The following is a 54,961-nucleotide window of genomic DNA, read 5'->3' as shown; positions in this document are numbered from 1 at the left end:
GACGCTTCCGGGGATTACAGCGTGTCGGACGAGTCGAGCTTTCGCCCGCCCCGCGGCCCACCGAGGCTCCGGCTGGACCGCCTGAACAGGGTGGTGTGGACTGCCTGCAGGATCGGTTGCGGCTTTCCCAGAAGATAGCCCTGGGCTTCCGTGCAACCGGCTCGATCGACCGCGTCGAGCTGGTCCTGTGTCTCGATCCCTTCCGCCGTGGTCGTCATGCCGAGCTCGGCCGCCAGTGCGGCAACGGCGGTGACGATGGCGGCGCTGTCGGAATGGGCCGTCATGTCGCGCACGAAGGAGCGATCGATCTTGACCTTGTCGAGCGGGAAGAGCCGCAGATGGCTCAGGCTCGAATAGCCCGTGCCGAAATCGTCGAGCACGATGCGGACACCCAGCTCCTTGAGGCTCCTGAGAGTCCCGAGATTGCGGTTGTCGTTGGCGAGCAGCGCGGTCTCGGTGATCTCCAGTTCGAGCCGCGCCGGATCGAGCCCGGTCTCGGCGAGGATATCGCGCACGGTCGCGACCGCGTCGCCGAAGATCAACTGCACCGGCGACAGATTGACGGCAATGCGAAGATCTCCCGGCAACCGGACCGCGTCCATGCAGGCCTGCCGAATGACCCATTCGCCGAGTTCGACGATCAGCCGCGTCTCCTCGGCCAGCGGCACGAACTCCGCCGGCCCGACCAGACCACGCTCCGGGTGATGCCAGCGCAGCAGCGCCTCGAAGCCGCAGAGCTTGCTGGATTTCAGGTCGAAGATCGGCTGGTAGGAGAGTTCGAACTGCTGCTCCTCGATCGCCTTGCGCAGGTCCATTTCCAGGGCGAGGCGGGCGCGCAGGTCCTCGTCCATCGCGGCCGTGAACACGCAGCAGACCCCGCGCCCCTGCCCCTTGGCCTGATAGAGCGCGAGGTCGGCCTGTTTCAGCAGGAGGTCCGCGTCGAAACCCGGTCCCTCGGCAACGGCAATGCCGATGCTCGCCGAGATCGAGATCGTCCGCTCCTGGATGAGATAGGGCTCGCTCAGGACTTCGATGATGCGGGCGGCAAGCGCCTGCGCCTGCTGCGGCTGTTCGTGGCCGAGACTGAGGACGGCGAACTCGTCCCCACCCAGCCGGGCGACGCATCCGGTATCACGCACACAGGTCGCCAGGCGTTCGGCGACCGAGAGAAGCAGCAAGTCGCCGACGGGGTGCCCGAGCGTGTCGTTGACGTCCTTGAAATGATCGAGATCGAGGAAAAGCAGCGCGACCGTCGCGGAATCGTTCCCTTGCCGCCGCAGTGACTTCGCGATCTGGCTACGGAAGGCGAAACGGTTCGGCAAACTCGTGAGGTCATCATGATGCGCCAGGAAGCGAATGCGGCTTTCCTGTTCGAGAAGGGCCGCATTCTGCTGCCGCGCCTCTTCGGCCGCTTCGTTCGCACGCGCGTTGGCGGCGGCAAGATCCGCGAACGCGCCTTTGAGCGCCGTGATGTCGGTCCGGATTCCGACCGCCCCGCCATCCCGCATCCTCCGTTCCGTGATGAGGAGCCAGCGGCCATCCGGCAGCAGGCGCTCGATCGAGCCGCGGCCCTGGCGGTGCCAGACGGTGACGCTCTTCACGAACTCCTCGATATCGCCGGTAGCCTGGGGATACTGGCCGAGTTCGGCGCCCTTGCGGATGATGTCCTCGAAAGGCGCGCCGGCGGTCATGAAGGGGGCGCTGAGGGCATAGAGCTCGCGGTAGCGCTGATTGCACGTCACCAGACAGTCGTTCTCGTCCCACATCACGAAGCCGTCGGACATGGCCTCGATCGCGTCGTCGAGGACGGCCGAGGCCCGCGCGCGCTCGGCATCGGCCCGTTCGCGTTGGTGGATGGCAAGCAGGATAGCCCCGGCAAAGGCCGTGAGCAGCATCACGGCGATGAAAGCCGCAGTCACCGTCCTGTCGCGGTCATGGCGCCAGTCCGCCAGGACCACCGTGCTCTTCGCGCTCAGGACGACCCGGATATCGCCATAGAGTGAGCTTCTGACGACGTTGAGCGTGCTGGTCGCGCTCTTCCTGTCTCCGATCATGAAGGCTTTGCCGTTCACCGCCTGCTCGGGCAGCGGCACGGCGCGGGGCTTCCCGATCAGCAGTTCATCATGTGGCAGCGTCGCCACGATCTGGCCATTGGCGCGTTCCAGCGAAATCTGCGTGCCGGCGCCGATGCCGGCTTCCCCCAGGAGCTTCATCAGCGTGTTGAGGGGGACTTCCGCAACGGGGATGATGCCGTGCCAGGCCGGAATCCGGCGCGCGACATAGAGCGCCCAGTCGCCGGTGACGGCATTGCGGAGCGGCCCGATCAGGTTCGTCGGCCTGCGCCCGACCATTGCGACATCCAGCGGCAGCGGATGTCGCGCGCCGCTCGGCTTGGCGGAGGCGACGATGCTGCCGTCCGGCCCGACGAGCAGCAGGTCGCGAAACGCCATCGTCTGGAAATTGAGACCGCGCAGCAGCCGGCTGGCGTCGTCTCTCTGGCCGGGGCCGATCTGCGCGACATCGAACAGGGTCGGAAAACTCGCCAACGCCCCGTCGACCTGCAGCAATTGCCGGTCGAATGCATTCTCGACGGCGACGGCCGCGCCTTCCAGGGATTGCTCGGCGGTGCGCCAGGCGGCCACCTCCCTCTGGCGAACCAGATTGGAGGCGCCGAAAGCCGCTATCGCCATGATGGCCGCCATCCCCGCGACCACCATGAGTTTAAGACGCTTGATCATTGATCCTCATCGAGGGGCGGCGAGTCACGGCGTCCGGGGCTCGATGGCATGGAGCGGCTTGAGATAGGTGTTCCAGGCCGAGACGCAGTCCTGGCCGCAGCGCTCGAACCAGCGCGGCAGGACGACTTCCGCCAGGAGACGTCGGCGCGTCGCGTCCGCCGGCAGGGCCGGCACCACGCTCATCGGCCGCTCGGGCTTGCCGGAGCAGGTTTCCGTTCCGGCATTGCAGGCGAGGCCGCGCTGCGTATCGGCTTCCGTCTGCGACCAGATCCGCTCCTCGAGCCGGCTCACGCCCTGCCGGATGATGTCGCGCACATCGGCCGGTAGCGCGTCCCAATACGCCCCATTGGCTCCGAAGATCGAGACACCCCAGTTCAGCGCGAAGGCGTGAACGGCGACGGCGACGCGCGGCAGACCGATCTCATAGCCGCTCAACGTGCCGGTGATCGCACAATCCGCCACCCCATCGCGCAAGGACGCCGCAATCTCGGCAAAGGGTAGGATGATCGGCACGGCGCCCATCGCTGCCATCAGCTCGGATTGCGCAACCGACGCGGTGCGTATCTTCCGGCCAGCGAGATCGTCGAGGCCCTTGAAAGGCTTGGTGCAGAACAGGACCTGGGCGGGCAAGGCATAGATCCCGAGAAGCTCGATATCGTAACGCTCGCGCACGACCTCATGCAGATGCGTCCGAAATGCTGAGACGGTACGGCGTAGCGTTGCGACATCGGGGTTCAACACGGGAAGATCGACAGCACTGAATTCCGGCTCCTCACCAGCGATGGCGCTGAGCTGGGCTGTACCGAACGACACGACGCCGAGGCGCATCAGCTGGAGCATCTCCTGATTGCGTAAGCCACCCGCATCGAGCGGCCGGATCGTTGCACTGATCCGCCCCTTCGACAGCGTGTTGATCTCCGATAGCCAGAAGGGCTGTTCGATCTTGGTGTACTGGGTGATGCCGGCGAGCCCGCCGATGATCTGCAGCTTGATCGGCTCTTCGGGGGGCGTCTTGGCCGAAGCATAGCAACCCGCGAAACCGAGCAGAGCCGCGACAGCCGCAATCACAGACTGCACGCTGCGGCGCGGGCGAGATGTGATGGCGTTGCCGCAGGTCTTGGCCATCTCCCCCCCGGTGGTAGCCCTGTCTGATCGGGGTGATATTCAGCCTCGGCAGTTAACCGCGGTTGAATCGGACGTCGGAGTTCGAGCGGAAGGCGAATCTTTTCACGGCATTCGGCACGCAGAGCGCATCCGGCTGGGTGCGGCCGGTCATGCGCGGCCCATATCGTTGAAGCGCCCCGCGCCTCCCACGTTTCGAAGACGTATCCGCGAGGCCGGCTTCATCGCCGTGGCGGCAAGCTTCTCAAGCATACGTCCAAAAATTGTTCCGGCCTCCGCCGCAGCTTTATTGCACAAGCGAGATATCATCGACGCCGCCTGCAACAACGCCCGACGAAGAATTCTGCTGTTGCCGTACAAGCCGAGCTTGTTATGCTCGGTGATCTCCCACCCCTGTCCTGGATACACGGCCGGACCTTGAGGCTCTTCCCGCCACGCGCCGGACGATGGCACGCAAGGCAAAGCGGGACAGGGCCGTCGAGCCAGGACTGGCGGACACGAAGATCGGGAGCGACCGAGGGACGGCGGCAACGGAACGGGGTGGGGAGATGATGCGTCTGGGGACTTGGGCCGCGCTTTGGATTCTGGCCTGTCCGGCAGCGGCGACGAGCGAAGTGCTGCGCCAGGGAGGATTCCTGCAGGATTACATCACCTGCGAAGCCTGGTCGAAGCGCGGGACCACGGATGCGGAGATGCATGGCCTGATCGGCCGCTGGGCGGTCGACGCGATGCGCCGGGGCTCTCCCTCACGGCTGTCGAAATATGGCGACGGCGAAGTCCTTGATGCCGTCGAGCGGCAGTGCCGGGCGCAGCCGGACAAGACGCTGACGGTCGCAACCTTCCTCGCCGGGCTTCGACTCCCGGAATAGCGCCGCTCGCGGCCCGAAGCTCTGCCTGCGGCGCGTTCAGGCGCCCCTAAACTCAGAACGAAGGCAGCACGCTGTTGCCGAAGCTGTCGGATCGCCCGGCGAAATCCGTCCGGCTGTCGCGTGCATAACCGGGTCCGCTCAGCCGAGCCGGGGCCGGGCCGGCATCGAGATAGCTGCGCTGCTGCGGCTGGAAGGTCATGCTCTGGACAACGGGAGGTTCCGAGTAGGCGGCGGGTCCGCTGGAAGCACAGCCGCCGAGCATCGCGAGAAGAAGAGCGGCCGGAGCGAGGGGAAGAAGACGCATCGTTTCCTCATCGAGACAGCGCGGCAGGAAAGCGCAGACCGGCGGCGCGAGTCGCGCCGCCGGAACCGCATTATCGGGACGGCGTCCGAAAATGTACATCGAAACCCCGTTCGGCAGGCCCGCGCCCCGGACCTGTCGCCCGGCCTGACCGGGCTCCGCCCCCAAACAGACGCGGCTCTCGTGTCAGGCGCGCCCGCGGCGGCCCGGTGGCGGCACGAATTCGAGCTGCTCCTCCGCGACCGTGCCGTCGGCCAGCATGATGGCCTGCCAGCAGCGATTACCGCACCGGACGGAAAGGCGCCAGCGGCCTTCATCCTCCGCCTCGCCACGCTCGACCCGGCTGGTCACCAGCCCGCGGCGCATCAGGTCGCGCAATTCTTCCGCCGACCAGCCGAAGCGCTTCGCCAGCCGCGCGGCATCGAGCACGAAGGAGCCGTCCTCATCCCGGACGAAGGGGAGTTCGGGCGCGGCTTCACCGGCGGTCATGGCGTTCGCTCCGGAGGTGTCGATCCATCCGGCTCCTTCTGCGCCGAAGAGCCGGCCGCTTCCAGCCCATCGCCCTCCTCGTCGAGCAGGATGCGCTCGGCCGCACCGTCGAGATCATCGTACTGGCCGCTGCGCAGCGACCACAGGAAGGCCGCAAGCGCCGCTCCGCCAAGTACCAACGCCAGCGGGACGAGGAAGACGAGGCTGCTCATTCGCCCGGCTCGTCGGCCACGACAAGCCGCCCCGTCGGCCTGGGGGCGACTTCGGCCGAAGCCACCGCCCGCCCCGCATCGAGCCGCAGGGCATTGGCGACGACGAGGATCGAGGACAGCGACATCGCGAGCGACGCGATCAGCGGCGTCACGAAACCGGCAATCGCGACCGGCAGGGCCAGCGCATTGTAGAGGATCGCGAGGGCGAAATTCTGCCGGACCAGCCGGCCCGCGGCCCGTGCCACCGCGACCGCATACGGAACCGCATCGAGCCCGTCATGCAGGAAGACGAAATCCGCGGCGTTGCGGCCGATATCGGCGGCCGAGGCCGGCGCCATCGAGGCATGCGCCGTGGCCAGCGCCGGAGCATCGTTGAGACCGTCGCCGACCATCAGCACCTTGCGCCCCCCAGTCGCCAGCGCGGCGAGGCGCTCGACCTTCCCGGCCGGCAGCAGCCCGGCCGAGACCTCGTCGATGCCGAGCCGGCCGGCGATCGGCTGCACCGCCTCCGACCGGTCGCCGGAGAGCAGGACGACCGAAAGGCCCTCCGCGCGCAGGGCATCGACGGCGGCGCGCGCCTGCGGGCGCAATGTCTCGGCGAAGGCGAAGCGGGCGACGAAGACGCCATCGCAGCTCAGGACCGTCCCGCTTTCCTGCGTCGCTCCCGCATCCGCAAGCGCCCATGCGGCCCGCCCGAGGCGGTAGCGGCGGCCTGCCAGCTCAGCCTCGACGCCAAGACCGGGATGCTCCCGGATGTCGGTCAGCGCCAGGGCCCCCTCCGGCGCCGCAGCAGCGATGGCGCGCGACAGCGGGTGCCCCGAACGCCGCGCGATCGCCGCCGCGATCGCCAGATCGCCGGCCGGGATCGCCGCGGCGTCGATGAGCTGCGGCCGGCCATAGGTCAGTGTGCCCGTCTTGTCGAAGGCGACCGTGTCGATCTCGGCGATCCGCTCGATGGCGGAGCCATCCTTCACCATGATACCGGCCTCGAACAGGCGCCGCGAGGCCACGACCTGGACGATCGGCACGGCCAGGCCCAGCGCGCAGGGACAGGTGATGATCAGCACCGCGATCGCGATGGTGATCGCCAGGTGCCAGTCTCCCGTCGCCGCCATCCAGCCGAGGAAGGCGATGAGTGCGGTCGCATGAACGACCGGCGAATAGAGTGCCGCTGCCCTGTCAGCGATGCGGCGATACCGGGCGCGGCCGCCCTCCGCCGCCTCCATCAATCGGACCATCTCGGCGAGGAAGGAGTTCTCGGCCTTCGCCGTCGCGACGATCGTCAGCGGTCCCGAGAGGTTGAGCGTCCCGGCCTGCACCGCCATGCCCGGCGACACCCCGCGCGGCGCGCTCTCGCCGGTCGCAATGGCGCAGTCGAGTTCGGACGCCCCCTCCTCCACGACCCCGTCGACAGGTACGCGCTCGCCGGCGGTGAGCGCGATCCGCATGCCCGGCACGACCTCAGCCAGCGGCAGATAGGCTCGCCCGCCTTCGGCATCGAGCACGGTGGCGCCCCGCGGCGCCAGCCGCATCAGGCCGCGCACGGCGGCCCGCGCCTTCTCATGCATCAAATGGTCGAGCGTCCGGCCGATCAGCAGGAAGAAGATCAGCGAGGTCGCCGCGTCGAAATAGGCATGCGGCCCGTCATGGATCGTATCGTAGAGGCTCAAGCCGAAGGCGAGGCAGATGCCGATCGAGATCGGCACGTCCATATTGGTGCGCCCGCGCCGCAGCACCGCCCAGGCCGAGTCGAAGAAGATGCGGCCCGAATAGATCAGGCAGGGCAAGGCCAGCGCGCCGGAAATCCAATGGAAGGCCCGGCGCGTCTCGGGCTCCGCGCCCGACCAGACCGAGACCGAGAGCAGCATGATGTTCATGGCGCAGAAGCCGGAAACCGCCAGCGCCCGCATCAGCCGGTCACGCTCGGGGTCCTTGCCATCCGCTTCGCTCTCGAAGAGGTGTCCGGGATAGCCGAGCCCGGCCAGCGCCGTCAGCAATTCCGGCGCCTCCTCGCCCCGCCATTGCACGGCGACGCGGCGAGTCGAGAGATTGACCCGGACCTGCGCGACGCCGGGAAGCCGGGCGAGCCCGGTCTCGACCGCCCGGATGCAGGCGGCGCAATGCAGGCCGGGCACCGAGAGATCGCTCTGCCGCAAGCCATTGCCGAGATCGCGGCTGGCGAGGCGGATTTCCTGCCGTGCGGCAGACGGATCGGGCGCGCCGTCCAAAGGCAATGGCGGCGCGCAGCAGCTCACCTGAGTGCCCGGTAGCTGTGCCAGGTGGCGTGGCCGAGCAGCGGGAAGACGACGATCAGGCCGAGAAGCCCGGTCGCGACCGCGACGAGGAACAGCACGAGCACGATCGCGCCCCAGGCGAGCATCACCGGCAGGTTGTTCCAGACCATCGAGATGCTCGTGCCCATCGCGGTGAAGGCATCGACGCGCTCGTCGAGCAGCATCGGGATCGCGAAGGCGCTGATGGCGAAGGAGAAGGCCGCGAACAGCCCGCCGACCACCGTGCCGACCAGCAGCATCGCCCAGCCGACCGGCGTCCCGAACAGCATTGCGGTGACCTCATGCAGGCCGGGAAACGGCCGCAGACCGAAGAACAGCGCATAGATGATCACGGCCGCCCGCATCCAGACCAGCATCAGCAGCGACAGGATCGCGCCGGTATACCAGACCTGACCGCCCGAGGCCGCCTCGACGAAGATCATCCGGGAGAGGCTGACCGATTCGCCGAGCTCGATCGCACGGCTTTTCTGATAGAGCCCGATCGCCAAAAGCGGCCCCATCACCATGAAGCCAGCCAGCGCCGGGAACAGGATGTAGTCCAGCCCGAGCCGGAACAGCCCCCAGACGATGGCGGCCGAGACCGCGAAGACCGCGAGCCCGTAGAGCAGGCTCGGCGCCGGCTGGCGCCAGAGGTCGCGCCAGCCCTCCCCGAGCCAGGACAAGGCCGCGCCCGCCGGCAGGTTGCGCCGCCGCTGGACGGAGAGAGGCAGCGGCATCTCCTGACCGTTCCCGATCGCACCCATGTGCTCCTCCTTCAGCAGGACGGGCGGGCGGCGCGGAACCCGCCCGCCTCGCCCGCCGATTTCGCATGCGGCACGCAGTCCGGCTGCGAGCCTATGGCGACATAGACCAGATGGGCGTTGGCGAGGATGAGCCCGCCCGCCAGCATGCCCGCAAGCGCCAGCCAGAAGGCTTTCCGCCCGCCGCGCCGCCGGGTTTCGCTCTCCGTCGGCGCGCTCATCGCTTCGCCTCACCGAGCGTGCCGACATAGAGCGCCAGCAGCTTGATATCGGTCGGCGAGAGCCGGCCCTCCCAGCTCGGCATGTGACCCTGCCGCCCGCCATGGATGCTGTTGACGACCGACTGCAGGTCCCCGCCATAGACCCAGTTGGCGTCAGTCAGGTCCGGCGCGCCGAGATCATGCTGGCCCTTGCCGTTTTCGCCATGGCAGGCGACGCAATTCGCCGCGAAAACCTCCTTGCCGGCCGGCACCCGCGCCTGTTCGGTCGCGTCGAGCTTCTGGCCCGACAGCGAGCGGACGTAAGAAGCGACCGCCAGAACCTGCTCGCGCTGGAGCATGCCGTCGCGGCCGAAAGCCATCATCTGCGCGGTGCGCGTATCCTTGGCCGTGCCGTTGATGCCGACGCGGATCGTCTCGGCGATCGCCTCCGGACTGCCGCCCCACAGCCAGGAGCCGGCGGCGAGATTGGGGAAGCCCGGGCCGCCCTTCCCCTGCACGCCGTGGCAGACCGCACAGTTGTCCTCGAAGAGCGTGCGGCCGGTGTCGCGGACATGACGCATCAAGGTGGGATCGGCGGCGATCTCGGCGAAGGAGGCCTTGTCGATTTTCGCCGTCCAGCTCGCCCGCTCGGCGGCGGCATCGCGCACCTGCTCGGCTACGACCTGACGCTGGTCGATCCCGAGCAGCCCCTTGGTATAGGTCACGCCCAGCGGCCAGGCCGGCATCAGCAGCCAGTAGCCGATCGCGAACAGGGTGGTGACGGCCAGGAAGAACAGCACGACGCGCGGGATCGGGGTATCCAGCTCCTCGATGCCGTTCCACTCGTGGCCGGTCGTCATTGTCCCCGTGACGGGATCGCGCGCCGTATCTGCCATCGCTCAGTCCCCCGGCCTGTCATCCTTGTCGAAAATGCTCATCTTGGCATGATCGAAGCGTTTTCGGTTCGATGGCCACAAGGCGTAGATCAGCACGCCGACCGCCATCGCGATGAGGTAGAACAGCCCCCAGCTCTTGGCGAAACCGACCAGCGTGTGATGATCGAGGTCCATCGCCTCACTTCTCCGCCGCCGCCTGCTTCTGTGCGGCATCGGTCAGGCGGCCCAGCACCTGGAGATAGGCGACCACGGCATCCATCTCGGTCAGCCGGTTCGGCTCGCCGTCGAAGGCGCGGACATTGGTGGCCTCGCCATAGCGCTCGCTGACGCCGCCGGCATAGGCGCTGTCGGGGCTCGCCTGGCCATAGGCATCGCTGCTGGCATTGGCGATCTGCGCGTCGGTATAGGGCACGCCCACCGCACGCTGCGCCTTGAGGTGCCGGCCGAGATCCTCGGTCTTCAATTCACTGCGCATCAGCCAGCCATATCGCGGCATCACCGATTGCGGCACGACATCGCGCGGGTTGATCAGATGCGCGACATGCCAGGCATCGGAATACTTGCCGCCGAGCCGGGCGATATCCGGCCCGGTGCGCTTCGAGCCCCACAGCATGGGGTGGTCGTATTTCGACTCGACCGCCAGGGAATAGGGTCCATAGCGTTCGACCTCGTCGCGCAGCGTCCGAATCATCTGGCTATGGCAGGCATAGCAGCCCTCGCGGATGTAGATGTTGCGTCCCGCCAGTTCGAGCGGCGTGTAGACGCGCATGTCCGGCGCCTTCTCGACCGTCTCGCCGATGGTGAAGAGCGGCGCGATCTCGACGAAGCCGCCGATGGCGGAGACGCCGATGATGGCCAGCACGAAGCCGATCGCGCTGCGTTCGAGCTTGCGATGAAAGAACTCGCGCATCGGCTTACTCCCCCGCCTGAAGGGCCGCGCCCTGCAACGCCGGCAAGTCGGCGTCGCCAGCTTCCGCCTCGGGCTGAGAACGGGACATCCGGATCGTCATCCAGACATTGTAGGAGGCGACGATCGCGCCGAGCAGGAACAGCAAACCGCCGACGGTACGCGCGATGTAATAGGGATGCATCGCCACGAGGCTGTCGATGAAGGAGTAGGCCAGCGTGCCGCTGTCATTGTAGGTGCGCCACATCAGGCCCTGGATGATGCCCGAGTTCCACATCGCGAAGACGTAGATGACGGTTCCGGCCAGCGCGAGCCAGAAATGGACCTCGATCAGCTTGGGCGAATACATCCGCTCGACCTTCCACATCCACGGCACCAGCGCGTAGAGCGAGCCGAAGGTGATCATCGCCACCCAGCCGAGCGCGCCGGCATGGACGTGACCGACAGTCCAGTCGGTGTAGTGCGAGAGCGAGTTCACGGCCCTGATCGCCATGAACGAGCCCTCGAAAGTCGAGAGGCCGTAGAATACGGCGGCGACCATCATGAAGCGCAAGGTCGCGTCGTCGCGCACCTTGCCCCAGGCGCCGTTCAGCGTCGCCAGTGCGTTGCCGGCCGAGGCCCAGGACGGCACCAGCAGCACCACCGAGAAGGTCATGCCCAGCGTCTGCACCCATTGCGGCAGCGCCGTGTAGTGCAGGTGGTGCGAGCCCGCCCACATATACATGAAGGTGATGCCCCAGAAGCTGATGATCGACAGCCTGTAGGAGAAGATCGGCCGCCCCGCCCGCTTCGGCAGGTAATAGTACATCATCCCGAGGAAGCCGGAGGTCAGGAAGAAGGCGACCGCGTTGTGGCCGTACCACCACTGCGTCATCGCGTCCTGAACGCCGGAGAACAGCGAATAGCTCTTCGCCTCGCCGAAAGAGATCGGCACCGCCAGGTTGTTGACGATATGCAGCACCGCCACGACCAGGATAAAGGCCATGTAGTACCAGTTCGCGACGTAGATATGCGGCTCCTTCCGCCGCTGGAGCGTGCGGATATAGATCAGGAAGTAGACCACCCAGACCACGACGAGCCAGATATCGGCATACCATTCCGGCTCGGCATATTCCTTCGACTGGGTGACGCCCATCAGGTAGCCGCTGGCCGCCAGCACGCAGAACAGGTTGTAGCCGATCAGCACGAACCACGGGCTGAACTGGTCCGGCAAACGCGCACGCGTCGTCCGCTGCAGGACGTGGAACGAGGTCGCGATCAGCGCATTGCCGCCGAAGCCGAAGATCACGCCTGAGGTATGCACCGGCCGCAGGCGGCCGAAGCTCGCCCATGCCGCGTCGAAGGTCAGATCCGGCCAGGCCAGGAGCGCGGCGACCCAGACGCCGAAGAACATGCCGACCACGGCCCAACCGAGCGAGAGCACGATGCCGACCCGGGTCGGATCGTCGTAGTAGCGTGTCAGGCGTTCGTCGGACGGCTCCGGCGCAAAATACTGCGACATGACCAGGCCGATACAGCCGAGGCTGAACAGCAGGACGATCGCGCCATGGACAGCGAACAGGGTGTCGCTGCCCGCGATCGTCATCGCGAAACCACACAGCGCCAGGACGGCCGAGATAGCAATGGCGCGCTGCCGCTCCGCGATCGTGAGTGCCGCAATCATCGCTCCCCCCTCTCCGTGGCTGGCGCGAGCCGACGCCTCATGCCTTCAGAAGTCGGTATCGCACAAAAGCATCATCTCAAATACCCAATTCTCCGATGAGCGGGTCGGACAAAACGCCGTAGACGCTGCCGAGGCCTGACCGCGGCGACGTCGAATCGCACGCCCGTCATTCCGGCGGGCGCCGCAGGCGCGAAGCCCTGGAATGACGAAGCAAGCTCCGCCCCAAAGCTCCTCAATGCTTCTCGATCTCCGCCAGATAGGTTCGCACCGCACGCTCCGGCCCATGCCAAGAGGCGCTGCCCTTGCCCTGCAGTTCCGGCGCATCCTTCCAGCCCGGCTCGATTCCCGTCATGTCCGGCAGCAGATGTGCGATGCCCTTATGGCAGTCGATGCAGGTCTTCTCGCCCGTGGTCAGGAAGCGGCTATGGATGTCGGCCGCGCGCCGCGTCTGCTTGGTGAAGTCCATCGCGACCGAGGAATGGCAGTTCCGGCATTCCAGCGAATCGTTCGCCTTCAGCCGCGACCATTCGTGCTTGGCGAGCTCGAGCCGCATGTTCAGGAATTTCTCGCGCGTCGAGATCGTGCCGAAGATCTTGCCCCAGACCTCCTTCGAGGCCTGCATCTTGCGCGCGATCTTGTCGGTCCAGTTATGCGGGACATGGCAGTCCGGACAGGTCGCGCGCACGCCCGAGCGGTTCGAGAAATGGATCGTCGACTGCAGCTCCTGATAGACGTTGTCGCGCATCTCGTGACAAGAGGTGCAGAATTTCTCGGTATTGGTGACTTCCAGCGCGGTGTTGAAGCCGCCCCAGAAGAGCACGCCGCCGACGAAACCGCCGAGCGTCAGGACGCCGAGCGGCAGATAGGCGCTCGGCCGGCTGATGATGCGCCAGAAGCGGACGACGACGCCCCAGCACCAGAGGATAAGGGATTTAAGCCTGGCCATGATGCATGCGCCTCAAGGCTTCCGGCCGATGTCTTTGGCGTCCTGGAACCGGTTCTGGACCAGGGGCGCGACATCGGTCTGCTGGACATGGCAGGCGGTGCAGAAATAGCGCCGCGGCGTCACGTCCGAGAGCACCTGCCCGTCGCGGTCCTGGAAATGGGTCACGCTGATCATCGGCGCACCCGAGCCTTCGGTGAACTCGCGCTTGTGGCAGTCCATGCAGCGATTAGTGTTGAGCGTGAGCTGGTAACCGTCGATCGCATGCGGGATCACCGGCGGCTGCTCCGGATAGTTCCGCATCCGCCTGACGTCGTCGACGACCGGCCGGCCGAGCGCCGGAACCCGTTCGAGCGCCATCGGGTTGGCCGTGCCCGTCAGGCGCGGCACGATCTTCACCGGTGCGCCCTCCTGCGAGACGGCGGCACCGAAGGCGAGGACGAGGCCGGCCGCCAGGGCGGCCCCGAGCAAGGTCCGCGAGCGCATCAGCCCGAGACCGGAACGATCTTGACCGCGCATTTCTTGAAATCCGTCTGCTTGGAGATGGGATCGGTGGCGTCGAGCGTCGTCTTGTTGATGAGCTGGCTCGCATCGAACCAGGGCACGAAGACCACGCCGGGCGGCATGCGGTTGCGCCCGCGCGTCTCGACCCGGGTGCGCATCTCGCCGCGGCGCGAGATCACCGTGATCTCGGCGCCCTGGTTGAGCCCGCGCTTGCGGGCATCCTCCGGATGCATGAAGCAGCGCGCACCGGGGAAGGCCTTGTAGAGCTCCGGCACGCGCATGGTCATCGAGCCGGAATGCCAGTGCTCCAGCACCCGGCCGGTGACGAGCCAGAGATCGTACTCGTTATCGGGTGATTCCGCCGGCGGCTCGTAGGGCACGGCGATGATGCGGGCCTTGCCGTCCTTGTTGCCGTAGAACTCGACGCCCTTGCCCGGCTTCACGTAGGGGTCGAGCCCCTCGCGATAGCGCCAGAGCGTCTCCTTGCCGTCGACCACCGGCCAGCGCAGGCCGCGGACCTGATGGTAGAGGTCGTAAGGCCCGAGATCATGGCCATGGCCGCGGCCGAAGGCGGCATATTCCTCGAACAGCCCCTTGTGGACGTAGAAGCCGAAATCCTTCGACTCCTGGTTCGCGTAGTCGGGCGCGGTTTCGGAGAGCGGGAACTTGTCGACCTGGCCGTTGCGGAACAGCACGTCGAAGAGCGTCTTGCCCTTGTAGTTCGGGTTGGCGGCGAGGATTTCCGCCGGCCAGACCTCGTCGGTGGTGAAGCGCTTCGAGAACTCCATCAGCTGCCAGAGGTCCGAGCGCGCCTCGCCGGGCGCATCGACGAGCTGGTGCCAGACATGGGTGCGCCGCTCGGCATTGCCGTAGGCGCCCTCCTTCTCGACCCACATTGCAGCCGGCAGGATCAGGTCGGCGGCCATCGCCGTCACCGTCGGATAGGCATCCGAGACGACAACGAAGTTCTCGGGATTGCGGTAGCCGGGATAGGTCTCGTTGCTGCTGTTGGGCGCCGCCTGCAGGTTGTTGTTGACCTGGATCCAGTAGAAATTGAGCTTGCCGTCCTTCAGCATCCGGTCCTGCTCGACGGCGTGGTAGCCCGGCTTCTCCGGGATGATCCCGTGCGGGACGCGCCAGATCTCCTCGGTGTGCTTGCGGTGCTCGGGATTCACCACCGTCATGTCGGCCGGCAGGCGATGGGCGAAGGTGCCGACCTCGCGCGCCGTGCCGCAGGCCGAGGGCTGGCCGGTGAGCGAGAACGGGCTGTTGCCCGGCTCGGAGATCTTACCCGTCAGCAGGTGCAGGTTGTAGACGAGCTGATTCGCCCAGACGCCGCGCACATGCTGGTTGAAGCCCATCGTCCAGAACGACGTGACCTTGCGCTTGGGGTCGGCATAGAGCTCGGCGAGCTGGAGCAGGAAGCCCGCCTCGACCCCGGTCAGCTCCGCGACCTTCTCCAGCGTGTAGTCCTTCACGAAGGCGGCGTAGGTCTCGAAATCGATTGGCGTCGTCGCAGCGGGATCGGCAGCCTTCTTCGCCTTGACCTCGCGCGGATCGTCCGGCCGCAGGCCGTAGCCGATCTCGGTCGCACCCTTCACGAAGGTCGTGTGCTTGCCGACGAAATCCTTGTTCACCCGCCCGGTCGTGATGATGTGGTTGGCGATGAAGTTGAGGATCGCGAGGTCCGTGCCCGGCTTGAACACGATCGGGATATCGGCCAGGTCCGAACTGCGATGGGTATAGGTCGAGAGCACCGCGACCTTGACATGCGGCTGGCCGAGCCGGCGGTCCGTCACCCGCGTCCACAGGATCGGGTGCATCTCCGCCATGTTCGAGCCCCAGAGCACGAAGGCGTCGGCATGCTCGAAATCGTCGTAGCAACCCATCGGCTCGTCCATGCCGAAGGTGCGCATGAAGGCGTAGGCAGCGGATGCCATGCAGTGGCGGGCATTGGGATCGAGATTGTTCGAGCGGAAGCCGGCCCGCATCAGCTTGGTCGCAGCATAGCCCTCGAAGATCGTCCACTGGCCGGAGCCGAACATGCCGAGCGCGGTCGGCCCCTTGGCCTTCAGCGTGGCCTTGGCCTTGGCGGCCATGGTGTCGAAGGCTTCCGCCCAGGAGACCGGCGTGAACTCACCGTCCTTGGCGTAGACGCCGTTCTTCTTGCGCAGCAGCGGCTGGGTCAGCCGGTCGTTGCCGTACATGATCTTGGAGAGGAAATAGCCCTTGATGCAGTTCAGGCCGCGATTGACGTCGGCCTTCATGTCGCCATGGGTGGCGATGACCTTGCCTTCCTTGACGCCGACCATGACGCCGCAGCCGGTGCCGCAGAAGCGGCACGGCGCCTTCGACCATTTGATCTGCAGGCTGTCGACGCCGCCGGTCACCGGCTGCGCCCCGGCCGGCACGCTCATATTGGCGGCGAGCGCGGCGACGCCGGCCGCCTGCGCCTTCAGCATCTCGCGACGGGACAGGGTCATGGGATCACTCCGGGGTCGTCGAGGGTTTCGAGGTCTTCGATCTGCTCGAACACCATGTTGGCCGAGAGCACGCCGTCGATCAGGTTGATGGCGGCAAGCCGGTCGCCGATCACGCCCGTGCTGGAGCCCTCAAGCACGATGACGATCTTGCCGTTCTCGACTCGGTGGATCTCGGTCTCGGGAAGCTCTGCGATACGCGCGAGCACGGCCTCGACCTTGGCCGGCAGGGCCGAGACGACGGCGCTCGAAATATGATGGAAGCGCGGGCGAGGATGCTCAGGCATGGGCGACCTCCAGCGAGCGCGTGCCGATCGCCTGCGCCGGGCAGGCGGCGATGCAGGCGCCGCAGCCGGTGCAGCGATCGGCTGCGATCTCAGGCAAGGCTGGGCCACCGAGCCGGGGCTTAAAGCGGATCGCGCTCTCCGGGCAGGCATCGCCGCAGCTCTGACAGACGATGCCGCGCTGCGCGAAGCAATCGGCTCCGACCGCCGCGACATGGTCGAAGGCCGGAATCAGGCGATCGAAGACGGGCTCGGCGCAGGCTTCGGCACAGGCGCCGCAGAAGCTGCATTCGCTCGCGACGAAGCTCAGGATCGGCCGACCGCCGGCGTCGAGCGCGATGATGTGCTGCGGGCAGGCCGGCACGCAGGCGCCGCAGCCGGTGCAGGCAGCCGCGATCGAAGCGGCGCGCGACCATGGCGGCCGCACGCCTTCCGGCGGCGACGGCGCAGGGCGGCCGGTCAGGAAACCGCGTCGTCCAAGGTCGATGGCTCGCTCGCCCATGCCCGCCTCCTCAGCGCGGAGGCCCGGGCGGGCCGAAGACGATCTGGGTCATCCAGACGAGGAAACCATAGCCGCCGACGACACCGACCGCCACGACCGGCCAGATCAGCACGGCCAGCGTCAGGAAAGCGAGAAGCTCGGCTCGCTTCGTCGGCTTTTCAGGCGCGGCATCTGGGCCGCCGGTCTTCGCGGTCTCGGTCGTCATCTCTGGTCCTTTCGGCCGGCCGCATATCGCACCGACTCGTGTTGAGAGATCGACTAAAGAGAATATGTATCCAAGCGCTCTGTCCATGCAAGAAGCGACGCCGGACCGGTCTTTCGCGGGCGTCTTTGACATAACGCAAACAGGAGCGGCCGAATGCGGCCTATAGTTTAGGGTTGACCTACTTGTTGCTCGCCCCCAACGCCCCGAACCATCCCCCGCAGGCGATCGTGCCGCACTTGAACCCGGGGGATGATTGCGGTCTTATCCGGCGCCGCGCACCGATGGTTCGGGATGTCGCAGGTGCCCCCGAATCCGTCCGAAGGAAAGGCTGTCACGTGGGAATGGACCGCAGCGTGCTGCGCAGCGTCCCGCTGTTCGCGGCGATGAGCGACGCCCAGCTCGACCGCATGACGGCGCAGGCCTCCGCACGGAGAATTCCGCAGAGCGAGGCCGTCTTCGAGCAGGGCGACCCGGCCAAGGCCTTCTATCTCCTGCTGCACGGCCGGCTGAAGGTGACGCAGGTCACGCGCGACGGCCAGCAGATCATCGTCCGCGTCGTCCATCCCGGCGACCTGTTCGGCTTCACGCGGGCGCTCGGCCGCAGCGACTATCCGGGCACCGCGACGGCCGCCGTCGACAGCCTCGTCGCGAGCTGGCCGACCGAATCCTGGGACAGTTTCGTCGCCGACAACCCGCATCTGGCGATGAACGCGATCCGCACCATCGGCCAGCGCCTGGACGAGGCCCATACCCGCATCCGCGAGATGTCGACCGAGGAGGTCGAGCGCCGCGTCGCCCATGCCGTGCTGCGACTGATCGAGCAGGCCGGCACACGCGTGGATGCCGGCATGCGCGTCGACTTCCCGATCTCGCGGCGCGACATCGCCGAGATGACCGGCACGACACTGCACACGGTCTCGCGCATCCTCAGCGCCTGGGAAACGCAGGGGCTGGTCGAGGGCGGGCGCCAGAAGCTCGTCGTCTGCGACGCGCCCGCCCTGAAGCGTCTGGCGGAGAATGCCGGCTGATCAGGCCCCGGCCGGCGACCAGTCGTAGAGATGGATCAGCTTCGGATCGTCGGCATGCTCGATGAGCATCCGGCGCACGCGGTCCTGCCAAAGCGCGGCGAAGCTCTCGAGCCCCGCTTCATCCGCCTCCCCCGCGACCGCCTGCGGCATCACGGCGCTCATCGCTGCCGCGTGCGGCACCGCACCCGTATCGATGTCGACCACAACCCCGGCCCCGGTATCGCGACGGCGCAAGGCCACCGTCCCCTCGATATCGGCGCCGAAATGCAGGAGGTTGCGCCGGGAGAAGCGCTGCGCCGGCCCGATCCCGCCAAAGCCGGTCTCCGGTGCCGCGCCGGTCAGCAGCGTCGCGACCGAGGCGAGCACGCCGGTCGTGCCCTGGTCACGCTCGCCGCGCATGAAGACCTCGATGCCACCGCGCTCCGGCATCTCGTCGTCGTGGAGATAGGCGAGTCCGTTGATCACCATGAGATAGGCGCCAGCGACCGCCGGGCAGGAATGACCGGCCAGTCGCACGGCGTCCTCATAGCCGTATTCGAGGATGCCGCCCTCGCTCGTCCCCAGGAAGGCGGAGAGCGGGTCGCGGAGCTTGAGGCGCGGCGCGTCGGTGAAGAAGGACGGGAAATTCATCACACTCTCTTCGGGCAGGAGCAGCCGCAGCGCGGCTTTGCCCCGGAAAGACGTCGTCTCCGGACTGGCGACGCCTCAGGCCGGTTGCCGGGCGAGGCCGAAGCGTTCCGGATCTGCGAGCAGGTCGGTTAGGGAATAACGGTCGAGTTCGCCGAGGAAGACCTCCATCGCGTCGCTGAGGATTCGCCGCCAGCGATCCCCGCGCAGCGCCGAACGCCCTTCCGCCTCGCCGAAGCACTCGACGGTCGCGAAGGCCGGCTCCGTCGCCCGGATCAGTCGGCCCAGCGAAATCTCGGCCGGCGCCCGCGCCAGCATCAGCCCGCCGGCGCGGCCGCGCACGCCTTTAAGGAAATCCTGACGGACCAGGAGATTGGCGACCTTCATCAGATGGGTCCGCGAAATATCATAGGCCGTCGCCGCTTCCTCGACCGTGACCAGCCGCTCCGGATGCGCTGCCACGAAGACGAGCAGCCTGAGCGCATACTCGCTGAACTGGGTCAGGCGCATGCACTGCACCCGCGGCGGCGGCCGGGCCTGTTCTCGCCAACATCTGGAAGGAGCACCATCCGACGGTCCTGTTCACCGCCCGGTGAGCCCCCTCGCCCGGCGGACTGGTCTTCTGGAGCGCAACACGGCGCATCCCCCGCGCCTCACTACGGCAATCCGGCTCGTTGCGCATCAACAGATCCTCCCGAAAAACGCCGATCCCAAGGCGAAGGACATCAGGCCGGCCCTGCTGCCGGTGCGGCCTTCGGGCCAAGCCGCGCGCCGGTCAGGACCCGCCAATAGCTCACTGCGAATCCGAGGAAGGCGAGCGACCAGCACAGCCCGGCGACATGGAGCAACGCGACCGGGCCATGGCCGAGCCCGGAACAGATCCGCGCCACGCTGCCGATCACGATCAGGACGTAGCAGGCCTGCGTTGCCGCAGTCGCGACCAGCGGGCGCCCGGTATGGCCGAGGCTGGCCCGCGACATCACCGCCAGCGTCACGGTGCCGAAGGCTCCGGCGGTCCAGGCATGCAGCCCGGCACCAGGGCCGACCAGCCCGAAACTCGCCGCCGCCGAGAGCGCGAAGCCCAGCGGCACAAAGGCATAGCCGACATGCAGGATGACGAGCAGCGGATTGCGCCAGGTACGATCACCCGCCCAGCGTGCCAGCCTGACGGCATGAAGCACGGCGCAGAGCGCCAGCGCCACCCCGCTCGCAACCGTATCCGGTTGGGCAACCCAGAGGCTAAGCGCGAGCGCGCTCGCCGCCAGCACCACCTTGTCATAGCCCCCGAAGGGAATCGGCAGACGCCCCGCCCCTCGCGGCGCCAGCCAGTTGCGCGTGAAGCTCGGCACGATCCGCCCGGCGATCAGCCCGACCAGCATGAGCACGACGGCGATGGCGAAGCGGCGCGCGTAATCGGCCCCGCCCGTCAGCGCCGCTTCGAGATGAAAGGCGAGGTTGGCGACGAGCAGCAGCCCGATCAGCACCACGACCTTGAGATTGCGCCAGTTCCGCCCGGCGACGATCTCGCGCGCGGCAGCCCCCGCCAGCAGGATTAGGAACAGAGCATCGATCGCCAGCGCAAGGCGCCACCCGATCAGGGCCGAGGCGGCGACCGCGATACGGCCCGCGATCCAGGCCAGAACCAGCACGAGCAGCGGCGTGCCCTGCACGGGCAATCGCCCGGTCCAGTTGGGAATGGCGGTCAGCAGGAAGCCGCCGATCGCCGCCGCCTGATAGCCGAAGAGCATTTCATGGATATGCCAGTCCACCGGCGCGAAAGCCGTGGGGATGGCGAGATGGCCGGTGACGAAGCCGAGCCAGACGATGATCGTCAGCCCGGCTTGCAGCGCCGCGAGGAGGAAGAGCGGCCGGAAGCCGTAGGACAGCAGCGCAGGCCCCTCATAGGCCTTCAGCCTCGGAATGGGCGCCATGCTCGCTTCTCCTGACGTGATCGGGCGCAGCCTGGCGCTGCGCCCCTTGCCCCTTCGACGGACCGCGCCGCGGCCCGCTCACTTCGCCTTGGCGACCAGATCGGCGAAGACCTGCTTGGCCTTGCCCGGATGCTTGGCGGCGGCGGCGGCTTCCAGATTGGTCGGCTCGCCGACCACGATCAGCGCCACCATGCCCATGCCGTAATGCGGCTTGCACTTGATGCCGTAGACGCCGTTCTGCTTGAACGTAACGTCGACCTGCTCGTTCAGCTTGCCGATGAAAGGCTCGGCCCCGGCCGGGAGCATCTCCGGAACGGTTTCCGCGTTGTGGCTCTTGTCGGTCGGCACGAATTTCACGGTATCGCCGGGAGCGATCTTCACCAGCGCCGGTTCGAATACCATGGCGCCGGCCGCCCCCTTGTTGAGCATCTTGACCTCGACCTCCGCCGCATTGGCGCCGGTGGCTGCCAGCGCCATCAGCGCGCCGGCCAGAAACATCCTGAACATCTGCCTTCTCCTTCAGCAGCGGGCACGTCCGTCCCTCGCTGCACCGCAACATTAGTCGGGAGGGCCGCGCGCCAACTTGCGAAAACGCAAACTCAAGATGGATTGCCGGAGAGGACGGGCCGCTCGGAGCGGTGAACGGATTTCTTCCGGAACGGGTCGTCGCGGTGGCGCTTCCGCCTCTTGCGGAGGTCATCTTTGAAAGGCTGTTTCATTGACCGCGAAGCATCCGGCAGAAACAATGAACAGTATCGAGCGGTGTTCGCATTGCTCCTTCGCGGGATTTGCTGGAGCAGCTTGCACCGCGTCAACAATGCTAAAAGCACCACGACGAAATCGTGGGCTCCGAGACACGGAGACGCGTCGGTGACGACATGCACGAATCCAGAAAACCTTGTTCAGGCGTCTGAACGGCGATGTTCCTGACAAGCTTCCGGGCGCCCTGAGCACCTGAAACCATACCATCGCGACGCTGCCACGACGCCGGTCCTTCCGGCGAAGGGAGACGCTTGTCCCGTCCTCCCGGCGGCAACCTGCGGAACCGCCGCCAATCGGCGCCCCGCCCTCTCACAAACCCAGACAGCTGCTCCAGAGGTTTCCATGGCGATCCTGTCCCTTGCCTCCTCGCTTCCGACCCGCGCCGCGACCGGCCAGGCCGCCCGTAGCCTTCCGGTCCCGACGGCTGCGAACCGCGATTTCCGCACGGCCCTGCGCCATCTCGCCGGCGGCGTCTCCATCATTACGGCGGGGCGCGGCGAGGATCGCACCGGCCTGACCGTGACGTCGCTCTCCTCGCTTTCGGCCGAGCCACCGACCGTGATGTTCGGCCTCAACCTCTCCTCCTCGACCTACCCCGTCCTTGCGCGCCATCGCAGCTTCGGCGTGAACTTCCTCAGCGCCTCGCAGAAGCAGGTCGCCGACCGCTTCGCCGGGCGCGGCGGCGAGAAGGGCCCGGCCCGCTATGCCGAAGCGGAGTGGAGCGAGGGCCGCACTGGCGCGCCGCTTCTCGAAGGCGCGCTGGCCGCGCTCGATTGCGAGCTGGAAGAGCTGATCGAGCGCCACTCCCACGCCATCGTCATCGGCCGGGTGCGCGAGGTCCGGCTCGGCTCGAACGACGCCGCCCTCCTCTACTGGCGCGGCGACTACGAGCGGCTCGGCTGGATGGCCGAGGAAGCGTCGACCGCGCTCGGCCTCCGCTCCGCCTGATCTCCCGAACGGTAGCGAAATCCATGACCTACGCACTCAGCATTCTCGACAAGAGCCCGCTCATCGAGGGCGAAACCGCCGGCGCAGCACTCCAGCGCACGGTGAGCCTCGCCCAGGCGGCGGAGCGCCTCGGCTACCACCGCTTCTGGCTGGCCGAGCATCATGACTTCCCCGGTCTCGCCAGCCCGGCGCCGGAGGTGTTCGCCGCCTATCTGCTGGCGCGCACGCAGCGCATCCGCATCGGCTCCGGCGGCGTGCTGCTGCCGCATTACAGCCCCTACAAGGTCGCCGAGGCCTTCAACCTGCTGGCATCGCTGGCGCCCGGCCGCGTCGATCTCGGCATCGGCAAGGCGCCGGGCGGCCTGCCGCTCTCGACCAAGGCGCTGCGCGCGCTGCATGATCCGGCACGCGCGCCATCCTTCGAAACCCTGCTGGACGAGCTCGACGGCTTCCTGGCTCCGCCCGCAGTGACGGATGGCCCGCGGGACAAGGCGCGTGCCCTGCCCGTCCCGCCCGTGACGCCGGAACGTTTCCTGCTCGGCGCGAGCCCGGACAGCGCCCGGCAGGCGGGCGAGCGCGGCTGGCACTTCGTCTTCGCCGGCCATCACAACGGCGATCCCAAGGCGATCGACGAGAGCCTGAACGCCTATGCCAAGGCCGGCGGCACGGCGCCCCTGCTGCTTGCGGTGGCCGCCTTCGCCGCCGAGACGGCCGAGGAGGCGCTAAGCCTCACGGAGAACCACCGCGTCGTCCGCCTCACGCTCGACAACGGCCAGAACCTCAATCTCGGCAGCGAGGAGCAGGCCGCCGAATATGCCCGCCAGGCGGGCGCCGCCTCCTACCGCACCGAGATCCGCAAGCCGCAGATCCTCGCCGGCACGCCCGAGCAGGTCCGGCGCGAGCTCGACGCCCTGCATGCCCGCTTCGGCATCGGCGAGTTCGTCATCGACACGCCGACGGCCCTGACCAGCCGGCGCCTCGCTTCCCTCACGCTGCTCGCCGGCGAACGCCCGGCACTCGCCGCCTGATCCCCGCTTTCGGAAGGACTGATCCCATGTCCCGCACCCGCCTCACCTTCGGCCTGATGCTCCAGGGCGCCGGCAGCCACATGAATTCCTGGCGCCACCCGAGCAACCCGGCCGATGCCAGCGTCAATCTCGACTTCTTCATCCGCAACGCCCGCAAGGCCGAGGAGAACGGCATCGCCTTCGCCTTCGTGGCGGACGGGCTCTACATCAACAAGAAGTCGATCCCGCATTTCCTCAACCGCTTCGAGCCGCTGACCATCCTCTCGGCACTGGCGACCGTGACGAAGAAGCTCGGCCTCGTCGGCACGGTCTCGACCTCCTATAGCGACCCCTACACGATCGCCCGGCAATTCGCCTCGCTCGACCTGATCTCAGGCGGCCGCGCTGGCTGGAACGCGGTGACCTCGCCGCTGGAAGGCTCCGGCCGCAACTACAGCCGGCCGCATCCCGAACATTCGCTGCGCTACGAGATTGCGCAGGAATATCTCGACGTCGCCAAGGGCCTCTGGGATTCCTGGGACGACGATGCCTTCATCCGCGACCGCGAGGCCAGCCGCTTCTTCGATCGCGACAAGCTGCACACGCTGAACCACAAGGGCCGCTTCTTCCAGGTCGAGGGTCCGCTCAACATCCAGCGCTCGCCGCAGGGCCAGCCGGTGCTGTTCCAGGCCGGCGCCTCGGAAGCCGGCATCGGCCTCGCCGGCCGCCATGCCGATGCGGTCTTCGCCAACCATGTCCCGCTGGAGGAGGCGCAGGTCCTCTATCGCGCGATCAAAACCAGCGCCGTCGCCCATGGCCGCAGCACCGACGACGTGAAGCTCTTCCCCGGCGCCGGGCCGATCGTCGGACGCACCGCGGCCGAGGCCGAGGAGAAGTACCAGGCCATCCGCAATCTCGTCTCGATCGAGTATGCGCTCGCCTATATCGGTCGCTTCTTCGACCACCACGATTTCAGCGCCTACCCGCTGGACGCAGCCTTCCCGGAACTCGGCGATATCGGCAAGAACAGCTTCCGTTCGACGACCGACCGCATCAAGCGCAACGCCGTGCTGAAGGGCCAGACGCTGCGCGAAGCGGCGCTGGAAGCCGCGACGCCCCGCACCGATCTGATCGGCTCGGCCGAGGAGGTCGCCGACAGGCTGATCGAGCGTGTCGAGGCGCAGGCCGCCGACGGCTTCGTGCTCGGCTTCCCGGTGATCGGCCAGGGGCTCGACGATTTCGTCGAGCTGGTGATCCCGGTGCTGGAAGAGCGCGGCGTCTACGACCGCAATCTGCCGGGCTCAACCCTGCGCGACCATCTCGGCCTCCCCCGCCGCGCAAGCCGTTACGCCACCCTGTCGGACGCAGAGCCCGCGCGCCGCGCGAGCTGAGCCACCCGCAACGCTATCCCGGAAAGGCTCGCGTCATGGCCGATGAATTCTTCTACACGACCCCGCTGCACCCTCTCGCCCAGCCATTGGTCGAGCAGCTCACCTGGGAATATACCACACGGTACGGCAGCCAATTCGGCGAGCCGCCCGGTGCCGAGATGAGCCGCTATCCGGCCGAGCTCTTCGCCCCGCCGGACGGCAATTTCGTCCTGCTGCTGCGCGATGGCCGCCCCATCGCCGGCGGCGCCTTCAAGCGCTATGACGAACGCACAGCCGAGATGAAGCGGATCTGGACCCATAGCGATTTCCGCCGTCAGGGCCTGGCCCGGCGCATCGTTGCCGAGGTCGAAGCGCAGGCCGTCCGACAAGGTTACGGCAAGATCTACCTGACCACCGGCTTCCGCCAACCCGAGGCCAAGGGGCTCTATCTGGAGACCGGCTACACCCCGCTCTTCGACGTCTCGGCCGATCCTGCGTTCTACCGGAAACTGCCCTTCGAGAAAGAGCTGGTCGCCATCCCGGCTTCGGCGACCCGGCCGCCCGACGCTCACGCCGCGCGCAGCGCCGCCTGACGAGCCGCTTTCCCCTTTTCCATAACAAGAAGAGCCAGCCATGACCCTCGCCAGCGATTTCGCGGGCTTGCCGACGCATGCCCAGAATCCAGCCCCGCATCGCGATTTCAGCCGTTATCGCATCGTCCCCGCCCGCTATCCCGGGCGGACCATCGGCACGGTCTTCGCCGCCATCGTGATCTTCGCGATCGTGAATTCGGTGCTCTCCAATCCGCGTTGGGGCTGGGATGTCTTCGCGGAGTGGTTCTTCGCCGAACCCGTACTGGTCGGGCTCGGCCGCACGCTGTTCCTGACGCTGCTCGGCACGGTCTTCGGCTTCCTGTTCGGCACCTTGCTGGCGCTGGCGCGGGTCTCCGGTTCGCCGCTGCTCGCCTCGCTCTCCTGGAGCTATGTCTGGCTCTTCCGCTCGATCCCGCTGATTGTGCTGCTGCTGATCCTGAACAATCTCGGCTATCTCTACAGCACGATCTGGCTGGGCATTCCCTTCACCGATATCGGCTTCGGCTCATGGTCGACCACGCAGCTGATCACGCCCTTCTTCGCGGCCGTGCTGGGTCTCACCCTCAACGCCGCCGCCTTCTCATCCGAGATCGTCCGCGGCGGCATCCTCGCCGTCGACCAGGGCCAACACGAGGCCGCGGCTGCGCTCGGCCTGCCGAAGCACCGCCAGGTCTCGCGGATCGTGCTGCCGCAGGCGATGCGCTCGATCCTGCCGACCGCCTTCAACGAGATCATCAGCCTCGCCAAGGGTACGAGCCAAGTCTACATCCTCGCCCTGCCGGAGCTGTTCTACACCATCCAGGTCATCTACCGGCGCAATCTCGAGGTGATCCCGCTGCTGATGGTAGCGACGGTCTGGTACCTCGTCATCCTCAGCGTCCTCTCCTTCTTCCAGCGCCATATCGAGCGGCACTATGCCCGTGGCGCCCTGCGCAACCCGCCTCCGTCGGCTATCGACACGGCCCTGCGCTGGCTCGGCCGGAACCGCGCCACCACGACGACCGCCAGCGCCGGCTTCACCGCCCCGACGCAGGCCTCTGCCGCTCCGCGCACGGCCTCGCTCGCAACGCTCTCCCCGCGCAGCGGCGGCGAGATCCGCATCAGCCATGTCTCGAAGAGCTTCGGCCCGCTCAAGGTGCTCGACGATGTCAGCCTGGCGCTGCGCCCCGGCAGCGTCACCGCGATCATCGGCCAGTCCGGCTCGGGCAAGTCGACCCTGCTGCGCTCGATCAACCATCTGGAGCGCGTCGACGAGGGCTTCATCGCCATCGACGGCGAGCTGATCGGCTACCGGCAGGACGGCGAAACGCTCTACGAACTGAAGGAGAAGGACATTCTGGCCCGGCGCGTCGATGTCGGCATGGTCTTCCAGAACTTCAATCTCTTCCCGCATCTCACCGCGATCGAGAACATCGCCGAGGCACCGGTGACCGTGCGCGGCCTCTCCCGCGAGCAGGCTTCTGCCGAGGCGCAGGAACTGCTCGCCCGCGTCGGCCTCGCCGAGAAGGCGAATGCCTATCCGCGCCAGCTCTCCGGCGGCCAGCAGCAGCGCGTCGCCATCGCCCGCGCCCTCGCCCTCAAGCCGAAGGTCCTGCTCTTCGACGAGCCGACCTCGGCGCTCGATCCCGAGCTCGTCGGCGAAGTCCTCGACGTCATCAAGGAGCTCGCCCGCTCCGGCACGACGCTGGTCATCGTCACCCATGAGATCGGATTTGCCCGCGAGGTCGCCGACCAGGTCGTCTTCATGGAGGCCGGCCGCATCGTCGAGAGCGGCGCCCCGGCCGACGTGCTCGGCAATCCCAGCCACACCCGCACCCGCGAATTCCTCGCCAAGGTGCTCTGAATTCCCCGCCACACCCCACAAGGAATCCGACCATGATCACGCGACGCAATTCTCTGAGCCTTCTCGTCGGCGCCGCATCGGCCGCGCTCATCCCCGCCGGCGCCTTCGCCCAGCAGGTCGTCGACCTCTCGCCAGAGCAGCCTGGCCGCCCCCGCGCCGAGCGCGATGAGGAGGCGATCAGGCTCATCGCCAAGGACGCCAAATTCGCCAAGGATGGCGTCTTCACCGTGGGCAACAACACCGGCCGCTTTCCGTTCAGCGGCTTTGCGAACGACAACAAGACGGTCATCGGCGGCGAGGCCGAGATCGCGCAACTTGTCGCGGACGCGCTGGGCCGCAAGCTGGAGGTCGTCACGACTGCCTGGGCGGACTGGCCGCTCGGCGTCGTCTCCGGCAAGTTCGACGCGGTGATCTCCAACGTCACCGTCACCGAGCAGCGCAAGGAGAAGTTCGACTTCTCGACTTATCGCAAGGACCTGCTCGGCTTCTACGTGAAGAAGGGCAACGAGATCGACATTCGCGAGCCCCGCGATGTGGCGGGCCTCAAGGTCATCGTCGGCGCCGGAACCAATCAGGAGCAGATCCTGCTGCGCTGGAACGAGGCCAATCTCAAGGCCGGGCTGAAGCCGGTCGACATCCAGTACTACGACGACGATGTCGTGCTCTATCTCGCGCTCGAATCCGGCCGTGCGGACGCCTATCTCGGCCCCAATGCGCTGCTGAGCTTCAAGGCCGCGCAGGAGGGCAAGACCCGGCTCGCCGGCAATTTCTCCGGCGGCTGGCCGGTTCTGGCCGAGATCGCTGTGACCACCCGCAAGGGCGCTGGGCTCGCCGAGGCCATCACCCAGGCGCTCAACACCCAGATCAGGAACGGCAACTACGCCAAGGTGCTGGCCCGCTGGAACCTCTCGGCCGAGGCGATCGAGGCATCGCGCACCAACCCGCCCGGCCTGCCGAAGGCGTGAACTCCTCGCCCGACTGCCGAAACTTTCGAGAACTGGAGACCATCATGATCCCGCGACGGACACTCCTGTCGCTGCTCGTCGGCGCGCTCAGCGCCGCGAGCCTGCCCGCCCTCGCCCAGCAATCGCCCTTCGATCTCGGCCCGGAGCAGCCCGACCGCATCCGCGCCGACGAGGACCCGGCCGCCATCGCCGCTGTGCCCAAGGGGTTCAAGTTCGTCGAGCCCGGCGTCTTGACCGTCGGCATCAGCCCCGGCGGACCGCCACTCACGACCTATGCGACAGACGCCAAGACCGTGATCGGCGCCGATCCCGACTTCGCCCAGCTCATCGCCGACAGCCTCGGCCTCAAGCTGAACCTCGTCCCGCTTGCCTGGGCCGACTGGCCGCTCGGCCTGACCTCCGGAAAATATGACGCCGTCATCTCGAATGTCGGCGTCACCGAGCAGCGCAAGGAGAAGTTCGACTTCTCGACCTATCGCCTCGGCCTGCACGGCTTCTTCGTCAAGGCCGACAGCAAGGTCACGAGCATCAAGGAGCCGAAGGACGCAGCCGGCCTGAGCTTCAGCGTCGGCGGCGGCACCAATCAGGAGCGCATCCTGCTGGAATGGAGCAAGCAGAACGTCGCGGCCGGCCTGAAACCGCTCGAACTGCAGCTCTTCGATGACGAAGCCGCCCGGCTCGTCGCCTTGCGGGGCGGCCGCGTCGATGTCGTCGTGCAGCCCCACGCCCAGCTCGTCTTCATCGCGGCCCGCGACAAGGACATCAAGCGCATCGGCACGCTGAGCGCCGGCTGGCCGCTGAAATCCGATGTCGCGATCACCACGCGCAAGGGCAGCGGCCTCGTCGATGCCCTGACGCTCGCCACCAACAACCTGATCAAGTCGGGAAAATACCGGCAGGCGCTGGCCCGCTGGGGCATCGAGGAGGAAGCGGTGGAGCGCTCCGAGACCAACCCGCCCGGCCTGCCCAAGTACTGAGATCAAGAACCGACGGACATGACGAAGCTCTCGATCCGGCACATCGCCTTCCTCACCCCCGGCAACTACGACGATGCCGATCCGCGCCGCGGGCTCGAAGACACGCTTTCGCTCTTCGAGCATGGCGAGGCCATCGGCTTCGACAGCGCCTGGATACGCCAGCGCCATCTCGAACCAGGTGTCTCCTCGGCGGCGGCCTTCCTCGCCGCCGCGACCCAGCGCACGCGCCGGATCGGGCTCGGCACGGCGGTCATCCAGATGGGCTACGAGAACCCGTTCCGGCTGGCCGAGGACCTTTCGCTGGTGGACGTGCTCTCGGCCGGCAGGTTGAACATCGGCCTCAGCGCCGGGCCACCGCCCTTCGGCAAGCTTTTGGGCCATCGCCTCCTCGACGGTGATCCGGCCGCGATCGATTTTTCGCATGCCCGCGTCGCCCGTCTGGCGAAGAACATCGAAGGCGAATGGCTCGGCGATGCCGATACGCGCATCACCTCGGCCGCCGGCGAACACCGCCCGCGCCTGCGTCCGCACGCGCCCGGCCTGCGGCAGCGGCTCTGGTATGGCGGCTGCTCGCTGCGCTCGGCACGCTGGGCGGCGGAGAACGGCTTTCACCTGCTCGTCGGCAACATCAATACGGCCGAGGAGACCGACGGCTTCTTCGAAGTGCAGCGGAGCCATATCGAGACCTTCCGCGCCCACTGGAAGGGCGAAAGCCAACCGCGCATCGCCGTCGGCCGCGTCATCGTCCCGCTCGACGGCGCCGATACGGCGACACGCCAGCGCTATCACGACTATGCCGCGAGCCGGCACGCCCGCACGCTTGGCCCCCAGGGCGAGCGACGGACCCAGTTCACATCGGATCTCGTCGGAACCGCAGCCGAGCTGATCGAACGCCTCGCGGCGGACCCGATCCTGCCGCTGGTCGACACGCTGCGGCTGGAACTGCCCTATAATTTCAGCATCGACGACTACCGCCAGATCACCGCCGATTTCGCAGGGCTCATCGCCCCCGCGCTCGGCTGGCGCGGCGGCGTCGAGCTGAAGGGCGCGGCTTGAACGGCCAACGTCCATCAGCCCTTGATCATAGCGACTTCACACCACCCCTTGTCATTCCGGGGCTTCGCGCAGCGAAGAACCCGGAACCCACGACGGGGTGAGCCATTTGCAGCCGAGGAAGACATGTCCCACCCCGTCGTGGGTTCCGGGTTCGCGCCTGCGGCGCGCCCCGGAATGACAAGGGTAGTGCCGGATCAAATTGCCTGACCGCCTACCGCTCCTCGATGGCGAGCACCGCGAAACTCGCAAGCCAGTGCTCGCCCATATAGTCGCCGGCAATATGCGGCAGTCCCGTTTCGAGATGGAGCCTTGCCGCATCAGCGATGACCGGGCGCCGCACATCCCAATCCGGCAGCGCCGCAGCCAGCGCGCTCCAGCACCAGGCGCGGCTGAGATTGAGCCCGTCGAGATGCGCGATCTTGCCGTCGGTCCGGTCGGTCACGGTCGCCGGCTTGAACAGGATCGCCGGCTGCTGCTGCGCGATCCGTGGCAGGAAACGCTCGAACCAGGGCAGGAACTGTTCCGCCGGCAGCAGGCGGCGCATGCACTCCGCCTCGATCAGCGCCGAAGACTGGAAATCGTCGCCGCTCGGCTCGCCCCAGGCCGGGCAATCCTCGTCCGCGCCGTACCAGCGCAGTGCCGTCTCGCGCAGCAGCGTCAGGAAGGCGCCATCCCCGGTCGCGTCGGCATAATCGGCCGCCATCCGCAGGCCGAACGCCGTGTTGAAATGCGTGCCGACCCGCACCGGATAGGTCGCGATCGGCAGGAAATCGCGGAAGCGCTGGGCGAAGGCCTCGGCGAGCGGTTCCAGCGCCCGGCTCCAGCGCCCGTCGTCGAGCCCGTTCAACTCGGATGCGAGCTTGAGCAGCCAGCCCCAGCCATAGGGCCGCTTGAAGCCGCGCGCCGTCGGCTGAGCGAGATAGGCGCATTCGACCGCGATCTTCTCCGGGACGAGCTGCTCATCGAACAGCGCGACGATATCGGCAGCCGCTTCCATCTTCGGATAGCGCCGCAACAAGCGCGCCAGCATCCAGTAGCTGTGCACGCAGGAGTGCCAGTCATAGCTGCCATAGAATACCGGATGCAGCTGGCTCGGCGTCTGCGCGTCCTGTGGGCCGGCCAGCGTATGGTCCGGCTTGTTCGGGTATTCGCGGCGGACATGGCCGAGCGCGATGCGGGCAAAACGCTGGGCGATCTCTTCGGTCAGCTTGGGGGTGGTCATGAAGTGGCTTTCTCCGGCGTGGCCCAGCGTATCAGGAATGCGATCAGGCGGGGGGTCATGTAGATCGGAAACTGCGTCGCGGCGAAGAAAAGCGCCATGGTCGGCGAGGTCGAGGCGCCAAGCGCCGACCAGACCAGCCCGACATTGCGATTGCCCAGGATCAGCCCGATGCCGAGCCGCTCGGCCAACGTGCCAGGCAGCAGGACTGCGCCAAGCCCCTGAAGGGCGAGGTTGCAGGCGAAGGCGAGCGCGATACAGGCAAGGGCGACCGTGGGCTCCGCCTCGATCTGGGCGCGCACACCCGCCATCGTCGAGATCGCGAAGATCAGCAGAGCGGCCAACACCAGCCCGTCGATGGCATCGGCATGGCGTTTCAAGGTTCCTGCCGCGCGGCTCCTCAGGGTCAGCGCGACGCCGCCCGCTCCGGCAGTCAACACGAACAGCCGCAGCGCCAGTTCGACCGGTTCAAACGCAATCCCGGCGAACCATGACGCCAGCAGCGGCACACTCAGTGGCGCCAGCGCCATCGACAGCAGGGTGACCGCAAGCGGGATCGTCGCATCGAGCCCCAGCATCCGTGCCACGGCGGCCGTGCCACCCGATGGCGGCGCGCAGACCGCGAGCACCATGGCAAGGGCCAACTCAGGACCCACGCCTGTGAGGTGAGCGGCCATCCCGACCAAGACAGGGCAGACCAGCATCACCACGACCGGCAACAGAGCCGAGAAGCGCGGCTGCTGCAGCGTCCGCATGAAATCGGCCGCATTTACCCGGAGCAGCGTGCCGAGCACGATGACGAAGATCGACACCGCCATTGCCGGACGAACGGCCTCGGCCAGAGCCGGAAAGGCAAGGCCGGCGAGCACGCCGACGATCAGCAGGGTGGGCCCGCGCGGCATAAGGCGCAGAAGGGTACTCGTCATGCGGCGTCCGGCCCATTGATCGTGTCGGGCGTACGCTAGGTCGAGCGATTCCATTATTGAAATCGATTTTTGATATCTGCATCATTGTTCAAATGAATTTAGCCGCCATCGATCTCAACCTGCTGGTGGCCTTCGAGGCCTTGATGGAGGAACGCCACGTCACGCGCGCGGCGAGCCGCATCGGGCTGGCCCAGCCCTCGATGAGCAGCGCACTCAGACGGCTGCGTGACCTGTTCGGCGACGAGCTCTTCCTGCGCGGCCCCGGCGGCATGCAGCCGACCGACAAGGCGCTGGCTCTGGCGCAACCGATCGGCGCGGCACTGGAGCAGATCCGCGGCGCGTTCGCCCCCGGACAGGGCTTCGACCCGTCCACCTCGCGGCGGCGCTTCACGATTGCCGTGACGGATTATGGCGACCTCGTCATCGTCCCCGCCCTCGTCGCGCTGCTGCGCCGGGAAGCGCCAGGCGTCGATCTTGCGGTACGTCCGATCACGGATGCCGCGGCGGCTTTGGCGAAGCTTGAACGCGGCGAACTCGACGCCTTGATCGGCGGCCATCTCCCGGATTCATCGACGAGCCTGCGCCAACAGTTGTTCGAGGAGCGCTTCGTCTGCATCCGCGATCGGAACCATGCCGCCGGCTCGGCCGCTCTCGACATCGGCGAATATGCCGCCCTGCCCCACGCCTTGTTCTCGGCGGCCGGCGGTGACGGTTTGCCGAGCGCGATCGACGACAGGCTGGCGCGCCAAGGCCTGAAGCGGCGCGTGGCGGTCACGCTCCCCCATGTCGTCGCGGTGCCCTTCACTGTCGCCGGCACCGATCTCGTGGCGACCATGGCCGAACGTGTGGCCCGGCGCTTCGCGGAGAGTGCCGGGGTTGCGGTGCTGCCATTGCCGTTCGAGAGTCAGGCCTTCGCCATCGATCTCGTCCACGCCCGGCGCGCGCTGGCCGACCCTGCTCTGCGCTGGCTCGTCGAAGCCGTCGCGAGAGCGGCCGCCTGATCCGCCATGGAGCTGCAACCCCGCCATCTCCTGCCGTGGGGCCCCCTCGTCCATTCGGTATGATCTAACCAAGACAGCGCGCTCTCGGAGCTTCGGCCGGGCAGAGCCGCCAATTCATTCGCCTGAGGGGAAACGCCGTGGATCTGCCTGCCAACACCTTCAAGGCCGCGCTGAAGCGCGGCGAGCTTCAGATCGGATTGTGGAGCAGCCTGTGCAGCCCGATCGTGTCCGAGATCATCAGCCAGAGCGGCTTCGACTGGATTCTGGTCGACACCGAGCACTCGCCCAACGAGCCGCCCGACGTTCTCGCCCAGCTCCAGGCCCTGAAGGGCGGCACCGCGACCCCGATCGTCCGCCCGGCCTGGAATGACGCCGTGCTGCTGAAGCGCCTGCTCGATATCGGCGTGCAGGCCGTGCTCGTGCCCTTCGTCCAGAACGCCGAGGAAGCCCGCAGGGCCGTCGCCGCCTGCCGCTATCCGCCCGCCGGCATCCGCGGCATCACGACCAGCGGCCGCGGCAGCCATTACGGACGCGTGCCGGACTATCTCAAGCGCGCCGATGGCGAGATCTGTGTGCTGGTGCAGGTCGAGACCGGCGAGGCGCTCGCCCGCATCGAGGAGATCGCCTCGGTCGACGGCGTCGACGGCGTCTTCATCGGCCCGGCCGATCTTTCGGCCTCGCTCGGCCATATCGGCAATCCCGGCCATCCCGAGGTTCAAGCCGCGATCCAGGACGCCGTGAAGCGCCTGACCGCGATCGGCAAGCCGGCCGGCATCCTGACGCCGTCCGAGCCCGATGCGCGTCGTTATATCGAATGGGGCTATCGCTTCGTCGCCGTCGGCTCCGACCTCGGCCTCATGACCAAGCATGCCGACGCGCTGGCCAAGGCTTTCGCCGGTCAGCGCTGATCGCGCGGTTTGGGTTGTGGACTAAGCCGCAGCGGCTTCGAACCACCCTTGTCATTCCGGGGCGCGCCGCAGGCGCGAACCCGGAACCCACGACTGGGCTGGACATCGCAAAGCCGGTTGTGAAGGGCTCACCCGGTCGTGGGTTCCGGGTTCTTCGCTGCGCGAAGCCCCGGGATGACAACGGCGATTCTCGGCGGCCCGGGCAAGCCGGCCCCCGGCCCTCACTCGATCTTCACATTCGCCTTCTGCGCGACCTCGGCCCAGCGCTTGGTCTCGGAGGCGATATGGGCGGCGAACTGCTCCTGGCTCGACCCGACCGGATCGACGCCGAGCTTCTTCAACTGCTCGATCACCGGCGGCTCGCGCATGATCGCCTGCGTCTCCGACGAGAGCTTGGCGACGATCTCCTTCGGCACGCCGGAGGGCGCGAAAAAGCCGTGCCAGGAGCTGGCATCATAGCCCGGAATGAATTCCGACAGGGCAGGCAGGTCCGGGGCGACCGCGAGCCGCTTCGGCGTCGCTGTGGCGAGCGCGCGGATCTTGCCAGCCTGCACATGCGGCCAGGCGATGGTGATATTGTCGAAGGTGATCTGGATCTGGCCGGAGAGCAGGTCCTGCGTCACTTGCCCGCTCGATCGATAGGGCACATGCACCATGTCGGTGCCGGTCGAGACCTTGAACAGCTCGGCCGCCATATGGGTCGAGGTGCCCGCCCCCGACGAGCCGAAGGAGTACTTGTTCGGATTTTTCTTCAGGAGATCGATGAGCTCCGGCACAGTCTTGGCCGGCAGGTCGATATTGACCATCAGGATGTTCGGCACGCTCGCCACCTGCGATATCGGCGCGAAATCCTTGACGTGGTCGAAGGGCAGCTTCGCATAGACGGCCGGGTTGATCGCATGGCTCGACACCGTGCCCATGGTCAGCGTGTAGCCGTCGGCCGGCGCCCGCGCGACCGCTGCGACGCCGGTATTGCCGCCGGCACCGGGCCGGTTCTCGACGATGAACTTGCCGCCGAGCCGCTGGCCCAGCCGGTCGGCCAGGACGCGCCCGAGCAGGTCGGTGGTGCCGCCGGCCGCGAAGGGCACGACGATGGCGACGACCTTGCTGCCGGGATAGTCGCCCTGCGCGAAGGCGGGCCCTGCTGCAGCCAGGCAGGCGGCGGCGATGATGGTCCTGCGCGTGATGCTCATCGGTTCGTCTCCCCGTCGCGGACAATTCCGCCTGCACCTCATGACGGGCGCTTACCCAAGCGATAACACAGGATCGCAGATTTGAAATCTGAAATTTCAGATTGCTGGACACACGGCTTTATGCTGTTTGATGGCCATGGCGCATGAGCCGGCAACCGCGGTGGAGCGGCTTCGGCAGCGCGCCCCCGGAAGAACCATGTTGCAGCCTGCCGTCGAACCCGTCGCGCCCGATCTGCTGCGCTCTCTGCGCGAGCATGTCCACGAGCGCCTGCGCCGCGCCATCGTCGCCGGCCGCTTCCGCAATGGCGAGCGCCTGAACGAGCGCCACCTCGCCGAGATGCTCGGCGTCAGCACGACCCCGGTGAAGGACGCGATCCGCAAGCTCGAAAGCGAGGGGCTGGTCCGGACGGAGGCGCGCCGCGGCGTCTTCGTCGAGTTCTCGCCCCGGCAGGCGCTGGAGATGGCGCTGGGTCGCGCCGCGCTCGAAAGCGTCATGGCCCACATCGCCGCCAATCACCTGACCGAGGATGGCGCAGCCGAGCTCGGTCAACTGATCGCCGAGATGGAGCAGGCGACGGAGCATGGCGATCTCGAAGACCTCGTCGCGCTGAACGAGACCTATCACCGCGCGATCCATCGCATCTCCGGCTGCACCTATCTGGAACGCCGCCTCGACGGCCAGCGCATGTACGACCATGCCCAGCGCATCGCCCTGCATTCCGAACCGGACGAGCGCCGTCGCGGCTTCGAGGAACATCGGGAGATCTACGAGGCGCTCCTGGCGCGCGATCCCGCGCGCGCCGAACTCAGGATGCGCCGTCACATCGTCCGCTCGGCGAAGGCCCATGTCAGGCTGGTTTTCGGCGCGGATGCGGAGGGACTGGATTATGACGAATGACAAGGTCCGCCGCGCGCTGCGCGGCATTTCCGGCGTCCATGTCACCGCCTGGAAGGCGGATGGCGAGGCCGATTGGGCGCTGACCGGCAGGATCGTCCGGCGCATCGCCGAGGCCGGCATCCACAACATCGTCTCGGCCGGCAATACCGGCGAGTTCTACCCGATGACGACGGCCGAGGTGGAGCGCTCGCACGCCACCGCCGCCGAAGCCACCGCCGGCAAGGCGCTGGTCACGGCCGGCATCGGCCGCTCCCTGCGCGAGGCCGTCGCGACGGGCAAGCTCGCGGCCAAGGCCGGCTGCGATGCTGCCATGGTGCATCACCCGCTCGATCCCTTCGCCGCCCCGCAATCGCAGGCGGACTACATCCTCGCCATCGCCGAAGCGCTGACGATCCCGCTCGTCGCCTATATCCGCTCGGACGCCATCGGCGTGAAGGACCTGATCCGCGTCGCGACCCACCCGAACGTCGCCGGCGTGAAATTCGCCTCGCACAACATGATGCTGCTCGCCGATTGCGTGCGCGAGACCGAAGGCTCCTCCGCCAACTGGATCTGCGGCCTCGCCGAGGGTTGGGCCGCGCCCTTCTATGCACTCGGTGCGCGGGGCTTCACCTCAGGCCTGATCAATGTCGCGCCGGAACGCTCGCTCGCAGTCTGGCGCGCGCTGGAAGCCGGCGATTACGACACGGCCCGCCGCGAGGTCGATGCCATCGCCGGCTTCGAGAAGCTGCGCACCAAATACGGCAACGGCGCCAATGTCACCGTGGTGAAGGAAGCGCTGGGCCTGCTCGGAACCGATGTCGGCCCGGTCCGCCTCCCTGGCCTGCCCGAACTGAACGAGGCCGAGCGGGCTGAGCTGCACGGCATTGTTTCGGGCTGGGGTAGCCAGCGCGTCGCGGCGGAATAACCTCTGTCATTCCGGGGCATCGCGCAGCGATGAACCTGGAACCCACGACGGGGCGAGCCCTTCAAAGAGAGCGAGGATCGCCTCGCCCGGTCGTGGGTTCCGGGTTCGGCCCTGCGGACCGCCCCGGAATGACAAACCGTCGAACCAACGAAAAATCACCGAGGAAACGCCCATGTCCGCCCGCCCCCGCAAGACGCCCGAGACCCTGCGCAGCTGGCGCTGGTTCGGGGCGAGCGACCTGCGCTCCTTCGGGCATCGTTCGCGAGCCTTGCAGATGGGCTTCGGCCACGAGGAGTTCATGGGCAAGCCGGTCATCGGCATCATCAACACCTGGTCCGAGATCAACCCCTGTCACACCCACCTGCGCGATCGCGCCGAGGCGGTGAAGCGCGCGGTCTGGGCGGCCGGCGGCTTCCCGATCGAAATCCCCGTCATGTCGGTTTCCGAGCAATATCAGAAGCCTACAACCATGCTCTATCGCAATTTCCTGGCGATGGAGACCGAGGAATCGATCCGCTCCCATCCGCTTGATGGCGCCGTGCTGCTCGGCGGCTGCGACAAGTCCACACCGGCTCTGATCATGGGCGCCTGCAGCGCCGGCCTGCCCTTCATCTTCGTGCCGGCCGGGCCGATGCTGCGCGGCAACTGGGCCGGCAAGGTGCTCGGCTCCGGCGCCGATGTCTGGAAATACTGGGCCGAGAAGGAAGCCGGCAACATCACCGACGACCAGTGGAAGGATATGGAGAGCGGCATCGCCCGCTCCTACGGCACCTGCATGGTGATGGGCACCGCCGCGACGATGATGAGCCATGCCGAAGTGCTCGGCCTCACCCTGCCCGGCGCCTCCGCCATCCCCGCCGCCGACGCCGCCCATCCGCGCATGGCCGCGATGGCAGGCAAGCGCATCGTCGAGATGGTCTGGGAAGACCTGACGCCTGACCAGATCCTGACCCGCAAAAGCTTCGAGAACGCACTGACGGTCCATATGGCCGTCGCCGGCTCGACCAATGCGATCATCCATCTCGTCGCCATGGCTGGCCGCGCCGGCGTGCCGCTGACGCCGGACGATTTCGACGCCTTCTCGCGCAACGTCCCGGTCGTCGCGAACCTGCGCCCCTCCGGCGATTTCCTGATGGAGGATTTCTTCTATGCCGGCGGCCTGCCCGCCCTGCTGAAGCAGCTCGAAAGCAAACTCCACACCGACGCGATGACCGTGACCGGCAAGCCGATAGCGGAGACCATCGCGCTCGCCCAGGTCTATGACGACAACGTCATTCGCCCGCTCGACAAACCCGTCTCGACCGCCAATGGGCTCGCCGTGCTCAAGGGCAACCTCGCGCCGGACGGCTGCGTCATCAAGCCTTCCGCCGCCGAGCCGCGCCTGCTGAAGCATTCCGGGCCTGCGCTGGTCTTCGAGCACTACGATGCGATGATGCAGGCCGTGAATGACGAGAACCTCGACGTCACCGCAGACCACATCATGGTGCTCAAGAATTGCGGCCCGGTCGGCGGGCCCGGCATGCCGGAATGGGGCATGCTGCCGATCCCGAAGAAGCTCTTGAAACAGGGCGTGCGCGACATGCTGCGCATCTCGGACGCGCGCATGTCCGGCACCAGCTACGGCGCCTGCATCCTCCATGTCGCGCCGGAGGCCTATATCAAGGGCCCACTCGCGGCGGTTCAGACCGGCGACATCATCAGCGTCGATGTCGAGGCGCGCAGCATCTCGGTCAATCTCTCGGAAGCCGAGATCGCCGCCCGCCTGGCCGTCTGGGCGCCACCGAACCGCGACTATCCGCGCGGCTGGGGCAAGATGTCGGCGGCTCATATCCGCCAGGCCGACAAGGGCTGTGATTTCGACTATCTGGAAGGGACGGCGAAGGTGCCGGAACCCGAGATCCATTGATGCCGGATATCCGCGACATCGAGCGCGTCGCCATCATCGGCGCCGGGCTGATCGGCAGCTCCTGGGCGGCCCTCGCCATGGGCCACGGCCTGAACGTCACAGCCTACGACCCCGCACCCGGCGCGGAGGAACGGTTCCGCCATGCCGTCGAGCGTGCCCGCGAGCAGCTCGCCGAGCTCGGCTTGGCCAATACCGGCCAATACGAGTTCACCACCGATCTCGACGAAGCTCTGCAAGGCGTTGATTTCGTTCAGGAGAACGGACCGGAGAGCGAAGCGGCCAAGCGTGAGCTTCTTGCCCGTCTCGATGCGGCGCTGCCGCCTGAAGTCATCATTGCCAGCAGTACCTCGGCCCTGCTGCGCAGCGCGATCGTCGCCGATTGCCGGGACAAGCGCCGGGTGATCGTCGCGCATCCCTTCAACCCGCCGCATCTCGTGCCGCTGGTCGAGATCGTCGGCGAAGACGAGGCGGTGGTCGCAAAGGCTGCCGCATTCTATCGCAGCCTCGACCGGCGCCCGGTCATCCTCCAGCGCGAGATGCCCGGCCATGTCGCCAACCGGCTGGCCTCGGCGCTCTATCGCGAGGCCGTCCATCTGGTCGAGCAGGGCGTCGCCAGCGTCGCCGAGATCGACGCCGCGCTCTGCAACGGCCCCGGCCTGCGCTGGGCGCTGATGGGTCCGCACATGACCTATCATCTCGGCGGTGGCGAAGGCGGCATCGCCGGCTATCTCGCCCATCTCGGGCCGAGCCAGGTGCGGCGCTGGCAATCGCTCGGCACGCCCTCGCTGGACGAAAACGTCCAGCACAAGATCATCGAAGGTGTTGCCGAGGAAGCGGCCGGGCGCACGATCGCACAGCTCGAGGAACGTCGCGACGAAGGGCTCCTTTCCCTGCTGCGCGCCCGCAAGCTCGTCAGCGAGTGAGCCTCACAATTCCGCGTCGAAGGTGATGGCATCGAAAGCCGCCCTCACCCGTCCGAGCGCCTGCGCGGTGACATAGGCATAGGCCCGCTCGGGCGACTGCGCGACGACGCCCCGGTCAGTGGCTTGCACGTTGATCTCCAGCGAGACCGTGGCCGTCACGCTCGGCGTCGCCCGCATCGGCACCGGCAGGGTGAGGCTCTCCCGGCACGCAGCCGCCGCGGCCTGATAGGCATCGATCAGCACCTGCCCGTCCTGCTTCAGGAAATAGCGCCGGCACAGCATCTGCTCGACGGAGAGCGGGCGCGCCGCCCAGTTCGTGGCAATCCGCCCACGCTCCAGCTTGATCCGTGCGAAGTTGACCGCGCCCGCGCTCGGCGAGAGCCGCACCGACAGCACGCCGGTGTCGCCCACAGCGGGCGTCAGCGTCACCGAGCGGCGCCCCACCCCCGCTGTGATCGTACCGGACTGGCTACCGATGGTGACTGCGAGGCTGCCGCCGCTGAGATCATCGAGCGAAAGCGTCAACGGCAGCCCGGCGAATGAAGCGAGCCCCCAGCACGCCGGCTCGACCGGCTGGATGATGGCGCCGGAGGTCAGGGTGATCGTGAAACCACTGAGAGAGAGATTGGCGCCGCCGGTCGCCGCCTTCCAGCGATCGAAGCCGTAGACGCCGGCCGCCAGCGCACCGCCCGCAAAGCCGCGCTGGTTGATCGCCATGTCGCCATTGACCAGCAGGTCGGCTCCCGCTGCCCAGGGCGAGCCCGGCAAGGCGACGCCCCCCGACGCGCGATCGATGGCCAGCGCATCATGCCAGGCCGAGCCGTCTGCGCTGACCTTCAACCGGAAGTCGTCGTCGCCGGCGAGGCCGAACTCGGCCCGGCCCGACCAGTTGCTCTGGAACAACAGGCTCGCGGTATTGGCCGCCGCGTTCTTGTTGATCTTCAGGCGATGATCGCCGCCGGCATGGTTGAACAGACTGGCATCCGAGGACACGGCGAGGCGATTGGTCGTATCCGCGGTCGCGTTCACGCCCCAGCGCTCGGCGCCGAGACTGCTGAGCGGGCTGTCGCGGCGCCATTCCGTGCCGGTCCAGAGATTGTGCTCGGCCTCGTCGACCACCCAGGCCTGCCAGCCGGCGCGCGGCACGAGAAAGGTCCAGCCGCCATCCTCGAACAGCGCGACCTGATTGGTACGGCCGGCGAAGGCGCCGCTGCCACCGGCCGGCACGATATAGGCCGAGAGCACGGTCGGCGAAGCCGGCGGCGCGGCCAGCGTCCGGCTATCGACCGTGAGGTGGATCAGCCCGTCCAGCCGGATCAGGGCATCGTTATGGGTGACATGTTTCTGTGCCTGCCCGGCAGCGAGCAGCGGCAGCGAAAGACGGGGCGTATCGGTCATGGGGCCTCGCGGAAGGGAACGCAGCGCTTGGCTGCCGCGAGGCGATGATGCGGCCGGTCCGGGCCACCGGGGATAAGTTGCTCGAATGCGCATCCGGCGCGGTCTACCCGCGCGACTGTCATTGCGAGCGCAGCGAAGCAATCCAGGGGGACTGGGCCGAAGCATTCCACCCAGTCCCCCTGGATTGCTTCGTCGCTACACTCCTCGCAATGACGGCCCGGTCAAGCCGGGAGCGTCAACCGAAGCGGCGCGGGCGCAATCCGGCGTGGAACCAGTTGATCAGCGAATAGATGTCATGGACCGGCAGTCCGGTCGCCGCCTGCACATCGGCCGCATAGGGCGGCATGTTCGTGCATTCCAGCACGATCGCGCCGACATCGGGATGGCGGGCGACGAGATCGAGCGCCGCCTGCACCACGTCCTGCCGGGCGAGCTCGACATCCATGTCGTCCTTCTCGGCCTTGATCAGGACGCGGAAGAACTCGCGCCCGTTCTCCGTGCCTGTAACGGGGGTATCGAGCGGCACGCCGGCCGCTTCCAGATGCTTCGGCGTCAGCGTCGCCGCCGAGACCGTGACGACGCCGACGCGCTTGCCCGGCGGCAGCGTCGCCTGCACCCAGGGCACCTGCATCAGCGAGGAGGTCGCGACCGGCACGCCGACGGCGGCCGCAAGCTCGCGCTGGAACAGCGAGAGGAAGCCGCAATTGGTGGTGATCGCCTCGGCGCCGAGCCGGACGAGATCGCGCGCCGCCTCGATGAAATCCGGCAGCAGCCCGGCCGCACCCTTGAGCACCACCTTCTCGGGGCTGGCGCCGCCGACCACACGATACAGCACCGGGAACGGCCAGGTCGTGCCATTGCCCATATCGCCGGGAATCCGCGGAAACCGCGCCTCCAGCATCAGGATGCCCAGCGGAACGCCGTAGATCGCCTTCCCGCCACGCGCGATCCGCGCCGCCTGGGGCGCTGCGAGAATATCGGTCATCATCTCTCCCGTCTGCCGGTGCATCGCCATGCTAGCCGCAGAATCGACGCTCCGTCACCGGACAGCATGTCGGCCTGGACGAAGATGAAAAGAAACTTCATCGACTTCGGTCGAAACTCTCGTTGCTGCCATTGCTTCGTCGTTTTTGCATCGCCATAAGACCGGCTTCCGTCCTGCTCTCGCGCGATTTCGCCGGCGCTGGTCCGCATCTTGCCTGCACGCCTTGCCTTCGCCCGGAGTTCCCCTTGAAGCTGTCGCTCGAAAAGCTGCGTCGTATCGCCGTGCTGCTGGGCTGGGCCGTCGTCCTGGTGATCGCCGTCGCGACGCTCTCGCCGATTGAGGCGCGCCCGCATGTCCCGATGCTGGGCGCCAATGCCGAGCGCTTCCTGTCCTATTTCGCCGCGGGTGCGGCGCTGGCCTTCGCCTATCCCCGCCGACGCTGGCTGGTCCTGGCCGGCATCATCGCCTTCGCGATCGGGCTGGAATGGCTCCAGACCTGGGAAGCCACGCGCCACGGCCTGCCGCGCGACGCGATGGTGAAGATCGCCGGCGCCGCGCTGGGTAGCGGCTTCTCCGTCTGGTTCGACCTGGTGATGCAGCGCTTGCGCAAGCCGGCCTGACTCAATCCGGCACAACGCCGGCCGACGCCTGTCCGCGAGGCTTCTCTTTTCCTCCCGCCGCCCCTGCCGCCGCGCCGAATTGACCCCGGCGACGCCGGCACGCGGCTTGCCACTCCGCTCCCGATGATGGTCCGGCGCCGGCGCAATGTGCCGAAACGGAACGTGCGCCAGCCGGCTGGGGGAAGAGATGAGCGTCAACGACATGAGCGGCCTGCCGCAAGCCCTGCCCGACAGCGGTTCGGGATTATGGCGCCTCTGGCTTGGTCCTCTGACGGCAGCGAGCGATGCGGTCGTGGTCGCCGCCCTCGTCTATCTCGTCGCCTTCGCCTATTATCTCGGAGGCGGCACGGGCGCGCCGGGCATCGACCGCTCGACGCCGGAACTGGCTGCGATGCTCGCGACCCTGTTCGTCTTCGTCAATCTGATGCGTGGCCGCTATCAGATCGGGAACTATCTCTCGATCCGGGGGCAGATCGGCTCGGCCTTCGCCGTCTGGAACATCACGATGGTCGCCTTCCTGGCCGTGCTGTTCCTTGCCAAGATCGCCGACAACTATTCGCGAGCCGTCATCGTCGCGACCTATCTCTCCGGCATCCCGGTCATCGCCCTCTCCCGTTCGGCGGTCGTCAGGCTGATCGCAGCCGGCAGCCGGGCCGGACGGATCACGGCCGAGCGCGCCTTCCTGATCGGGCGCGAGGCGAACATCATGTCCTTCGTGTCGCGTCACAAGCCCTGGCATATGGGCTTCGCTGTCACCGATGTCGCATTCCTGAAATCGTGGGGCGAAACCGACTCGACCGCGCTGGCCGCCGATCTGGCCGCCGCCGTGGCGAATTGCCGGGCGAAGCGGCCGGATGCCGTCTTCATCGCCGTTCCCTGGGCCGAGCAGGAGACCATCTCGGCTTGCGTCGATGCCTTCATGAACCTGCCGGTCGCGATCCATCTCGCACCGGAACCGATCATGGAACGGTTCAGCGGAACCCATGTCGTCCACACCGGCACCCTGTCGAGCCTGCGCCTGACGCGTCAGCCGCTCTCGACAGCCGAGATCGCGATCAAGCGTGCCTTCGACATCGTGGCTGCCTCCTGCGGCATCGTCCTGACCCTGCCGCTTCTGCTCCTTATCGCGGCACTGATCCGGCTCGATTCCCCCGGTCCGGTGCTGTTTCGCCAACGACGCTACGGCTTCAACCAGCAGGCTTTCCGGATCTTCAAGTTCCGCACGATGACCACGACCGATGACGGCCAGGTCGTCATTCAGGCCAAGCGCAACGATCCCCGGATCACGCGCCTCGGCCACCTGCTGCGACGCTACAATCTCGACGAGCTGCCGCAGCTCCTGAACGTTATCGCCGGTGACATGTCGCTCGTGGGACCGCGTCCGCATGCGCTGGCACATGATATCGAGTTCGAGCGCAAGATCGCCAATTATGCCCGCCGCCACAACGTCAAGCCCGGCATCACCGGCTGGGCCCAGGTCAACGGCCTGCGCGGCGAGACCGATACCGACGACAAGATGGCCCGGCGCGTCGCCTACGATCACTGGTATATCGACAACTGGTCGTTCTGGCTGGATATCACGATCCTGTTCCGGACCGTTCTGAGCCGGAAGGCCTTTTCCAACGCGCGCTAAGGTCTGCGATCAGCGCTTGCCGCTGCGGCCCCGCGGGATCGCCGGGTCGCGCGCGGCTCGGCCCGGCGCAGGCTCTGCCCCAGGACGATACGGGCGAATTGCAGGCCGGCCTTTGCCGCAGCGCCGAACCCGCGCAGCCGCGCCGGAACGAACAGGCCGCGCAGGCTCCGCCTCGAGCCTGAGGCGAAATCGGCAAAGCTTCCCGGCAGGTTGAACCGCCTCCCGTAAATGCCCGTCACTACGCATTGCGCGCAGAACAGCCGGAAGCGCGCGTCCGGGAGATCGCTGACGATCGCATCCGCGTCCGCCGCTGCGATATGGTTGAGAACGGCGCGGTCGATCGGCCCGGCAAAGTCGGCATCGCAGATGCCGGCGATCCGCAGGCCCGGAAAGGTCGACGCGATCCGCTCCCGCAGCGCATAGACCGTGCGGCTGTCGCCGCCGAACAGGAAAATGCTGCAGTCGCGTTCGGCGCAGTCACGCAGGAGGCCGGCCATCCCGACGGCCTCGCCCGCCCGCCCGGGCGCAGCGCGATCGCCGATCTTGCCGTGAATGATGCCCGACTGCACGCTCGCCCCGAGATGGCTACGGTTGGCGTCCCGATGCGACCGAGGCGCAACGCATCAAGATGCCTGCTTCCCTCCGCAGGCACCTGGCACGATGCGACAAATTTTAACGATGCCTACCGTTGCGTCAATGCACTCCGCCGGCGGCTTCGCAGAGGCCAGCCGACGGGACCGACCCAGCCCGCGTCCGATCAGACGAAGTGGCGCCAGAGCGCTCGGCCGAGCCAGAGGCTCCATCCGGCGACGATGGTCACGGCCAGCAGCGACGCCCCGACGATCAGGGAACGGCCGATCAGGATGCTGGCGACGCTCTCCTCGAGGTCCGGCTTGTTGTCGTTCGCCGCCTGCAGGCGACGACCGAGGCTGGAAGCCTGAACAGGCGCCGGGAACTGTCGCACGCGCTCGGGCCGCATGGAACTCTCTCGTAAAGTTACGCAGGCATTAAACGCACGCCCTTATCAATGATCGAATTCGCAACAAAATAAAAGCACAAGATGCGAGCCCTCCCCAGCCTGGAGAGGCCATCACCGCGACGGCCCGTACCCTAGCCGCCATATTGCGTGTCGGAGACCTGTTCCATCCAGTCGACGACCTTGCCGTCCTGAACCTCCTGGATCGCGATATGCGTCATCGCCGTGGCCGGAGAAGCGCCGTGCCAGTGCTTCTCCCCGGGCGGGAACCAGACGACGTCGCCCGGCCGGATCTCCATGATCGGCCCGCCCCAGCATTGCGCGCGGCCGAGGCCGGCCGTCACGATCACCGTTTGGCCGAGCGGATGCGTATGCCAGGCCGTGCGGGCGCCGGGCTCGAAGGTGACACTCGCACCCTGAACGCGTTCGGCCGCATGGGGATTGCAGAGCGGGTCGATTCGGACGGCTCCGGTAAACCAGTCCGACGGCCCCTTCCCGGAAGGCCGTGATCCGGCGCGCGTGATATCCAAGGGAACTCTCCTCGCTTCTGTTCGAGCTTTCGGAAAGCATGCCGCCGCGGAGACCGGGAATCCAGTGCGTTACCCTTGCCCCACGCCTGCGTCGACCGACCTTCCTGCTCGAGGCGCAGGGTCGGCCGCAGGGACGTCGAGCCGCGCCCGCGCCGAAAGCAACAATCCCCGGCGCGAAGGACGACCTCCCAGGGCGAGCATGCCCGCCGCTTCCTGCGTCTCGCCGATGTCGGGTTGGTCGCATGTGCTCCCTGAGAGCGCATCCGTGGCATCGCCATGCATCCTCGTCGCGGCTTCGGCAGGGCGACGCAAAGCCGCAGATCCAGGCCGGCAAGTACGCGCGACAATGGCTGAAACAGGCTTGACCTTGCCATGGAGGGAAGGTGCAGGCTGCGCTCATCGACAGTCAGGAACGACACGCCATGTGCTCTTGCCAACAGCATGCGACCACCACCTCGACGGAGGCCCAGCCCTCCGCCGATACCGTCAGCCTCCGGGTCGACGACATGACCTGCGGCCATTGCGCCGGCAGGATCGAACAGGCCATCAAGGGCGCGTTTCCGGGCGCGACCGTCAGCGCGGATCCGGCTTCGAAGCTGGTCACGGTGCAGGGGGGCGGCGATTTTGCCAGTATCGGCACAGTCATCGCCGCCGCCGGCTATACGCCCGCTGCGGTCCCGGCCCGCTGAGATCACGACCCAGGAGGTCATTTTGACAACTGAACGCTTCCTCTCCCGCCGCAAGCTCATCGCGGGAGCCGCGCAAGCCGCGACGGCGTTCGCCCTCGCGCCGTCGGCGCTGGCCGCCGAGACGTTCCCGAAGATGATCGTCACGCGCGACCCGAACTGCGGCTGCTGCGGCAGCTGGGTCACGCATGCGAGGGCGGCGGGCTTTGCAGTCGAGGTGGTCGAGGTGCCCGATGTCGCGCCGCTGAAGGCGCGGCTCGGCGTGCCCGATCCGCTGGCCTCCTGCCACACGGCCGAAATCGGCGGCTATGTCGTGGAAGGCCATGTTCCGGCCGAAGCGATCAAGCGCCTGCTCGCCGAGCGCCCCAAGGCGACGGGTCTCGCGGTCGCCGGCATGCCCGTCGGCTCGCCCGGCATGGAAGTGGCCGGGCAGCAGCCCGACACCTATGACGTCATAATCTTCTCGGCCGGCCGGCAGAACGTCTTCGCGCGCTATCGCGGGCTGCAGCAGGTCTGAACCTGCCGCAGCGCGGCTCACTCAGGCCGGGCGCGGATGGCTTCCGCGCCCATCCGGCGAGACTCCGGGAAAGCGCCCGAGCTTCGCGACGTGCTTCTGGACAAGCGTCTCGCCGAAAGCGGTCGGCCGCATGGCCGGTGCGCGGTCGTGGATCGCGATGCCCGCCCGCGCGCCGAAGACGCGCTTGCCGTAGCAGATCAGACTCTCCAGCGACTGCATGATGAAGACGACGGCCGGAAGCGCATCGCGATAGGCGAGCTCGGCCGCCGCCTCGTCCCCGACCTTGAAGCTCTCATAGGCCTGGACCATGAAGTCGATGACGTCGGGCGCCAGGATCATGCCGACGCAGCCGGCGCGCAGGTTCTCGATCAGCTCCAGCCCGCCGCGCCCGTTCATGATCGGCAGCCGGCTCTCGGTCGTCTCGATCAGTTGCGCGATATCCGTCGCCGGCCCCTCGCCCTTGACCAGCGCGATGTTGGGATGCTGCGCGACGAGATCGCGGATATCGCCCGCCGACAGGCCGCGCCCCATATAGGCCGGCGCATTCTGGATCGCGACGGGCAGGCTCGTGGCCTCGGCCACCCGCCCGAAGAAGCGGATATATTCGGCCGCGCCGAAGCTGCCGACCATCGGCGGCTGGAGGATGACCCAGTCGGCCTTCACGGCCTCGGCCGCCCGCACCTGCTCGATCTGCTCGCCAACGGATGAGCCGAAAATCGTGAAACCCAGCGGCCTGCGCCCGGCGACATCCTCCGAGGCCCATTCCATCACGGTCCGCCGCTCAGTGACGGTGAGTTTCGAGACCTCGGTCGCGAGCCCGAGCGCTGCAATGCCGTGAACGCCGAGCCCAAGGCAGACCTCCACCTGTCGCCGCATGGCCTGCCGGTCCAGACGCTCCCCGGCGTCGAACAGCGCGTAGAGAATCGCATGGATCCCGGTGAAGGCCGTCGTCATGGTCGCTTTCCCCAGCGTCTCAATGATCTGATGTTAAACATCAGATGAATGGTTGCACGCAAGCGGCGACCGTGACAATCTTGTCGTCGCGGAAGGGCGCGAAACATGCAGAAGCGCAGCAAACCTGGAAAGATCGGAGCGATGGTCCAGGCTCTCGGAGCCGCGATCGTGCGCGGCGAGATCGCCTCGGGAACCGTGCTGCCGCCGGAATTCGAGCTGGCGGAGCGCTATGGCGCCGGCCGCAGCGTCGTCCGCGAAGCCGTGAAGATTCTGACGGCCAAGGGCCTCCTGAGCGTACGGCCGCGCCATGGCACACAGGTGCGCCCGCTCCACGAATGGACCCTGCTCGATCCCGACGTGCTCGGCTGGATGCGCAGCGAGGACGGGCTCGACCACAACCTCCTGCTCGCACTCGAAGAGACCCGCGCGATCATCGAGCCCGAGGCTGCGGCGCTGGCGGCCGTGCGCGCGACGCCCGACGACCTCGCCCGCATCCGCGCAGCCCTGATCGCGATGGAAGCGGACCAGAACAGCCCGCAGGCTGCGATCGCGGCCGACAAGCGCTTCCATCTCGCGATCCTCGACGCGACCAACAACCCGATCCTGCGCAGCTTCCGCGGCGCGATCGAAGCGATCCTCAGCGCCATGTTCGACTTCACCGTCGATGTCTTCGCCGGAAATCTGGCGAACCACGCAGCCGTGCTCGACGCGATCGCGGCCGGCGAGGCCGACCGGGCGCGTGAGGCGATGCGGCAGGTGCTCGGCTACACGCGCGGCCACATGCTTTCCAGCCCGATGCTCGCGGGCGGAGAAAAACCAAGAAAATCAGAACCGGGAGAAACGTCATGAAGATCAGAACGATGCTGCTTGCCGCCACCGTCGCGGCCATTGCCTTCCCTGCCTTCGCCGCCTGGCCCGAGCGGCCGCTGACCCTGGTCGTACCCTGGGCCGCCGGCGGCGGCACGGATGCGGTCGCGCGCATCCTGGCGGCGGGCCTCGAGAAGGAGCTCGGCAAGCCGGTGAACGTCGTCAACCGGACAGGCGGCGGCGGCGTTGTCGGCCATACCGAGATGGTCAATGCCAAGCCCGACGGCTACACGATCGGCCTCGCGACGGCCGAGGTCACGACCTATTACTGGTCGAACACCGCGCCCTTCACCTACGAGAAGCTGACCCCGCTCGCGCTGGTGAATTTCGACTCGGCTGCCTTCAACGTCGCTGCCAATTCGCCCTGGGGCGACCTGCGTGCCGCGCTGGACGACATCAAGAAGCAGCCCGTCGGCCACTACAAGCTCTCGGGCATGGCTGCGGGTGCCGCCTATCACCTCGCCTTCGCCGGCCTGCTCCAGCTTGAGGGCATCAACCCCAAGAGCGTCGCGGTCGTCCCGAGCCAGGGCGCGGCGCCCGGCTTCCAGGAGCTGGCCTCGGGCGGCGTGCAGATCGTCCCGTCCTCGCTGCCGGAAGGCAAGGCGATGTTCGATGCCGGCCGCGTCAAGGCGCTCGCCGTGATGTCGAAGGAGGTGATCTCAGCCTTCCCGAAGGTGCCGACCGTCAAGCAGGCGATCGGCAAGGACTACGAGGGTGGCACCTGGCGCGGCCTCGCTGCTCCCGCCGGCCTGCCCGCGGATGTGACCGCCCGCCTCGTCGAGGCGACGGACAAGGTCGCCAATTCCGACGCCTACAAGAACTTCCTCGCCGAGCGCGGGTTCGGCTACGCCTTCGCCAAGGGCCCGGCCTTCGGCACCTTCCTCGCGACCCAGCACAAGAACAACGGCGAGATCATGGGCGCGCTCGGCCTGCGCCTGCGCCAGTAGACGCAAGCCGATCACCGCCTGATCGGGGCGCGGCGGCCGCCGCCGCGCCCGCCATCGCCGCAACACCGGACGCATCATGAAGTTCAACGATCTCTTCGCGGGGCTCGTCGTCCTCGCCTTGTCAGGCCTCGTGGCCTTCGCCTCGTGGAACCTGCCCAACCCCTCCGAGCAGCCGCTCGGCCCCTCGGCCTTTCCGCTGATCCTCGCGGGATTGCTGGCGCTCTGCGCCGCGATCCTCGCTGTCAACGGCGCTCGCGCGACCAATGCCGGCCCGCTGGTCGGCCTCGCCGACTGGGCCCGCAGCGGCACGGCGGTGCTGCGCCTGCTGCTCGTTCCGGCCGCGGTGATCTTCTACATGCTCTGCGCCGAGCCGCTCGGCTTCCTGATCGCGGCGACAGCGATCCTGGTCGTGCTCTTCGTCGTTGGCGGCACGAAGCCGCTCCAGGCGATCGGCTTCGCGCTTGCGACCGCGCTCGCCATCCACTCGATCTTCTATCTCGGCCTCGGCGTGCAATTGCCCTGGGGACCGCTCGAACCCTTCCGCTGGTGACCCGCCATGCTTGACGCCTATGTCACCGCGCTCGGGATGGTGCTCGATCCCTATGTTCTCTTCGTCATCACCGCCTCGGCGATCTATGGCCTCGTCGTCGGCTGTATCCCCGGCCTCTCCGCCACGATGGCGACCGCCCTGCTGGTGCCGCTGACCTTCTTCATGCCGCCGGTGCCGGCCATCGCCGCCATCGTCACCACCTCGACCATGGCGATCTTCTCCGGCGACATCCCAGGCTGCCTGCTGCGCATCCCCGGCACGCCGGCCTCGGCGGCCTATGTCGATGATTCCTACAAGATGACACTGCAGGGCAAGCCTGAACTCGCGCTCGGCATCGGCCTGTGGTTCTCGGTGCTGGGCGGCCTGTTCGGCACCGCGGTGATGATGGTCGCCTCGCCGGCCATCGCGGATTTCGCGCTCGGCTTCGGCTCGGTCGAGTTCTTCTGGATCGTCATGCTCGGGTTGGGCGGCGCCGTCTTCATCGGCTCCTCGACACCGCTCAAGGCCTGCATCTCGCTGCTCATCGGCCTGATGATCGCGATGATCGGCATGAACAACCCGGCCGGCCAGCCGCGCTTCACCTTCGATTCCACCGAGATGCTCGGCGGCGTCTCGCTGATCCCGATGATGGTCGGCATGTTCGCCTGCTCGGAGGTGATGCGCCACATGATCTCGGACGGCGGCGCGCCGCAGGTCGTGGTCAAGAAGATCGGCCCGATCTTCGCCAATATGTGGCGGCTGACCAAGCAATATCCCTGGCAGCTCATCCGCGGCAGCGCGCTCGGCACGGTCATCGGCATCCAGCCGGGCAGCGGCGCCGACATGGCGGCCTGGATGTCCTATGCGATGAGCAAGCGCTTCTCGAAGGAGCCGGAGAAATTCGGCACCGGCCATCCCGAGGGGCTGATCGAGGCCGGCGCCTCCAACAACTCCTCGCTGGCAGGCGCCTGGATTCCGGCGCTGGTCTTCGGCATCCCCGGCGACTCGATCACCGCCATCGCCATCGGCGTGCTGATGATGAAGAACATGGCGCCGGGGCCGACGATCTTCGTCAACGCCCCCGAGAACGTCTATGCGCTCTTCCTGGTCTTCGTGATCGCGAACCTGCTGATGCTGCCGCTCGGCTGGGCGATCATCAAGATCGCGACGCGGGTGCTTTCCGTGCCCCGGCGCGTGCTGATGCCGATCATCCTCGTCTTCGCGATCGTCGGCTCCTACGCGATCAACAATTCGCTCTTCGACGTCGGCGTCATGCTCGCCTTCGGCCTGCTGGCCTTCGTGCTGGAGGAGAACGACTTCCCCGTAGCGCCAGTGATCCTCGGCGTCGTGCTGGGCCCGTTGCTGGAGGAATACTTCATCAACTCGATGATCAAGTCCAACGGCCGGCTGATCGGCCTCGTCGACCGACCGATCGCCGCGGTGCTGGCCGCGATCACGATCGGCATCATCGGCTGGACGGTCATCGCCTCGATGCGGGCGGGCAAGCCCGACAAGGAAACGGCGCGGAGCTGAACCGGCCCGCCGGATCAGGCCGCGGCCACCTTGGACGCGGTGCCGAGCGCCGCTTCCGGCTGGCGCATCTCGTTCGCAGCCCGGACGGCGGCCAGCACGCGTCAGCTACCGCCTCTGAATAGCGGGATCTGATCGATCTTCCAGAAAGGGCGGAATCGCTAGGGGCTCCGCCCTTTCCGCGTTCGGCAGGCGGCATCGTTCGAATGGAGGAAGCCGGACATCAGCCGTCGCGGGCGGAACCGCCCTGCCGGTCGGCCGTGCATCCGGACCGATAAGTGGTTTACGGCCCGGCCGAACTCAAGCAAGGGTGTGGCAGCCGTTTCGAACGAGGATAGCACTCAGCCATGTCGAGTGAGGCGCCGAAGATCACGATCGATTTCCTGATCGGGATGCTCAAGCAGGTCATCGAGGAGAACCCCTCGCGCGACCGGGGCAAGGCTCTTGATGCCAGCTGGGGACCGGAAACCTTGCTGGAGGATACCGGCTTCAACTCCTATGATTTCGTCGAGATCATCTTCAAGCTGGAGGATCACTTCGGCATCGAGATCGACTACAACGCGAATAACAGCATCAACGACGTGAAGACGATCGGCGAACTCTGCGACGAGATCGCCAAACTGCTGGCCAAGAAGCAGGTGGCATGACGCGGATCGTCGTTTCGGGCCTCGGCATCGTCTCCCCGATTGGCAGCGATACCCAGAGCTTCTGGCAGGCCTTGCTGGCTGGTCACAGCAATTTCGGGCATGCCTCCGCCTTGCCGGAAAAGGGCGTCCGCGTGGCGGAAGTCCACGACCAGGGCTTCATGGAAGGACTGGGCCTTTCACCATCGGCCTGTGACCGAAACGCCCTGTTTGCGGTTGCGGCCGCGCGCCAGGCTCTGTCGGCCGCCGGTCTCGGCGCCGGCCTGCCGCACCCTGAGCGCGTCGGCGTCATCCTCGGGAACTCCGCCGGCGGACAATGCAGCACCGACGACCAGTATTCCCGGCTCTACACCCAGAACAAGCGCCCCCATCCGATGACCGTCGCGAAGGTCATGGTGAGCTCCTCGGCCAGCTGGGTGTCGATCGCCACGGGCGCGACCGGCCCCTGCTTCGTGACCTCGAGCGCCTGCGCTTCCTCCAGCCACGCCATCGGTATCGCCATGCAGTTCCTGCGTGCCGGCCTCGCCGACATCGTCATCGCCGGAGGCACGGAAGCCCCGCTCTCGGCCGGGACACTGCTCGCCTGGGACGCGATGAGGATCATGTCGCGCACCGCCTGTCGGCCTTTCGCCGCCGGGCGCGACGGCCTGATGCTGGCCGAAGGCGCCGGCGTGATCGTGCTGGAGACCGAGGCGCATGCGCGCAGCCGCGGGCTGGAGCCCACGATCGAGGCGGCGGGCTTCGGCTTCAGCGCCGATGCGGGCGACATCGTCGCTCCCAATGTCGACGGCATGACGCGGGCCATGGCCCTCGCGCTGGCCGATGCCGGTCTGGATGTCGGCGATCTCGCCTATATCAACGCCCACGGCACCGGCACGCGCGCCAATGACCGGGCCGAGACACAGGCCCTGAAGCGGCTCTTCGGCGACCGACCCGTGCCGCCGACCTCCTCGATCAAGGGCGCGACAGGCCACGCGCTCGGCGCCGCCGGCGCCTTCGAGGCGATCGCGACGATCATGGCCATCGAGAACGGCATCGCCCCGCCGACCGCCAATTTCGACGCTCCGGAGCCGGAATGCGACATCGACTGCGTACCGAACCAGGCCCGGCCGATGCCGATACCAGCCGCCATGTCGAATTCATTCGCGTTCGGCGGCCTGAATACAGCGCTGATCTTCAAAACACTGAAATAACGCAAACCCTAAATGCTAATACTATTGGAATTGCGTTAGGATCTCAAAGAAATTGATCTGAAATCACAAAGCCCCTCGCTTGACAGCCTAAAACCTCAATGTTTTGTTATTATGGCCTATATGTCACAATAACGGAATAAAACGGCAATGAGGAAATTCCTGGCTCTCGTGGGGGTCGCCGCGTCGATCTCGTTTTCGTCCGTCTCGCCGGGCCAGGCCCAGCAGGCCGGCAGCATCGTCAATGTCGCGGTGATCGGCGAGCCCGCCTCGCTTGACCCCGGCATCGCCGCGACCGACCTCGTCGGCATGATCTCGCAGCATGTCTTCGAGACGCTGTTCACCTTCGACGGCAAGTGGAACGTCACGCCGCTCCTGGCCGAGGCGATGCCGAACGTCAGCGCCGACGGTACGGTCTACAAGATCGCCCTGCGGCAGGGCATCAAGTTCCATAACGGCCGCGACATGACCGCCGAGGACGTCGTCGCCTCGCTGAAGCGCTGGATGGAAGTCGCCTCGCGTGGCAAGCAGACCGCGCTTTACCTCAAGTCGGTCGCCGCGACCGGGCCGAACGAGGTCACCCTGACCCTCAGCCAGCCCTATGCACCGCTGCTCTCG

Annotated in this window: 57 protein-coding genes and 1 pseudogene (1 of these 58 running past the window's edge); 27 read left to right on the top strand and 31 right to left on the bottom strand. The window is 67.1% G+C overall.

The annotated features are described in order from the left end of the window. Positions 1 to 14 precede the first annotated feature (14 nt). Entirely contained in the window at positions 15 to 2,738 is a 2,724-nt protein-coding gene (locus ACODTJ_RS20610) for a bifunctional diguanylate cyclase/phosphodiesterase (protein ID WP_454656554.1), read from the bottom strand. A 24-nt stretch (positions 2,739 to 2,762) separates the two neighbouring features. Next, a complete protein-coding gene (locus tag ACODTJ_RS20605) occupies positions 2,763 to 3,863 on the bottom strand; it encodes a TRAP transporter substrate-binding protein (protein ID WP_454656553.1) in 1,101 nt (366 codons plus the stop codon). Between the two features lie 443 nt (positions 3,864 to 4,306). Between ACODTJ_RS20605 and ACODTJ_RS20600 the strand changes: the two genes are divergently transcribed. After that, positions 4,307 to 4,729, top strand: coding sequence for a hypothetical protein (locus ACODTJ_RS20600; protein WP_454656552.1), 423 nt, complete (start codon positions 4,307 to 4,309; stop codon positions 4,727 to 4,729). A gap of 52 nt (positions 4,730 to 4,781) precedes the next feature. On the opposite strand, the gene ACODTJ_RS20595 is transcribed toward ACODTJ_RS20600, so the two are convergent. From ACODTJ_RS20595 to napE, 16 genes and pseudogenes are all read right to left on the bottom strand, one after another. Further along, positions 4,782 to 5,033, bottom strand: a complete 252-nt coding sequence (locus ACODTJ_RS20595; RefSeq protein ID WP_454656551.1) for a hypothetical protein — start codon at positions 5,031 to 5,033, stop codon at positions 4,782 to 4,784. Positions 5,034 to 5,216: 183 nt separating this feature from the next. Beyond that, on the bottom strand, positions 5,217 to 5,519 hold the full coding sequence (locus ACODTJ_RS20590; protein WP_454656550.1) for a DUF6522 family protein: 303 nt from the start codon (positions 5,517 to 5,519) through the stop codon (positions 5,217 to 5,219). Positions 5,520 to 5,587: 68 nt separating this feature from the next. After that, positions 5,588 to 5,731 (bottom strand): annotated as a pseudogene (ccoS, locus tag ACODTJ_RS20585) (cbb3-type cytochrome oxidase assembly protein CcoS); the annotation flags it as partial. Further along, on the bottom strand, positions 5,728 to 7,986 hold the full coding sequence (locus ACODTJ_RS20580; RefSeq protein WP_454656549.1) for a heavy metal translocating P-type ATPase: 2,259 nt from the start codon (positions 7,984 to 7,986) through the stop codon (positions 5,728 to 5,730). The gene ACODTJ_RS20580 and the pseudogene ccoS, both read right to left, overlap by 4 nt. Beyond that, entirely contained in the window at positions 7,983 to 8,768 is a 786-nt protein-coding gene (locus tag ACODTJ_RS20575; protein WP_454656548.1) for a DUF2189 domain-containing protein, read from the bottom strand. The genes ACODTJ_RS20580 and ACODTJ_RS20575 overlap by 4 nt, the downstream gene beginning before the upstream one ends. An 11-nt stretch (positions 8,769 to 8,779) precedes the next feature. Beyond that, positions 8,780 to 8,986, bottom strand: coding sequence for a hypothetical protein (locus ACODTJ_RS20570; protein ID WP_454656547.1), 207 nt, complete (start codon positions 8,984 to 8,986; stop codon positions 8,780 to 8,782). Beyond that, positions 8,983 to 9,861: a cytochrome-c oxidase, cbb3-type subunit III gene (gene ccoP / locus ACODTJ_RS20565; protein ID WP_454656546.1), complete on the bottom strand. Its 879-nt coding sequence runs from the start codon at positions 9,859 to 9,861 to the stop codon at positions 8,983 to 8,985. Before ccoP ends, ACODTJ_RS20570 begins: the two co-directional genes overlap by 4 nt. 3 nt (positions 9,862 to 9,864) lie before the next feature. Continuing rightward, positions 9,865 to 10,035, bottom strand: coding sequence for a cbb3-type cytochrome oxidase subunit 3 (locus tag ACODTJ_RS20560; protein ID WP_454656545.1), 171 nt, complete (start codon positions 10,033 to 10,035; stop codon positions 9,865 to 9,867). 4 nt (positions 10,036 to 10,039) lie between these two features. After that, positions 10,040 to 10,771, bottom strand: coding sequence for a cytochrome-c oxidase, cbb3-type subunit II (gene ccoO / locus ACODTJ_RS20555; RefSeq protein WP_454656544.1), 732 nt, complete (start codon positions 10,769 to 10,771; stop codon positions 10,040 to 10,042). A 4-nt stretch (positions 10,772 to 10,775) separates the two neighbouring features. Beyond that, complete coding sequence (gene ccoN, locus ACODTJ_RS20550) at positions 10,776 to 12,431, bottom strand: cytochrome-c oxidase, cbb3-type subunit I (RefSeq protein WP_454656543.1); 1,656 nt, start codon at positions 12,429 to 12,431, stop codon at positions 10,776 to 10,778. Between the two features lie 232 nt (positions 12,432 to 12,663). Further along, positions 12,664 to 13,377, bottom strand: coding sequence for a cytochrome c3 family protein (locus tag ACODTJ_RS20545; RefSeq protein WP_454656542.1), 714 nt, complete (start codon positions 13,375 to 13,377; stop codon positions 12,664 to 12,666). Between the two features lie 12 nt (positions 13,378 to 13,389). Continuing rightward, a complete protein-coding gene (locus ACODTJ_RS20540) occupies positions 13,390 to 13,893 on the bottom strand; it encodes a nitrate reductase cytochrome c-type subunit (RefSeq protein WP_454656541.1) in 504 nt (167 codons plus the stop codon). Continuing rightward, entirely contained in the window at positions 13,860 to 16,361 is a 2,502-nt protein-coding gene (gene napA / locus ACODTJ_RS20535; protein ID WP_454656540.1) for a periplasmic nitrate reductase subunit alpha, read from the bottom strand. Before napA ends, ACODTJ_RS20540 begins: the two co-directional genes overlap by 34 nt. Continuing rightward, positions 16,358 to 16,645, bottom strand: coding sequence for a chaperone NapD (locus ACODTJ_RS20530; RefSeq protein WP_454656539.1), 288 nt, complete (start codon positions 16,643 to 16,645; stop codon positions 16,358 to 16,360). Before ACODTJ_RS20530 ends, napA begins: the two co-directional genes overlap by 4 nt. Beyond that, positions 16,638 to 17,144 carry a ferredoxin-type protein NapF gene (gene napF, locus ACODTJ_RS20525; protein WP_454656538.1) on the bottom strand — a complete coding sequence of 169 codons (507 nt, stop codon included), beginning with the start codon at positions 17,142 to 17,144 and terminating at the stop codon, positions 16,638 to 16,640. The genes ACODTJ_RS20530 and napF overlap by 8 nt, the downstream gene beginning before the upstream one ends. A gap of 10 nt (positions 17,145 to 17,154) precedes the next feature. Then, positions 17,155 to 17,349, bottom strand: a complete 195-nt coding sequence (gene napE, locus ACODTJ_RS20520) for a periplasmic nitrate reductase, NapE protein (protein WP_454656537.1) — start codon at positions 17,347 to 17,349, stop codon at positions 17,155 to 17,157. Between the two features lie 335 nt (positions 17,350 to 17,684). On the opposite strand from napE, the gene ACODTJ_RS20515 reads away from it, so the two are divergent. After that, positions 17,685 to 18,377 carry a Crp/Fnr family transcriptional regulator gene (locus tag ACODTJ_RS20515; protein WP_454656536.1) on the top strand — a complete coding sequence of 231 codons (693 nt, stop codon included), beginning with the start codon at positions 17,685 to 17,687 and terminating at the stop codon, positions 18,375 to 18,377. Here the strand turns inward: ACODTJ_RS20515 and ACODTJ_RS20510 are convergent, their stop codons facing one another. The 4 genes from ACODTJ_RS20510 to ACODTJ_RS20495 form a co-directional block, all read right to left on the bottom strand. Then, the gene (locus ACODTJ_RS20510; protein WP_454656535.1) at positions 18,378 to 19,007 is read right to left on the bottom strand and encodes a hypothetical protein; all 630 of its coding nucleotides are present in this window, start codon (positions 19,005 to 19,007) and stop codon (positions 18,378 to 18,380) included. Positions 19,008 to 19,082: 75 nt separating this feature from the next. Beyond that, complete coding sequence (locus tag ACODTJ_RS20505; protein WP_454656534.1) at positions 19,083 to 19,514, bottom strand: RrF2 family transcriptional regulator; 432 nt, start codon at positions 19,512 to 19,514, stop codon at positions 19,083 to 19,085. A 215-nt stretch (positions 19,515 to 19,729) separates the two neighbouring features. After that, positions 19,730 to 20,935: an NnrS family protein gene (locus tag ACODTJ_RS20500; protein WP_454656533.1), complete on the bottom strand. Its 1,206-nt coding sequence runs from the start codon at positions 20,933 to 20,935 to the stop codon at positions 19,730 to 19,732. Between the two features lie 78 nt (positions 20,936 to 21,013). Then, entirely contained in the window at positions 21,014 to 21,442 is a 429-nt protein-coding gene (locus tag ACODTJ_RS20495; RefSeq protein ID WP_454656532.1) for a pseudoazurin, read from the bottom strand. A gap of 597 nt (positions 21,443 to 22,039) precedes the next feature. Between ACODTJ_RS20495 and ACODTJ_RS20490 the strand changes: the two genes are divergently transcribed. Genes ACODTJ_RS20490 through ACODTJ_RS20455 form a run of 8 tightly spaced genes read left to right on the top strand, consistent with a single transcriptional unit; the run spans position 22,040 to position 30,456 of the window. Further along, complete coding sequence (locus ACODTJ_RS20490) at positions 22,040 to 22,645, top strand: flavin reductase family protein (protein WP_454656531.1); 606 nt, start codon at positions 22,040 to 22,042, stop codon at positions 22,643 to 22,645. Between the two features lie 23 nt (positions 22,646 to 22,668). Next, positions 22,669 to 23,673: an MsnO8 family LLM class oxidoreductase gene (locus ACODTJ_RS20485; RefSeq protein ID WP_454656530.1), complete on the top strand. Its 1,005-nt coding sequence runs from the start codon at positions 22,669 to 22,671 to the stop codon at positions 23,671 to 23,673. Positions 23,674 to 23,699: 26 nt separating this feature from the next. Beyond that, on the top strand, positions 23,700 to 25,043 hold the full coding sequence (locus ACODTJ_RS20480; RefSeq protein WP_488849743.1) for an LLM class flavin-dependent oxidoreductase: 1,344 nt from the start codon (positions 23,700 to 23,702) through the stop codon (positions 25,041 to 25,043). A gap of 35 nt (positions 25,044 to 25,078) precedes the next feature. Beyond that, a complete protein-coding gene (locus ACODTJ_RS20475; protein ID WP_454656528.1) occupies positions 25,079 to 25,615 on the top strand; it encodes a GNAT family N-acetyltransferase in 537 nt (178 codons plus the stop codon). A 40-nt stretch (positions 25,616 to 25,655) separates the two neighbouring features. After that, on the top strand, positions 25,656 to 27,458 hold the full coding sequence (locus ACODTJ_RS20470; protein WP_454656527.1) for an amino acid ABC transporter permease/ATP-binding protein: 1,803 nt from the start codon (positions 25,656 to 25,658) through the stop codon (positions 27,456 to 27,458). Positions 27,459 to 27,490: 32 nt separating this feature from the next. Continuing rightward, positions 27,491 to 28,423 carry an ABC transporter substrate-binding protein gene (locus ACODTJ_RS20465; RefSeq protein ID WP_454656526.1) on the top strand — a complete coding sequence of 311 codons (933 nt, stop codon included), beginning with the start codon at positions 27,491 to 27,493 and terminating at the stop codon, positions 28,421 to 28,423. Between the two features lie 44 nt (positions 28,424 to 28,467). Further along, the gene (locus tag ACODTJ_RS20460) at positions 28,468 to 29,400 is read left to right on the top strand and encodes an ABC transporter substrate-binding protein (protein WP_454656525.1); all 933 of its coding nucleotides are present in this window, start codon (positions 28,468 to 28,470) and stop codon (positions 29,398 to 29,400) included. 18 nt (positions 29,401 to 29,418) lie between these two features. Continuing rightward, complete coding sequence (locus tag ACODTJ_RS20455) at positions 29,419 to 30,456, top strand: LLM class flavin-dependent oxidoreductase (protein ID WP_454656524.1); 1,038 nt, start codon at positions 29,419 to 29,421, stop codon at positions 30,454 to 30,456. Between the two features lie 211 nt (positions 30,457 to 30,667). Here the strand turns inward: ACODTJ_RS20455 and ACODTJ_RS20450 are convergent, their stop codons facing one another. Together ACODTJ_RS20450 and ACODTJ_RS20445 are read right to left on the bottom strand one after the other, a co-directional pair. Continuing rightward, on the bottom strand, positions 30,668 to 31,678 hold the full coding sequence (locus ACODTJ_RS20450) for a DUF2891 domain-containing protein (RefSeq protein WP_454656523.1): 1,011 nt from the start codon (positions 31,676 to 31,678) through the stop codon (positions 30,668 to 30,670). Continuing rightward, the gene (locus tag ACODTJ_RS20445; protein ID WP_454656522.1) at positions 31,675 to 32,655 is read right to left on the bottom strand and encodes a hypothetical protein; all 981 of its coding nucleotides are present in this window, start codon (positions 32,653 to 32,655) and stop codon (positions 31,675 to 31,677) included. The genes ACODTJ_RS20450 and ACODTJ_RS20445 overlap by 4 nt, the downstream gene beginning before the upstream one ends. Positions 32,656 to 32,693: 38 nt before the next feature. Here ACODTJ_RS20445 and ACODTJ_RS20440 point away from each other — a divergent pair, with 38 nt between their 5' ends. Together ACODTJ_RS20440 and ACODTJ_RS20435 are read left to right on the top strand one after the other, a co-directional pair. After that, positions 32,694 to 33,602: a LysR family transcriptional regulator gene (locus ACODTJ_RS20440; RefSeq protein WP_454656521.1), complete on the top strand. Its 909-nt coding sequence runs from the start codon at positions 32,694 to 32,696 to the stop codon at positions 33,600 to 33,602. Positions 33,603 to 33,739: 137 nt separating this feature from the next. Continuing rightward, complete coding sequence (locus ACODTJ_RS20435) at positions 33,740 to 34,510, top strand: HpcH/HpaI aldolase family protein (protein ID WP_454656520.1); 771 nt, start codon at positions 33,740 to 33,742, stop codon at positions 34,508 to 34,510. 221 nt (positions 34,511 to 34,731) lie between these two features. Here ACODTJ_RS20435 and ACODTJ_RS20430 read toward each other — a convergent pair whose 3' ends face one another. Beyond that, on the bottom strand, positions 34,732 to 35,703 hold the full coding sequence (locus tag ACODTJ_RS20430) for a Bug family tripartite tricarboxylate transporter substrate binding protein (protein ID WP_488849742.1): 972 nt from the start codon (positions 35,701 to 35,703) through the stop codon (positions 34,732 to 34,734). Between the two features lie 196 nt (positions 35,704 to 35,899). On the opposite strand from ACODTJ_RS20430, the gene ACODTJ_RS20425 reads away from it, so the two are divergent. The 4 genes from ACODTJ_RS20425 (at position 35,900) to ACODTJ_RS20410 (ending at position 40,337) form a co-directional block, all read left to right on the top strand. Then, positions 35,900 to 36,601 (top strand): GntR family transcriptional regulator, encoded by a 702-nt coding sequence (locus tag ACODTJ_RS20425; protein WP_454656518.1) that lies wholly within the window; start codon positions 35,900 to 35,902, stop codon positions 36,599 to 36,601. Next, positions 36,591 to 37,508, top strand: a complete 918-nt coding sequence (locus ACODTJ_RS20420) for a dihydrodipicolinate synthase family protein (protein WP_454656517.1) — start codon at positions 36,591 to 36,593, stop codon at positions 37,506 to 37,508. Before ACODTJ_RS20425 ends, ACODTJ_RS20420 begins: the two co-directional genes overlap by 11 nt. A gap of 172 nt (positions 37,509 to 37,680) precedes the next feature. After that, the gene (gene araD, locus ACODTJ_RS20415) at positions 37,681 to 39,414 is read left to right on the top strand and encodes an L-arabinonate dehydratase (protein ID WP_454656516.1); all 1,734 of its coding nucleotides are present in this window, start codon (positions 37,681 to 37,683) and stop codon (positions 39,412 to 39,414) included. Next, a complete protein-coding gene (locus ACODTJ_RS20410; protein ID WP_454656515.1) occupies positions 39,414 to 40,337 on the top strand; it encodes a 3-hydroxyacyl-CoA dehydrogenase NAD-binding domain-containing protein in 924 nt (307 codons plus the stop codon). Before araD ends, ACODTJ_RS20410 begins: the two co-directional genes overlap by 1 nt. Before the next feature lie 3 nt (positions 40,338 to 40,340). Here the strand turns inward: ACODTJ_RS20410 and ACODTJ_RS20405 are convergent, their stop codons facing one another. Together ACODTJ_RS20405 and ACODTJ_RS20400 are read right to left on the bottom strand one after the other, a co-directional pair. After that, entirely contained in the window at positions 40,341 to 41,735 is a 1,395-nt protein-coding gene (locus ACODTJ_RS20405) for a DUF2793 domain-containing protein (RefSeq protein WP_454656514.1), read from the bottom strand. A 235-nt stretch (positions 41,736 to 41,970) separates the two neighbouring features. Then, positions 41,971 to 42,720 carry an aspartate/glutamate racemase family protein gene (locus ACODTJ_RS20400; protein WP_454656513.1) on the bottom strand — a complete coding sequence of 250 codons (750 nt, stop codon included), beginning with the start codon at positions 42,718 to 42,720 and terminating at the stop codon, positions 41,971 to 41,973. Between the two features lie 245 nt (positions 42,721 to 42,965). On the opposite strand from ACODTJ_RS20400, the gene ACODTJ_RS20395 reads away from it, so the two are divergent. Beyond that, the gene (locus ACODTJ_RS20395; RefSeq protein WP_454656512.1) at positions 42,966 to 43,340 is read left to right on the top strand and encodes a VanZ family protein; all 375 of its coding nucleotides are present in this window, start codon (positions 42,966 to 42,968) and stop codon (positions 43,338 to 43,340) included. 187 nt (positions 43,341 to 43,527) lie between these two features. After that, the gene (locus ACODTJ_RS20390; RefSeq protein ID WP_454656511.1) at positions 43,528 to 44,973 is read left to right on the top strand and encodes an undecaprenyl-phosphate glucose phosphotransferase; all 1,446 of its coding nucleotides are present in this window, start codon (positions 43,528 to 43,530) and stop codon (positions 44,971 to 44,973) included. Here ACODTJ_RS20390 and ACODTJ_RS20385 read toward each other — a convergent pair. The 3 genes from ACODTJ_RS20385 to ACODTJ_RS20375 form a co-directional block, all read right to left on the bottom strand. Next, entirely contained in the window at positions 44,970 to 45,542 is a 573-nt protein-coding gene (locus tag ACODTJ_RS20385) for a WecB/TagA/CpsF family glycosyltransferase (protein ID WP_454656510.1), read from the bottom strand. The two genes, ACODTJ_RS20390 and ACODTJ_RS20385, sit on opposite strands and share 4 nt — an antisense overlap. A 188-nt stretch (positions 45,543 to 45,730) precedes the next feature. After that, complete coding sequence (locus ACODTJ_RS20380) at positions 45,731 to 45,952, bottom strand: hypothetical protein (protein WP_454656509.1); 222 nt, start codon at positions 45,950 to 45,952, stop codon at positions 45,731 to 45,733. Between the two features lie 131 nt (positions 45,953 to 46,083). After that, positions 46,084 to 46,479 carry a (R)-mandelonitrile lyase gene (locus tag ACODTJ_RS20375; protein WP_454656508.1) on the bottom strand — a complete coding sequence of 132 codons (396 nt, stop codon included), beginning with the start codon at positions 46,477 to 46,479 and terminating at the stop codon, positions 46,084 to 46,086. 383 nt (positions 46,480 to 46,862) lie between these two features. Between ACODTJ_RS20375 and ACODTJ_RS20370 the strand changes: the two genes are divergently transcribed. Together ACODTJ_RS20370 and ACODTJ_RS20365 are read left to right on the top strand one after the other, a co-directional pair. Next, positions 46,863 to 47,168, top strand: coding sequence for a heavy-metal-associated domain-containing protein (locus ACODTJ_RS20370; RefSeq protein WP_454656507.1), 306 nt, complete (start codon positions 46,863 to 46,865; stop codon positions 47,166 to 47,168). A gap of 22 nt (positions 47,169 to 47,190) precedes the next feature. Further along, on the top strand, positions 47,191 to 47,682 hold the full coding sequence (locus ACODTJ_RS20365; protein ID WP_454656506.1) for a DUF411 domain-containing protein: 492 nt from the start codon (positions 47,191 to 47,193) through the stop codon (positions 47,680 to 47,682). A gap of 21 nt (positions 47,683 to 47,703) precedes the next feature. Here ACODTJ_RS20365 and ACODTJ_RS20360 read toward each other — a convergent pair whose 3' ends face one another. Further along, a complete protein-coding gene (locus ACODTJ_RS20360) occupies positions 47,704 to 48,636 on the bottom strand; it encodes a dihydrodipicolinate synthase family protein (RefSeq protein WP_454656505.1) in 933 nt (310 codons plus the stop codon). A gap of 141 nt (positions 48,637 to 48,777) precedes the next feature. Between ACODTJ_RS20360 and ACODTJ_RS20355 the strand changes: the two genes are divergently transcribed. From ACODTJ_RS20355 to ACODTJ_RS20325, 7 genes are all read left to right on the top strand, one after another. Further along, positions 48,778 to 49,485 carry a FadR/GntR family transcriptional regulator gene (locus tag ACODTJ_RS20355; RefSeq protein WP_454656504.1) on the top strand — a complete coding sequence of 236 codons (708 nt, stop codon included), beginning with the start codon at positions 48,778 to 48,780 and terminating at the stop codon, positions 49,483 to 49,485. After that, positions 49,482 to 50,450, top strand: a complete 969-nt coding sequence (locus ACODTJ_RS20350; protein WP_454656503.1) for a tripartite tricarboxylate transporter substrate binding protein — start codon at positions 49,482 to 49,484, stop codon at positions 50,448 to 50,450. The genes ACODTJ_RS20355 and ACODTJ_RS20350 overlap by 4 nt, the downstream gene beginning before the upstream one ends. 76 nt (positions 50,451 to 50,526) lie before the next feature. Next, the gene (locus ACODTJ_RS20345; protein ID WP_454656502.1) at positions 50,527 to 51,000 is read left to right on the top strand and encodes a tripartite tricarboxylate transporter TctB family protein; all 474 of its coding nucleotides are present in this window, start codon (positions 50,527 to 50,529) and stop codon (positions 50,998 to 51,000) included. Positions 51,001 to 51,006: 6 nt separating this feature from the next. Then, complete coding sequence (locus ACODTJ_RS20340) at positions 51,007 to 52,512, top strand: tripartite tricarboxylate transporter permease (protein WP_454656501.1); 1,506 nt, start codon at positions 51,007 to 51,009, stop codon at positions 52,510 to 52,512. 344 nt (positions 52,513 to 52,856) lie between these two features. Continuing rightward, positions 52,857 to 53,156 carry an acyl carrier protein gene (locus ACODTJ_RS20335; RefSeq protein WP_454656500.1) on the top strand — a complete coding sequence of 100 codons (300 nt, stop codon included), beginning with the start codon at positions 52,857 to 52,859 and terminating at the stop codon, positions 53,154 to 53,156. Beyond that, on the top strand, positions 53,153 to 54,346 hold the full coding sequence (locus ACODTJ_RS20330) for a beta-ketoacyl-[acyl-carrier-protein] synthase family protein (RefSeq protein ID WP_454656499.1): 1,194 nt from the start codon (positions 53,153 to 53,155) through the stop codon (positions 54,344 to 54,346). Before ACODTJ_RS20335 ends, ACODTJ_RS20330 begins: the two co-directional genes overlap by 4 nt. A 147-nt stretch (positions 54,347 to 54,493) precedes the next feature. Further along, positions 54,494 to 54,961, top strand: partial view of an ABC transporter substrate-binding protein gene (locus tag ACODTJ_RS20325; RefSeq protein ID WP_454656498.1) — the beginning only. The gene runs 1,062 nt beyond the window's last position; only the first 468 of its 1,530 coding nucleotides appear in the window; its start codon is at positions 54,494 to 54,496; its stop codon lies beyond the right edge, outside the window.

Source organism: Allobosea sp. FG18 (genome assembly GCF_057809495.1).
This window is presented reverse-complemented; position numbering and strand designations above follow the sequence as displayed.

Coding starts and splice junctions, on each gene's coding strand:
- ACODTJ_RS20490 (WP_454656531.1), top strand. CDS start 22,040: ATGGCGATCCTGTCCCTTGCCTCCTCGCTTCCGACCCGCGCCGCGACC.
- ACODTJ_RS20540 (WP_454656541.1), bottom strand. CDS start 13,893: ATGCGCGGTCAAGATCGTTCCGGTCTCGGGCTGATGCGCTCGCGGACC.
- ACODTJ_RS20405 (WP_454656514.1), bottom strand. CDS start 41,735: ATGACCGATACGCCCCGTCTTTCGCTGCCGCTGCTCGCTGCCGGGCAG.
- ACODTJ_RS20420 (WP_454656517.1), top strand. CDS start 36,591: ATGACGAATGACAAGGTCCGCCGCGCGCTGCGCGGCATTTCCGGCGTC.
- ccoP (WP_454656546.1), bottom strand. CDS start 9,861: ATGGCAGATACGGCGCGCGATCCCGTCACGGGGACAATGACGACCGGC.
- ACODTJ_RS20345 (WP_454656502.1), top strand. CDS start 50,527: ATGAAGTTCAACGATCTCTTCGCGGGGCTCGTCGTCCTCGCCTTGTCA.
- ACODTJ_RS20450 (WP_454656523.1), bottom strand. CDS start 31,678: ATGACCACCCCCAAGCTGACCGAAGAGATCGCCCAGCGTTTTGCCCGC.
- ACODTJ_RS20530 (WP_454656539.1), bottom strand. CDS start 16,645: ATGCCTGAGCATCCTCGCCCGCGCTTCCATCATATTTCGAGCGCCGTC.
- ACODTJ_RS20465 (WP_454656526.1), top strand. CDS start 27,491: ATGATCACGCGACGCAATTCTCTGAGCCTTCTCGTCGGCGCCGCATCG.
- ACODTJ_RS20330 (WP_454656499.1), top strand. CDS start 53,153: ATGACGCGGATCGTCGTTTCGGGCCTCGGCATCGTCTCCCCGATTGGC.
- ACODTJ_RS20485 (WP_454656530.1), top strand. CDS start 22,669: ATGACCTACGCACTCAGCATTCTCGACAAGAGCCCGCTCATCGAGGGC.
- ACODTJ_RS20430 (WP_488849742.1), bottom strand. CDS start 35,703: ATGAGCATCACGCGCAGGACCATCATCGCCGCCGCCTGCCTGGCTGCA.
- ACODTJ_RS20505 (WP_454656534.1), bottom strand. CDS start 19,514: ATGCGCCTGACCCAGTTCAGCGAGTATGCGCTCAGGCTGCTCGTCTTC.
- napA (WP_454656540.1), bottom strand. CDS start 16,361: ATGACCCTGTCCCGTCGCGAGATGCTGAAGGCGCAGGCGGCCGGCGTC.
- ACODTJ_RS20475 (WP_454656528.1), top strand. CDS start 25,079: ATGGCCGATGAATTCTTCTACACGACCCCGCTGCACCCTCTCGCCCAG.
- ACODTJ_RS20355 (WP_454656504.1), top strand. CDS start 48,778: ATGGTCCAGGCTCTCGGAGCCGCGATCGTGCGCGGCGAGATCGCCTCG.
- ACODTJ_RS20425 (WP_454656518.1), top strand. CDS start 35,900: ATGTTGCAGCCTGCCGTCGAACCCGTCGCGCCCGATCTGCTGCGCTCT.
- ACODTJ_RS20400 (WP_454656513.1), bottom strand. CDS start 42,720: ATGACCGATATTCTCGCAGCGCCCCAGGCGGCGCGGATCGCGCGTGGC.
- ACODTJ_RS20605 (WP_454656553.1), bottom strand. CDS start 3,863: ATGGCCAAGACCTGCGGCAACGCCATCACATCTCGCCCGCGCCGCAGC.
- ACODTJ_RS20380 (WP_454656509.1), bottom strand. CDS start 45,952: ATGCGGCCCGAGCGCGTGCGACAGTTCCCGGCGCCTGTTCAGGCTTCC.
- ACODTJ_RS20350 (WP_454656503.1), top strand. CDS start 49,482: ATGAAGATCAGAACGATGCTGCTTGCCGCCACCGTCGCGGCCATTGCC.
- ACODTJ_RS20390 (WP_454656511.1), top strand. CDS start 43,528: ATGAGCGTCAACGACATGAGCGGCCTGCCGCAAGCCCTGCCCGACAGC.
- ACODTJ_RS20495 (WP_454656532.1), bottom strand. CDS start 21,442: ATGTTCAGGATGTTTCTGGCCGGCGCGCTGATGGCGCTGGCAGCCACC.
- ccoN (WP_454656543.1), bottom strand. CDS start 12,431: ATGATTGCGGCACTCACGATCGCGGAGCGGCAGCGCGCCATTGCTATC.
- ACODTJ_RS20510 (WP_454656535.1), bottom strand. CDS start 19,007: ATGAATTTCCCGTCCTTCTTCACCGACGCGCCGCGCCTCAAGCTCCGC.
- ACODTJ_RS20590 (WP_454656550.1), bottom strand. CDS start 5,519: ATGACCGCCGGTGAAGCCGCGCCCGAACTCCCCTTCGTCCGGGATGAG.
- ACODTJ_RS20480 (WP_488849743.1), top strand. CDS start 23,700: ATGTCCCGCACCCGCCTCACCTTCGGCCTGATGCTCCAGGGCGCCGGC.
- ACODTJ_RS20600 (WP_454656552.1), top strand. CDS start 4,307: ATGGCACGCAAGGCAAAGCGGGACAGGGCCGTCGAGCCAGGACTGGCG.
- ACODTJ_RS20470 (WP_454656527.1), top strand. CDS start 25,656: ATGACCCTCGCCAGCGATTTCGCGGGCTTGCCGACGCATGCCCAGAAT.
- ccoO (WP_454656544.1), bottom strand. CDS start 10,771: ATGCGCGAGTTCTTTCATCGCAAGCTCGAACGCAGCGCGATCGGCTTC.
- ACODTJ_RS20410 (WP_454656515.1), top strand. CDS start 39,414: ATGCCGGATATCCGCGACATCGAGCGCGTCGCCATCATCGGCGCCGGG.
- ACODTJ_RS20575 (WP_454656548.1), bottom strand. CDS start 8,768: ATGGGTGCGATCGGGAACGGTCAGGAGATGCCGCTGCCTCTCTCCGTC.
- ACODTJ_RS20570 (WP_454656547.1), bottom strand. CDS start 8,986: ATGAGCGCGCCGACGGAGAGCGAAACCCGGCGGCGCGGCGGGCGGAAA.
- ACODTJ_RS20335 (WP_454656500.1), top strand. CDS start 52,857: ATGTCGAGTGAGGCGCCGAAGATCACGATCGATTTCCTGATCGGGATG.
- ACODTJ_RS20500 (WP_454656533.1), bottom strand. CDS start 20,935: ATGGCGCCCATTCCGAGGCTGAAGGCCTATGAGGGGCCTGCGCTGCTG.
- araD (WP_454656516.1), top strand. CDS start 37,681: ATGTCCGCCCGCCCCCGCAAGACGCCCGAGACCCTGCGCAGCTGGCGC.
- ACODTJ_RS20440 (WP_454656521.1), top strand. CDS start 32,694: ATGAATTTAGCCGCCATCGATCTCAACCTGCTGGTGGCCTTCGAGGCC.
- napE (WP_454656537.1), bottom strand. CDS start 17,349: ATGACGACCGAGACCGCGAAGACCGGCGGCCCAGATGCCGCGCCTGAA.
- ACODTJ_RS20560 (WP_454656545.1), bottom strand. CDS start 10,035: ATGGACCTCGATCATCACACGCTGGTCGGTTTCGCCAAGAGCTGGGGG.
- ACODTJ_RS20445 (WP_454656522.1), bottom strand. CDS start 32,655: ATGGAATCGCTCGACCTAGCGTACGCCCGACACGATCAATGGGCCGGA.
- ACODTJ_RS20360 (WP_454656505.1), bottom strand. CDS start 48,636: ATGACGACGGCCTTCACCGGGATCCATGCGATTCTCTACGCGCTGTTC.
- ACODTJ_RS20340 (WP_454656501.1), top strand. CDS start 51,007: ATGCTTGACGCCTATGTCACCGCGCTCGGGATGGTGCTCGATCCCTAT.
- ACODTJ_RS20610 (WP_454656554.1), bottom strand. CDS start 2,738: ATGATCAAGCGTCTTAAACTCATGGTGGTCGCGGGGATGGCGGCCATC.
- napF (WP_454656538.1), bottom strand. CDS start 17,144: ATGGGCGAGCGAGCCATCGACCTTGGACGACGCGGTTTCCTGACCGGC.
- ACODTJ_RS20460 (WP_454656525.1), top strand. CDS start 28,468: ATGATCCCGCGACGGACACTCCTGTCGCTGCTCGTCGGCGCGCTCAGC.
- ACODTJ_RS20545 (WP_454656542.1), bottom strand. CDS start 13,377: ATGGCCAGGCTTAAATCCCTTATCCTCTGGTGCTGGGGCGTCGTCGTC.
- ACODTJ_RS20595 (WP_454656551.1), bottom strand. CDS start 5,033: ATGCGTCTTCTTCCCCTCGCTCCGGCCGCTCTTCTTCTCGCGATGCTC.
- ACODTJ_RS20455 (WP_454656524.1), top strand. CDS start 29,419: ATGACGAAGCTCTCGATCCGGCACATCGCCTTCCTCACCCCCGGCAAC.